The 57,671-nt window shown below is 72.5% G+C and carries 20 protein-coding genes (2 of these 20 only partly in view); 16 read left to right on the forward strand and 4 right to left on the reverse strand.

The features are described from left to right. From ABD340_RS05240 to ABD340_RS05265, 6 genes are all read left to right on the forward strand, one after another. Window positions 1-277: the final stretch of a cytochrome P450 gene (locus tag ABD340_RS05240; protein WP_344587317.1), read on the forward strand. It extends 932 nt beyond the left edge of the window; 277 of the gene's 1,209 nt are visible here — the last part of the coding sequence; its start codon lies off the left edge, out of view; the stop codon is at window positions 275-277. Between the two features lie 75 nt (window positions 278-352). Beyond that, the gene (locus tag ABD340_RS05245; RefSeq protein WP_344587318.1) at window positions 353-14,239 is read left to right on the forward strand and encodes a type I polyketide synthase; all 13,887 of its coding nucleotides are present in this window, start codon (window positions 353-355) and stop codon (window positions 14,237-14,239) included. A 3-nt stretch (window positions 14,240-14,242) separates the two neighbouring features. Continuing rightward, window positions 14,243-22,036, forward strand: coding sequence for a type I polyketide synthase (locus tag ABD340_RS05250; RefSeq protein WP_344587319.1), 7,794 nt, complete (start codon window positions 14,243-14,245; stop codon window positions 22,034-22,036). Then, the gene (locus ABD340_RS05255) at window positions 22,023-31,031 is read left to right on the forward strand and encodes a type I polyketide synthase (protein ID WP_344587321.1); all 9,009 of its coding nucleotides are present in this window, start codon (window positions 22,023-22,025) and stop codon (window positions 31,029-31,031) included. Before ABD340_RS05250 ends, ABD340_RS05255 begins: the two co-directional genes overlap by 14 nt. An 11-nt stretch (window positions 31,032-31,042) precedes the next feature. Further along, the gene (locus tag ABD340_RS05260) at window positions 31,043-39,736 is read left to right on the forward strand and encodes a type I polyketide synthase (protein WP_344587324.1); all 8,694 of its coding nucleotides are present in this window, start codon (window positions 31,043-31,045) and stop codon (window positions 39,734-39,736) included. Then, complete coding sequence (locus ABD340_RS05265) at window positions 39,733-41,814, forward strand: type I polyketide synthase (protein ID WP_344587325.1); 2,082 nt, start codon at window positions 39,733-39,735, stop codon at window positions 41,812-41,814. Before ABD340_RS05260 ends, ABD340_RS05265 begins: the two co-directional genes overlap by 4 nt. Before the next feature lie 111 nt (window positions 41,815-41,925). On the opposite strand, the gene ABD340_RS05270 is transcribed toward ABD340_RS05265, so the two are convergent. Then, a complete protein-coding gene (locus ABD340_RS05270; protein ID WP_344587326.1) occupies window positions 41,926-43,539 on the reverse strand; it encodes an ADP-ribosyltransferase domain-containing protein in 1,614 nt (537 codons plus the stop codon). Window positions 43,540-43,719: 180 nt separating this feature from the next. Here ABD340_RS05270 and ABD340_RS05275 point away from each other — a divergent pair, with 180 nt between their 5' ends. Together ABD340_RS05275 and ABD340_RS05280 are read left to right on the forward strand one after the other, a co-directional pair. Then, the gene (locus ABD340_RS05275) at window positions 43,720-44,397 is read left to right on the forward strand and encodes a macro domain-containing protein (RefSeq protein ID WP_344587328.1); all 678 of its coding nucleotides are present in this window, start codon (window positions 43,720-43,722) and stop codon (window positions 44,395-44,397) included. Between the two features lie 5 nt (window positions 44,398-44,402). Next, complete coding sequence (locus ABD340_RS05280; RefSeq protein ID WP_344587329.1) at window positions 44,403-45,188, forward strand: DUF4253 domain-containing protein; 786 nt, start codon at window positions 44,403-44,405, stop codon at window positions 45,186-45,188. A gap of 3 nt (window positions 45,189-45,191) precedes the next feature. Here ABD340_RS05280 and ABD340_RS05285 read toward each other — a convergent pair whose 3' ends face one another. Then, entirely contained in the window at window positions 45,192-46,214 is a 1,023-nt protein-coding gene (locus ABD340_RS05285) for a DNA polymerase IV (protein ID WP_344587331.1), read from the reverse strand. A gap of 122 nt (window positions 46,215-46,336) precedes the next feature. Between ABD340_RS05285 and ABD340_RS05290 the strand changes: the two genes are divergently transcribed. From ABD340_RS05290 to ABD340_RS05325, 8 genes are all read left to right on the forward strand, one after another. Further along, window positions 46,337-47,437 (forward strand): CPBP family intramembrane glutamic endopeptidase, encoded by a 1,101-nt coding sequence (locus tag ABD340_RS05290; RefSeq protein WP_344587333.1) that lies wholly within the window; start codon window positions 46,337-46,339, stop codon window positions 47,435-47,437. Window positions 47,438-47,617: 180 nt separating this feature from the next. Continuing rightward, complete coding sequence (locus ABD340_RS05295) at window positions 47,618-48,667, forward strand: DMT family transporter (protein ID WP_344587335.1); 1,050 nt, start codon at window positions 47,618-47,620, stop codon at window positions 48,665-48,667. A gap of 306 nt (window positions 48,668-48,973) precedes the next feature. Next, the gene (locus tag ABD340_RS05300; RefSeq protein ID WP_344587337.1) at window positions 48,974-49,438 is read left to right on the forward strand and encodes a PPOX class F420-dependent oxidoreductase; all 465 of its coding nucleotides are present in this window, start codon (window positions 48,974-48,976) and stop codon (window positions 49,436-49,438) included. A 26-nt stretch (window positions 49,439-49,464) separates the two neighbouring features. Beyond that, complete coding sequence (locus tag ABD340_RS05305) at window positions 49,465-49,656, forward strand: DUF6928 family protein (RefSeq protein ID WP_344587338.1); 192 nt, start codon at window positions 49,465-49,467, stop codon at window positions 49,654-49,656. A 102-nt stretch (window positions 49,657-49,758) separates the two neighbouring features. Further along, a complete protein-coding gene (locus tag ABD340_RS05310; protein WP_344587339.1) occupies window positions 49,759-50,973 on the forward strand; it encodes a cytochrome P450 family protein in 1,215 nt (404 codons plus the stop codon). A 282-nt stretch (window positions 50,974-51,255) separates the two neighbouring features. Continuing rightward, window positions 51,256-53,601: a CaiB/BaiF CoA-transferase family protein gene (locus ABD340_RS05315; protein WP_344587340.1), complete on the forward strand. Its 2,346-nt coding sequence runs from the start codon at window positions 51,256-51,258 to the stop codon at window positions 53,599-53,601. 69 nt (window positions 53,602-53,670) lie between these two features. Further along, window positions 53,671-54,387: a hypothetical protein gene (locus ABD340_RS05320; RefSeq protein WP_344587341.1), complete on the forward strand. Its 717-nt coding sequence runs from the start codon at window positions 53,671-53,673 to the stop codon at window positions 54,385-54,387. 423 nt (window positions 54,388-54,810) lie between these two features. Further along, window positions 54,811-56,307 carry an MFS transporter gene (locus ABD340_RS05325; RefSeq protein WP_344587342.1) on the forward strand — a complete coding sequence of 499 codons (1,497 nt, stop codon included), beginning with the start codon at window positions 54,811-54,813 and terminating at the stop codon, window positions 56,305-56,307. A 62-nt stretch (window positions 56,308-56,369) separates the two neighbouring features. Here ABD340_RS05325 and ABD340_RS05330 read toward each other — a convergent pair whose 3' ends face one another. Beyond that, window positions 56,370-56,687 (reverse strand): hypothetical protein, encoded by a 318-nt coding sequence (locus ABD340_RS05330; RefSeq protein WP_344587343.1) that lies wholly within the window; start codon window positions 56,685-56,687, stop codon window positions 56,370-56,372. Between the two features lie 17 nt (window positions 56,688-56,704). Beyond that, window positions 56,705-57,671, reverse strand: partial view of a class I adenylate-forming enzyme family protein gene (locus ABD340_RS05335; RefSeq protein ID WP_344587345.1) — the 3' portion only. 554 nt of this gene lie beyond the right edge of the window; the window shows 967 of its 1,521 coding nt (coding positions 555-1,521); its start codon lies off the right edge, out of view; it ends in the stop codon at window positions 56,705-56,707.

Raw genomic sequence — 57,671 nt, forward strand, 5'->3', positions numbered from 1 at the left:
GTCGTCGATCAACCGGGACCCGGCGCAGTTCCCCGATCCCGAGACGCTGGACATCACCAGGTCGGCGCGCGGCCATCTGAGCCTCGGCCACGGTATTCACCAATGCCTCGGCAACAACCTGAGCCGGGTCGAGCAGCGCGTCGCGTTCACCGCACTGCTGCGCAGGTTCCCGGACATCGAACTCGCCGTCCCGCTCGAACAAGTGCGAATGCGCGACCAGCGGGCTTTTTACGGAGTGGACGAACTCCCGGTGACCTGGTCGGCGAACCCGGCCTGATTTCCGCGGCGCCCAAGGCGTGCGGCCCTGCACGCCTTCCCGACAAGACCTGAGACTGCCCTAGGTGAGGTTCCGGTGGGATCGTTTCCTGCTGCACATGGTGAGCCCGGCGGGCCGATCGCCGTCGTGGGGATGGCCTGCCGCCTTCCCCGGGCCGCGAACCCCGACTCGTTCTGGGTGCTGCTCCGCGACGGCGCCGACGCGATCGGACCGCCGCCCGAGGCGCGCCGCGCGGACGCCCCGGCGTCCCGCGGCGGCTTCCTCGACCGGGTCGACGAGTTCGATGCCGGATTCTTCGGCATCGCACCGCGCGAGGCCGCCGCGCTGGATCCGCAGCAGCGGCTGATGCTCGAACTGGGCTGGGAAGCGCTCGAAGACGCCGGAATCCCGCCCGCGGCGCTGGCCGGCGGCAGGACCGGCGTCTTCGTCGGGGTCGCCGCCGACGACTATGCCGTGCTGGCCGGCCGGCGCGGCGGGGACGCCGTCACCCCGCATTCGCTCACCGGCCTGCACCGGAGCATGATCGCGAACCGGGTCTCCTACCTGCTGGGGCTGCGCGGCCCGAGTCTCACGGTGGACGCCGGCCAGTCGTCCTCGCTGGTATCGGTGCACCTGGCCTGCGAAAGCCTGCGCTCGGGCGAATCGGAGGTCGCCTTCGCCGGCGGCGTCAGCCTGAACCTGGCCCCCGAGAGCACCGATCGTGTCGCCGAGTTCGGCGCGCTGTCCCCCGACTTCCGCTGCTTCACCTTCGACGCGCGGGCCAACGGCTACGTGCGCGGCGAGGGCGGCGGCGTGCTCGTCCTCAAACCGCTGGCCAAGGCGGTCGAGGACGGCGACCGGGTGTACTGCGTGATCAGCGGCGGCGCGGTCGGCAACGACGGCGGCGGCCGGACCCTCACCACCCCGAACCGGGACGCCCAGCAGGAGGTGCTCCGGCTCGCCTACGACCGTGCCGGGGTCGACCCGGCGGCCGTGCAGTACGTCGAACTCCACGGCACCGGGACCAAGGTCGGCGACCCGATCGAGGCGGCCGCGCTCGGCTCGGTGCTCGGCACGGCACCGGGACGCGCCCGGCCGCTGGTCGTCGGCTCCGTCAAGACCAACGTCGGCCACCTCGAAGGCGCCGCCGGGATCACCGGCCTGCTCAAGGTGGTCCTGAGCATCTGGAAGCGGGCCCTGCCGGCCAGCCTCAACTTCGAGACGCCGAACCCCGACATCCCGCTGGACGAACTGAACCTGCGGCTGCCCCGTTCGACCGAGCCGTGGCCGGCCCCCGCGGAGCCGCCGCTGGCGGGCGTGTCGTCCTTCGGAATGGGCGGCACCAACTGCCACGTCGTGGTTTCCGGATGGGGCGGCGGCGAACCGCCGTCCGACGCCGAGCAGCCTCCCTCCGGTGCCGAGCCCTCGACCGTGCCGCTGGTGATTTCGGCGCGGACGCGGGCGGCCTTGCGGGCCCAGGCCGCACGCATGGTCGGGCATCTGGACACCGTCCCGGCGCGCCTCCAGGACATCGGATTCTCCCTGGCCACCACGCGAGCCCCGCTGGAGTATCGCGGCGTCGCGCTGGCCTCCGACCGCGAATCGGCGCTCGACCAACTGCGCGCATTGGCCCGCGGCGAGACCGCACCGGGCGTGGCCGAAGGGGTGGCCCGCCCCGAAGGCCCGGAGTCGGTCGTGTTCGTGTTCCCGGGTCAGGGTTCGCAGTGGGTGGGGATGGCCGCGGAGCTGCTGGATTCCAGTCCGGTGTTCGCGGTCCGTCTCGCCGAATGCGATGCGGCGTTGCGGCCGTTGGTGGATTTCTCGGTGGCGGGTGTGCTGCGTGATGGTCTGCCGCTGGATCGTGTGGATGTGGCGCAGCCTGCGTTGTGGGCGGTGATGGTTTCTCTGGCTGCGGAGTGGCGTTCGCACGGGGTGGAGCCTGCGGCGGTGGTGGGTCATTCGCAGGGTGAGATCGCGGCCGCGTGTGTGGCCGGTGGTCTGTCTTTGGCTGATGGCGCGCGGATTGTGGTGACCAGGGCCAAGGCCGTCGCGCAGAAGCTGTCCGGTCGCGGTGGCATGGTCGCGGTGGCCGCCGGTGTGGTCCGAGCGGAAGAACTGTTGGAGCCGTGGGGTGGTGCGCTGTCGGTCGCTTCCATGAACGGTCCGGTCAGCACGGTCGTCGCTGGCGAGGACGGTGCGCTGGAGGAGTTGCTGGCGGCTTGTGAGGGCGCGGGTGTTCGTGCTCGGCGTATCGAGGTGGATTACGCCTCGCATTCGCCGCAGGTCGAAGCGATCACAGAGGAGATCGTCGATGCTCTGGCCGGGCTCGCGCCCTCCCAGAGTGAGATCCCGTTCTTCTCCACGGTGCGCGGCGAATGGGTCGACACTGCGCTGCTGGACGCGGAGTACTGGGCGGCGAATCTGCGTCGGCCGGTCGGATTCGATCCCGCGATCCGTGCCCTGGCTTCGGCTGGCCATGGGGCCTTCGTTGAGGTGAGCCCGCATCCGGTGCTGGTGCCCGCGTTGCATGAGATTTTCGATGACGCTGGTGTCGAGGGTGTCGCTGTTGGGACGTTGCGGCGTGGGGAAGGCGGCGTCCGGCAGTTGACGGCCGCGCTGGCCGAGGGCTATGTGCGTGGCCTGCCGGTGGATTGGCGGCGGTCGTTCGCGTCCGAAGGGCACCGCCGGGTCGACCTGCCGACCTACGCCTTCCAGCGCCGCCGCTACTGGTTCGACCACGAACCCGCCGAGCACGGGCCGGAGCCCGCCGCGCCGCCGGCCTCGAATGCGGATCTTCCCGCCGTCCTGCACGAGGTGCGCAGGCAGGCGGCCGTCGTACTGGGACATTCCTCGACGGACACCGTTGAGGTGGACTGGAAGTTCAACGAACTCGGTCTCGACTCCCATCTGTCGGTCGAACTGTGCCTGTCGTTGGGCACGCGGTTCGGCCTGCGACTGCCGCCGACCGTTCTGTTCGACCACCCCACGCCGGCCAAGCTGGCGCAGCACCTGCACGCGGAGCTGTCCGGTGCCCGGAAGGAAGCCGTCGTCGCGGGCGTCGCGTCCAGGCTGGACGACGAGCCGGTCGCGATCGTCGGGATCGGCTGCCGGTTCCCCGGGGACATCGCCTCGGCCGTGGATCTGTGGGAGCTGGTGTCCGGTGGTGGGGACGCGGTCGGTCCTTTTCCGACGGATCGTGGCTGGGATGTCGGTGAGCTGTTCGATCCGGAGGTGGGGCGTCCGGGCAAGAGCTATGTGCGTGAGGGCGGTTTCGTTTACGGGGCCGGTGGGTTCGATGCGGAGTTCTTCGGGATCTCGCCGCGTGAGGCGGTGGCGATGGATCCGCAGCAGCGGATGGCGTTGGAGGTGTCCTGGGAGGCCATCGAGCATGCCGGTATCGATCCGCTGTCGCTGCGCGAATCCCAGACCGGCGTGTTCCTCGGCGCCATGCACGGCGGTTACGGACACGACCAGGAGACCGCCGAGGGGAACGGCTACCGGCTGACCGGCACCTCGCCCAGCCTGGTCTCCGGACGGATCGCCTACTTTCTCGGCCTGCACGGCCCGGCCATGACGCTGGACACCGCGTGCTCCTCGTCGCTGGTGGCGCTGCATTCGGCCGGGCAGGCGCTGCGGTCGGGCGAGTGCTCGCTGGCGCTGGCCGGCGGGGTGACGGTCCTGTCCAGCCCGGAGTGGTTCGTGGAGTTCTCCCGGCAGCGCGGCCTGGCGCCGGACGGTCGGGTCAAGGCGTTCGCGGCTTCGGCGGACGGCACGATCTGGGCTGAGGGCGCCGGGGTGCTGGTGTTGGAGCGGTTGTCGGACGCGCGCCGGAACGGGCACCGCGTGCTGGCGGTCTTGCGCGGTTCGGCGGTGAATCAGGACGGCGCCTCGAACGGACTGACCGCACCCAACGGGGTGGCCCAGGAGCGGGTGATCCGGGCGGCGTTGGCGAGCGCGAAGCTGTCCCCTGCCGATGTCGACGTGGTGGAGGCGCACGGCACCGGCACCACTCTGGGCGACCCGATCGAGGCACGTGCCCTGCTCGCGACGTACGGCCAGGACCGTGCTCGGCCGTTGCTGCTGGGGTCGGTGAAGACGAACCTCGGGCATGCCCAGGCCGCCGCCGGGGTGGCCGGGATGATCAAGATGGTCATGGCGATGCGGCGGCGGACCGTCCCGGAGACGCTGCGGGTGGACGCCCCGACCCCGCACGTCGACTGGTCGTCCGGCGCGATACGGCTGACGACCGAGCCGACGCCCTGGCCGGAGACCGGACGGGCGCGGCGGGCCGGTGTGTCCGCGTTCGGGATCAGCGGCACCAACGCGCACGTCATCGTGGAAGAAGCACCCGAGATTATTGAAGAAGCACCCGAGATTATCGAAGAAGCACCTGACAGCGAACCGGCGCAGGCCGTATACCCCGTGCCGCTGGTGCTCTCCGCGAAGACGCCGGACGCGTTGCGCGCGCAGGCCGGGCAGTTGGTGTCGTCTGTGGACGCGCACGACCTGGCGGATGTGGCGTTCTCTCTGACCCGGCGGACGGCGTTCGCACATCGCGCTGTGGTGCTGGCATCCGACGTCCCGCAGGCTCGTTCCGGGTTGGCGGCGTTGGCCGATGGACAGCCGGTCTCGCATGTGGTCGAGGGTGTGGCCCGGGACGGCGATGACCGGGTGGTGTTCGTGTTCCCGGGTCAGGGTTCGCAGTGGGCCGGAATGGCCGCCGGTCTGCTGGACACCCATCCGGTGTTCGCGGCGCGGTTGGCCGAGTGCGATGCGGCGTTGCGTCCTTTCGCAGACTTCTCCGTCACCGACTTGCTGCGTCGTGGCGCTCCGCTGGAAAGGGTCGATGTCGTCCAGGCCGCGTTGTGGGCCGTCATGGTGTCCCTCGCGGAAGTGTGGCGCTCGTACGGGGTGGTCCCTGCTGCGGTGGTGGGTCACTCCCAGGGGGAGATCGCCGCGGCCTGCGTCGCCGGTGGACTCTCCCTTGCCGATGGTGCGCGGGTGGTGATGACCAGGGCCCGCGCGATCGCCGACGAACTGTCGGGCCGTGGCGGGATGGTCGCGGTGGCGCTCCCGGCCGCCCGGGTGGCCGGACGTGTGCCCGCCGGTGTGTCGGTCGCGTCGATCAATGGGCCCACCGACACCGTCGTGGCCGGGGACGGCACCGCCTTGGAGGAGTTCCTCGCAGACTGTGAGGCGGACGGTGTCCGGGCGCGCCGGATCCCGGTGGACTATGCCTCCCATTCCGCCCATGTCGATGCGATCACCGAGCGGCTGACCAACGACCTGACCGGCATCACCCCCGCACACGGCCGGATCCCGCTGTATTCCACCGTCACCACGGAACCGGCCGGCACCACCGGGCTCGACGCCGGGTACTGGATCACCAATCTCCGGCAGGCGGTGAGGTTCGCCCCGACCATCGACCGGCTTCATGCGGACGGGTACCGGAACTTCTTGGAGGTCAGCCCGCACCCGATCCTCACCCCCGCGCTGCAAGACACGCTCGGGGAGCAGGCCGTCGTCCTGTCGACGCTGCATCGCGACCGGGACTCGCACCACCAACTGCTCACCTCGCTCGCCTACGCGCACACCCGCGGCCTTCCTGTCAGCTGGCACACCCACCTGCCCGACACCGAACCCGTCGACCTCCCCACCTACCCCTTCCAGCATCGGAACTTCTGGCAGGAACCGGCGGCCACCCCAAGCGGGGACGCCACGGATGTGGGCCTGGCGGACGTCGGCCATCCGCTCATCGGTGGCGTGCTGCGCCTCGCGGACGAGGATTCGGTGCTGCTGACCGGACGATGGTCGCTCGCCGCGCAGGACTGGCTCGGCGATCACCGGGTGGCGGGCAGCGCGGTGGTGCCAGGCGCGGTATGGGTGGAGCTGGCCCGGTTCGCCGGCACGGTGGCGGGTTGCCCGCGAATCCACGACCTCACCCTGCACACCGCGCTCGTCCTGCCCGAGGACGCCGGGATACGGGTGCAGATCCGGGTCGGCGCGCCGGACGAGCTGGGACGCCGGGAGATCGGCATGTACTCCGCCCCCGAGCGGGGCGCGCCGGACCGGCCGTGGACGAGGCACGCCACCGGGCTCCTCGCCGCGTCGGCCGGCGCGCCGCGGTGGGCGCCGGAGATCTGGCCGCCGGAAGGCGCGCAGCCGGTCGACGTCACCGGCTGCTACGACCGGCTCGCCGAGGCCGGATACGGCTACGGGCCCGCGTTCGCCGGACTCCGGGCCTGCTGGCGGCTCGGTGCGGACACTTACGCCGAGGTCGGCGTCCCGGTGCGGGACGAGGACGCCTGGTCCGGCCCGGCCCCGACGCTGCTCGACGCCGCCCTGCACTCGGTGCTGTTGACACTGCTTTCCGACGGCGGCGACCGGCTGCTGCTCCCGTTCTCGTTCAGCGGCGTCGAACTGTCCGCGGTGGACACCGAGTCGCTGCTGGTGCGGGTGATTCCGGCCGGCGCGGACGCGGTCACCGTCGAGTTGGCCGATTCCACCGGAAGGCCCGTGGGGTCGATCGAATCCCTGCGCCTGCGCCCGGTCTCCCCGGAGCAGCTTCCGGTCGCGGAGGATTCCCTGTTCCGGGTCGACTGGGTAGCGGTCCCGGCCGCCGACGTCCGTCAAGAACAGTGGGCGACGGTTCGCAGCCCGGAAGACCTCGCGGCCTTGGCCGAGGCCGCCGATCCGCCGCGGATCGTCCTTGCCGCCTGGGATCCGGTCGGTGGCGACCTCGTCGAGTCGGTCCACGCGGCCACCGCCGAGGCCCTCGCTCTCGTCCAGGCCTGGCTGGGCGATCCGCGCTGGGAGCCCGCGCGGCTGGTGTTCGTCACCCGGAACGCCGTGTCGATCCAGGACGGCGAGGACGTGGCGGACCTCGCCCATGCGTCGCTCTGGGGACTGATCCGCACCGCGCAGGCGGAGAACCCCGGCCGCTTCGGGCTCGTCGACACCGACACCGACACGTCCGGCATCGCCCTTGTCATGGACGAACCCCAGCTCGCGTTCCGCCGGGGCCAGGCGTTCGTGCCGCGGCTGTCCCGGACCCCACGCGAAACCCTGCCGCTGCCCGACGCGTCCGACACGTCCGCCTGGCGGTTGGACACCACCGGGCCAGGGACGCTGGAGAACTTGGCGCTCGTGCCCGATTCCGCGGGGCTCGCAGAGCTGCGGCCGGGGCAGGTACGGGTGTCGATGCGGGCCGCGGGCGTCAATTTCCGGGACGTGCTGATCGCGCTGGGCACCTATCCCGAGAGCGCCGACCTCGGGCTCGAAGGGGCCGGGGTGGTGACCGAGATCGGGCCGGACACCACTGGATTCGCGGTCGGTGACCGCGTCTTCGGCCTGCTGCCCAAAGGACTCGGGCCGGTGGCGGTGGCCGATCGGCGCCTGCTCGCCCGGATTCCGGCGGGCTGGTCGTTCGAACAGGCGGCCTCGGTGCCGGTGGCGTTCCTGACCGCGCACTACGGGTTCTCCGTCCTCGGCGATCTTTCCGCGGGCGCGGCCGTCCTGGTGCACGCGGCGGCCGGCGGAGTGGGCATGGCGGCGGTGCAGCTCGCCCGCCACCGGGGCGCCGAGGTGTTCGGCACGGCCAGTCCGGGCAAATGGGACCTGCTGCGTGAGATGGGCCTCGACGACCGGCACATCGCGTCCTCGCGGACCCTCGAGTTCGAGCGGAAGTTCGCCACGGCCACCGAAGGCCGCGGTATGGACATGGTGCTGAACTCCCTTGCGGGCGACTCCGTGGACGCCTCACTCCGGCTGCTGCCGCGTGGCGGCGCCTTCCTGGAGATGGGGAAGGCCGACGTCCGCGACCCGCGGACCGTGGCCGACGGGCACGCCGGCGTCGCCTACCACGCCTACGACCTCACCAAGGTGGCGCCGGAACGCGTCGGCGAACTGCTCGCCGAACTGGTGACGCTGTTCGAGCGGGGAGAGCTGCGACCTCTGCCGGTCCGGAGCTGGGACGTCCGGCGGGCACCGGAGGCGCTGCGGACGATGAGCCGGGGCGGGCACACCGGCAAGATCGTGCTGCGCGTGCCGAGGCCGCTGGACGCCCAGGGCACGGTGCTGATCACCGGTGGCACCGGAACGCTGGGCGGCCTGCTGGCCCGGCACCTGGTGGCCGGGCACGGTGTCCGCCACCTGGTACTGACCAGCCGCCAGGGGCGCGCCGCCTCCGGGGCGGCCGAACTGAAAGCCGAACTCGCCGGCCTCGGCGCCTCGGTCACCATCGCCTCGTGCGACGCGGCGGACCGGGACGCGCTCGCCGCCGTCCTGGCGGGCATTCCCGCCGAGCACCCGCTGACCGCGGTCGTGCACACCGCGGGAACGCTGGACGACGGCCTGGTCGGATCGCTGTCCGCCGAGCGGCTGCACCGGGTGCTGCGGTCCAAGGTGGACGTGGCGGTGAACCTGCACGAGCTCACCGCCGGGCACGACCTTGCCGCGTTCGTGCTGTACTCGTCGGTGACCGGCGTGCTCGGCAGCCCCGGCCAGGCGAACTACACCGCCGCGAACGTGTTCCTGGACGCGCTGGCCGCGCACCGGCGCGCGTCCGGGCTGCCCGCCACGTCCATGGCCTGGGGGCTCTGGGAGCAGTCGAGCGACCTGACCGGCGGCCTGCGGAACGCGGATCTGGCGCGGCTACGGCGCGCGGGCCTGGTCCGGATGCCCACGGCGCGGGGGCTGTCGCTGTTCGACGCCGCCCTGCGGGCCGACGAGGCGGCGCCGGTGCCGGCCGCGCTGGACCTCTTCGCGTGCGCCTCGGGTGAAGTGGGCCGGGCCCTGACGAAGGGCCAGGCGTCCGGCTCCCGGCCGCGGCGCGCCGAACCTGCGCGGCGCGCCGAACCCGCGGACCGCGTGCAAGGCGTCGGATCGTCGTTCGCGGACCGGCTCGCCGGCCTGCCGGAGGCGGAACGCGAAACGGCCCTCCGAGATCTGGTGCGCAGGCACGCCGCGTTCGTCCTGGGGCACGCGACGCTGGACACGATCACCGGGGAGCGGGCGTTCAAGGAGGCGGGCTTCGACTCGCTGACCTCGGTGGAGCTGCGCAACCGGTTGAACACCGAGACCGGGCTGCGCCTGCCGGCCGCGGTCGTGTTCGACCACCCCACCCCGGACGCGCTCGCCGCCCACATCGGCGCCGAACTCGCGGGCACCGTCCCGGCGCCCGAAGACCCGGCGACCGGCGCACCGGCGGGGGACGCGACCGACCACGAACCGATCGCGATCGTCGCCATGGCGTGCCGCTTCCCCGGCGGGGTGGAGTCCCCGGACGAGCTGTGGGACCTGGTCGCGGCCGGACGGGACGCCATCACCGGGTTCCCGGCGGATCGCGGCTGGGACCTCGACCGGCTGTACCACCCGGACCCGGACCGTCCCGGCCGAAGCTACACACGGATGGGCGGCTTCCTGCCAGGCGCCGCCGAGTTCGACGCGGAGTTCTTCGGCATCTCACCGCGCGAGGCGCTGGCCATGGACCCGCAGCAGCGGCTGATCCTGGAATCCGCCTGGGAGGTCTTCGAACGCGCCGGCATCGACGCGTCGGCACTGCGCGGCAGCCGGACCGGCGTCTACGTGGGCGCCATCTCCAATGGCTACGGCACGGACAAGCAGCAGGTTCCGAACAGCACCGCAGGCTATTCGGTCACCGGCAACGTGCTGAGCGTGATCTCCGGACGCGTCGCCTACACGTTCGGTCTTGAGGGGCCCGCGGTGACCGTGGACACGGCGTGCTCGTCGTCCCTGGTGGCGCTGCATCTCGCGGTGCGGGCGCTGCGCTCCGGCGAGTGCTCGATGGCGCTGGCCGGCGGCGTCTCGGTGATGCCGAACCCAGACCTGTTCGTGGAGTTCAGCCGGCAGCGGGCGCTGTCTCCGGACGGGCGGTGCAAGGCGTTCGGCGCGTCCGCGGACGGGTTCGGCCCGGCCGAGGGGGCCGGACTGCTCCTGCTGGAGCGGCTGTCCGACGCCCGCCGCAACGGTCACCGGGTACTCGCGGTGGTGCGCGGTTCGGCGATCAACTCCGACGGTGCGAGCAACGGGCTGACCGCGCCGAACGGGCCGTCGCAGCAGCGGGTGATCCGGGCCGCGCTGGCCGACGCCCGGGTCGCGGCCGGCGAGGTCGACGTCGTGGAGGCGCACGGGACCGGCACCGCGCTCGGCGACCCGATCGAGGCCGACGCGCTGCTCGCCGCGTACGGGCGGGAACGGCCGCCGGACCGTCCGCTGCGGCTCGGTTCGATCAAGTCGAACATCGGGCACACCCAGGCCGCCGCCGGTGCCGCCGGGCTGATCAAGATGGTGCAGGCGATGCGGCACCGGACGCTGCCCCGCACCCTGCACGCGGACGAGCCGTCGCCGGAGATCGACTGGTCCTCGGGCGCGATCGACCTGCTGACCGAGCCGGAGGAATGGGCGGTGCCGGAGGCCGGCCGCCCGCGCCGGGCCGCGGTGTCGTCGTTCGGGATCAGCGGCACCAACGCGCACGTCGTCCTGGAGGAGGCGCCGGAGGACCGGCGGCAGGCGGAACGAGAGCCGGCGGCTTCGCCTGCTTCGGGTGCCCAGGTGCCCCTGGTGGTCTCGGGAGGTTCGGAGGCCGGGCTCCGCGCGCAGGCCGCACGGCTGGCGGCCTTCATGGACACCGAACCCCGGCCGGGGCTCGCAGACGTGGGGTTCTCGCTCGTGTCGTCCCGGACGGCGTTGCCGCACCGGGCCGTCGTGCTCGGCACCGACCGGACCGACCTGACGCGGGCGCTCGGCACGCTCACCGGCCCCAACGTGGTGTCCGGCGTCGCGGACGTCCGGGGGCACACCGTGTTCGTGTTCCCGGGTCAGGGTTCGCAGTGGGTGGGGATGGCCGCGGAGCTGCTGGACGCCAGTCCGGTGTTCGCGGCCCGTCTCGCCGAATGCGATGCGGCGTTGCGGCGCTTGGTGGATTTCTCGGTGGCGGATGTGTTGCGTGATGGTCTGTCGCTGGATCGTGTGGATGTGGCGCAGCCTGCGTTGTGGGCGGTGATGGTTTCTCTGGCTGCGGAGTGGCGTTCGCACGGGGTGGAGCCTGCGGCGGTGGTGGGTCATTCGCAGGGTGAGATCGCCGCCGCGTGTGTGGCCGGTGGTCTGTCTTTGGCTGATGGCGCGCGGATTGTGGTGACCAGGGCCAAGGCCGTCGCGCAGAAGCTGTCCGGTCGCGGTGGCATGGTCGCGGTGGCCGCCGGTGTGGTCCGAGCGGAAGAACTGTTGGAGCCGTGGGGTGATGCGCTGTCGGTCGCTTCCATGAACGGTCCGGTCAGCACGGTCGTCGCTGGCGAGGACGGTGCGCTGGAGGAGTTCCTGGCGGCTTGTGAGGGCGCGGGTGTTCGTGCTCGGCGTATCGAGGTGGATTACGCCTCGCATTCGCCGCAGGTCGAAGCGATCACAGAGGAGATCGTCGATGCTCTGGCCGGGCTCGCGCCCTCCCAGAGTGAGATCCCGTTCTTCTCCACGGTGCGCGGCGAATGGGTCGACACCGCGCTGCTGGACGCGGAGTACTGGGCGGCGAATCTGCGTCGGCCGGTCGGATTCGACCCTGCCGTCCGTGCGCTGGCCTCGGCGGGATACCGGTTCTTCGTCGAAGTGAGCCCGCATCCGGTGCTCGTCCCCGCACTGCAGGACGTCTTCGACGACACCGGAACCGATGCCGTCGCCCTGGGCACCCTGCACCGTCACCACGGCGGTCCGGACAGGTTCGGGACCGCGCTGGCCGAAGGCTTCGTACGCGGCCTCGCCGTGTCCTGGGACCGGTTCTTCGACGGGGCCCGGCGGATCGACCTGCCGACGTACGCGTTCCAGCGCCGCCGGTTCTGGTTCGACGCCCCGCCGGCTCCGCTGACCGTCCCGGACGACGCGAGCGCCGACGCCGGGCTGTGGGCCGCGGTGGAACACGGTGACGTGGCGGGCGTGGCGGCCGAGCTGGAGATCGACGGTGACCGGTCGCTGGACGGTGTGGTCGCGGCGCTGCGCCGGAGGCGGCTGAAGTCGCAGGCCGACCGGTGGCGGTACCGGGTGCGCTGGCGTCCGGTGACGGCCGGTGCCGCTGGGCCGACGGGGACCTGGCTGCTCGTGGTTCCCGACGGCGGTCTTGAGCACCCGTGGTCCGCCGGCTGCGCCGAGGCCCTGAACGACCGCGGGGCACGGGTGCGAACGGTGACCGCGGACCAGCTGCCGAAGGCGGCGGCCGAGGAGAACGACCTGGCCGGGGTGCTGTCGTTGCTCGCGCTGGACGAGGCCCCGCATCCCGATCATCCCGGGTTGCCCGGCGGCCTGGCGGCGACCGCCGCGGTGGCGGCGCTCGAGCTCCCGTGCCGATGGTGGACCGTCACCACAGGCGGTGTGGTCACCGGCCACGACGACCCCGTGGTGAGCCCGGTCCAGGCGCAGACCTGGGGCCTCGGCCGGGTGATCGCGCTGGAACGGCCCGAGCGGTGGGGCGGATTGATCGACCTGCCGGAGACCCCGGACCGCGACGCGCGAGACCGGCTGGCCGCGGTGCTCGGCGGAATCGGGGACGAGGACCAGCTCGCGGTCCGTTCGTCCGGGATCTACGCCCGCCGTCTCGTGCGTGCCCTGCCCGGCGACGAGCCCGCGGCCCGGCCGTGGCGTCCGCGCGGAAGCGTGCTGATCACCGGTGGCACCGGTGGGATCGGGGCGCACGTGGCCAGGTGGCTGGCCGGCAACGGTGCCGAGCACCTGGTGCTGGCGGGCAGGCGCGGCGCGCAGGCCCCCGGCGCCGCCGAACTGGCGGCCGAGCTGGAGGGGCTCGGTGCGCGCGTCACCGTCGCGGCCTGCGATGTCGCCGACCGTGCGGCCGTGGCGGACCTGCTGGACGGGATTCCCGACGACCTTCCGCTGACCGCGGTCGTGCACGCCGCGGGCGTCGCCCAGCGGTTCGCCGACGTGGCGGACACCGGTCTCGCCGAGTTCCAGCAGGTGGTCGCGGCCAAGGTCGCCGGCGCGACGCACCTGGACGAGCTGCTCGGGGACGCCCCGCTGGACGCCTTCGTGCTGTGCTCGTCCAACGCGGCCGTCTGGGGCAGCGGAGGCAACGGGGCCTACGCCGCGGGCAACGCGTTCCTCGACGCGTTCGCCGAACGGCGCCGGGCGCGGGGCCGGACGGCCACCTCGATCGCCTGGGGCGCCTGGGGCGGCGGCGGAATGATCGCCGAGCTGGACGGCGTGGCCGAGTACATGGACCGGCGCGGCGTCCTGGAGATGGCGCCGGAGCAGGCCGTCGCCGCACTGGTGCAGGCGGTCGAGCGGGACGAGATCTGCGTTGCGGTGGCGGACATCGACTGGGAGCGGTTCGTTCCCGGCTTCACATCCGGCAGGCCGAGCCCGTTGCTGGCGGACCTGCCCGAGGCGCAGCGGGCTCTCGGCCCGGCGGACGCCGCTCCCGGCGGCGCGGACGGTGCGGGCGGCGTCGGCGGCGGCGGGCTCGCGGAACGTCTCGCCGGCCTGCCCGACACCGAGCGGACCAGGCTGCTGCTCGACACGGTCCACACCGAAGTGGCGAGCGTGCTCGGCCATACCGGGGGGATTCCGGTGGGCCGGACGTTCCGGGCACTCGGCTTCGATTCGCTGACCGCCGTCCAACTGCGGAATCGGCTGAGCGCCGCGACCGGGAGGCGGCTGCCGGTCTCCATGGTGTTCGACCATCCGACCCCGGCGGCCCTGGCCAAATATCTGCGTTCGCTGCTGCTGCCGGACGACGCGGTGCGGGCGTCCGGTTCCGTGTTCGGCGAGCTGGACGCACTGGAGAACGCCCTGCCCGCGCTCAGCGAGGACGGGGAAAGCGCGGCACGGGTCGCGGAACGTCTCGAAGCGCTGGCTTGGAAGCTGCGTGGCGGCCCCGCCGAAGGTCCGGGTCCGGACGGCGAACTCGACGCGGCGTCGGCCGAGGAGATCTTCGCGATCGTCGACCGGGAACTCGGGGAGGCGTGAGGAATGGGGGAACCGGTGGAGGAGAACGAGAAGCTTCTCGCGTATCTCAAGCGGGTGATGGGTGACCTGCGGGACACCCGGCAGCGCCTGCGGGAGGCGCAGGCGGCGAACGACGAACCGATCGCCGTCGTCGGCATGGCCTGCCGGTATCCGGGCGGCGTCGGGTCGGCGGAAGAACTGTGGACCCTGGTCGCCGACGGCCGGGACGCGATCACCGAGTTCCCGGCCGACCGGGGCTGGGACCTGGACGACCTCTACGACCCGGACGCCGCCCGATCCGGGACGCACTACGTCCGAGGCGGCGGTTTCCTGCACGGCGCGACCGCGTTCGACGCGGAGTTCTTCGGCATCTCGCCGCGCGAGGCGCTGGCCATGGACCCGCAGCAGCGGTTGCTGCTGGAGATCGCCTGGGAGCTGTTCGAGCAGGCGGGCATCGACCCGAAGTCGTTGCGGGGATCGTCCACCGGGACCTTCGTCGGGTTGAGCATGACGGACTACGCCTGGGGTCACCGGCCGGTGCCCGAGGTCGTGGACGGCTACCTGGCGACCGGCAACTTCGCCAGTGTCGCCTCCGGGCGGATCGCCTACGAGCTGGGGTTGGCGGGGCCCGCGCTGACGTTGGACACCGCGTGCTCGTCCTCGCTGGTGGCGCTGCACCTGGCCGGTCAGGCGCTGCGCTCCGGTGAATGCTCGCTGGCCGTTGCGGGCGGCGCGACGGTGATGTCCAGCCCGATGGGGTTCGTGGAGTTCGCCCGGCAGCGGGCGCTGTCCCCGGACGGGCGGTGCCGGGCGTTCGGCGCGTCCGCGGACGGCTTCGGCCCGGCCGAGGGGGCCGGACTGCTCCTGCTGGAGCGGTTGTCGGACGCGCACCGGAACGGGCATCGCGTGCTCGCCGTGATGCGCGGTTCGGCGGTGAACCAGGACGGCGCTTCGAACGGATTGACCGCACCGAACGGGCCGGCGCAGGAGCGCGTCATCCGGGCCGCCCTCGCCAACGCCCAGGTCGCGGCCGATGAGGTCGACGCGGTGGAGGCGCACGGCACCGGCACCGAGCTCGGCGATCCCATCGAGGCACAGGCGTTGCTGTCCACCTATGGGCAGGACCGGCCGCAGGAACGCGCGTTGTGGCTCGGGTCGGTGAAGTCGAACATCGGCCACACGTCCGCCGCCGCCGGGGTGGCCGGGGTGATCAAGATGGTCATGGCGATGCGGCACGGGACCCTTCCGAGGACGCTGCACGCCGACGTCCCGACGCCGCACGTCGACTGGTCGCCGGGCACGGTACGGCTGCTGACCGAGCCGGTGCCGTGGCCGCGAGGCGACCGGCCGCGCCGGGCGGGCGTGTCCGCGTTCGGTGTCAGCGGCACCAACGCGCACGTGATCCTGGAAGACGGACCCGAGATCATCGAAGAGGCACACGACACCGAACCGGCTGAAGCCGCACCACCCGTTCAGCCGACCTACCCGGTGCCGCTGGTCGTTTCGGCCCGATCACCCCAGGCGCTGCGGGCACAGGCTGAGCGTCTGTCGCCGCACGTGGACGCCCATGGTCTGGCAGACGTGGCCTGGTCGCTGGCGACGACCCGATCGGCGTTCGAGCACCGGGCGGTCATTCTGGCGGACGGTTACCAGCAGGCGCTGGGCGGTCTCGACACCGTCTCCTCGGACGACGCGGCTCCGCACGTGGTGCGGGGCGTGGCCACGGTCGACGACGAACTCCCCGATTCGGTCGTGTTCGTGTTCCCGGGTCAGGGTTCGCAGTGGGCGGGGATGGCCGCGGAGCTGCTGGATTCCAGTCCGGTGTTCGCGGCCCGTCTCGCTGAGTGTGATGCGGTGTTGCGGCCGTTGGTGGATTTCTCGGTGGCGGGTGTGCTGCGTGATGGTCTGCCGCTGGATCGTGTGGATGTGGCGCAGCCCGCGTTGTGGGCGGTGATGGTCTCCCTGGCTGCGGAGTGGCGTTCACACGGCGTCGAGCCCGCGGCGGTGGTGGGTCATTCGCAGGGCGAGATCGCCGCCGCGTGTGTGGCCGGTGGTCTGTCTTTGGCTGATGGCGCACGGATCGTGGTGACCAGAGCCAAGGCCGTCGCCGAGAAGCTGTCAGGACGCGGTGGCATGGTCGCGGTGGCCGCCGATGTCGCCAAGGCGGAAGAACTGTTGGAGCCGTGGGGCGATGCGCTCGCGGTCGCTTCCATGAACGGTCCGGTCAGCACGGTCGTCGCCGGTGAGGTCGGTGCGCTGGAGGAGTTGCTGACGACCTGCGAGCGCGAGGGGGTTCGTGCCCGGCGTATCGAGGTGGATTACGCCTCGCATTCGCCGCAGGTAGAGGCGATCACCGAAGAGATCACCGAAGCGTTGGCCGGGCTCGCCCCCACCCAGGGCGAGATCCCGTTCTTCTCCACGGTGTGCGGCGAATGGACCGACACCGCGCTGCTGGACGCGGAGTACTGGGCGGCGAATCTGCGTCGGCCGGTCGGATTCGATCCCGCCGTCCGTGCGCTGGCCTCGGCGGGGCACCGGTTCTTCGTCGAAGTGAGCCCGCATCCGGTGCTAGTCCCCGCGCTCCAGGACATCTTCGACGACGCCGGGGCCGAGGGCGTTGCTGTTGGGACGTTGCGGCGTGGTGAAGGCGGCGTCCGGCGGTTGACGGCCGCGCTGGCCGAGGGCTATGTGCGTGGCCTGCCGGTGGATTGGCGGCGGTCGTTCGCGTCCGCTGGCCACCGCCGGATCGACCTGCCGACCTACGCCTTCCAGCGCCGCCGCTACTGGCTCGACGCGCCGGAAGCCCGTCCCGCCACGGGCCACCACATCGCGGTGGCCGAGCCCGAGCAGCCGGAATTCCGCCGGCGGCTGGCGGAGGCACCGGAAACCGGTCGGCAGCGCATCGTCCTCGACGCGATCCGCGCGCAGGTGGCCGCCGTGCTGCGCCACGCCGCGCCGGACGACGTGATCTCCGACCGGAGCTTCAAGGAACTCGGCTTCGACTCGCTCACCGCGGTCGAACTCCGCAACCGGCTCAGCGCCGCCACGGGGCTGACCCTGCCCGCGGCCCTGGTCTTCACCTATCCGACACCGGCGGCCCTCGCCCGGTACATCCTGGACGAGCTGGAGCTCGATTCGTCCGCCGCCGAGGCCGCGGCCGAGCCGAGCGAGCCGCGGCCTCGGGAACCGGTCGCGGACGATCCGATCGCGATCATCGGGATGGCGTGCCGGTATCCAGGCGGGGTCGAGTCTCCGGACGGGCTGTGGCGGCTGGTCGACTCCGGCCGGGACGCCATCACGCCGTTCCCCACCGATCGCGGCTGGGATCTCGGCGGCGGGGACTACGTCCAGGCGGGCGGCTTCCTGGACGGCGCCACCGGGTTCGACCCCGAGTTCTTCGACATCTCGCCGCGCGAAGCGCTGGCCATGGATCCGCAGCAGCGGGTCCTGCTGGAAACCTCGTGGGAGGCCCTTGAGCACGCCGGCCTGGATCCGGAGTCGCTGAAGGGAAGTCCGACCGGCGTGTTCGCCGGGATCGTCACCCAAGACTACGTGTCGCGGCTGGCCGAGCCCCCGGAATCCGTCGAAGGGCATGTGGCGACCGGCAACATGTCCAGCGTCGCCTCGGGACGGATCGCCTACACGCTGGGCTTGGAGGGGCCTGCCATCAGCGTGGAGACGGCCTGTTCGTCCTCGCTGGTGGCGTTGCACCTGGCCGGTCAGGCGTTGCGTTCCGGCGACTGCTCGCTGGCCCTGGCCTCCGGCGTCGCGGTCATGTCCACGCCCGCGTCGTTCGCGGATTTCTCCCGGCAGGGCGCGCTGTCCGCGGACGGCCGGGTCAAGGCGTTCGCGGCTTCGGCGGACGGCACGATCTGGGCTGAGGGTGCCGGGGTGCTGGTGTTGGAGCGGTTGTCGGACGCGCGCCGGAACGGGCACCGCGTGCTGGCGGTCTTGCGCGGTTCGGCGGTGAACCAGGACGGCGCCTCGAACGGACTGACCGCACCCAACGGATTGGCGCAGGAGCGCGTCATCCGGGCCGCCCTCGCCAACGCCCAGGTCGCGGCCGATGAGGTCGACGCGGTGGAGGCGCACGGCACCGGTACCACCCTGGGTGACCCGATCGAGGCGGACGCTCTGCTGGCGACCTACGGCCGGGACAGGTCGTCGGACCGGCCGCTGTGGCTGGGCGCGCTCAAGTCGAACCTCGGGCATGCCGGACCCGCCGCCGGGGTGGCCGGGGTGATCAAGATGGTCATGGCGATGCGGCACGGGACGCTCCCGAGGACGCTGCACGCCGATGCCCCGACGCCGCACGTCGACTGGTCCCAGGGCACGGTACGGCTGCTGAGCGAACCGGTGCCCTGGCCGGAGACCGACCGGCCGCGCCGGGCGGGCGTGTCCGCGTTCGGTGTCAGCGGCACGAACGCGCACGTCATCATCGAAGAAGCACACGAGATCATCGAAGAAGCACACGAGATCATCGAAGAAGCACACGACACCGAACGGGCTGAGGCCGCACAACCCGTCCAGCCGACCTACCCGCTGCCGCTGGTCGTGTCGGCCCGGTCCCGGGACGCGTTGCGTGCGCAGGCCGGGCGGTTGGTGTCGTCTGTGGACGCGCACGACCTGGCGGATGTGGCGTTCTCCCTGACCCGGCGGACGGCGTTCGAGCACCGCGCCGTGGTGCTGGCGTCCGACCTCCCGCAGGCTCGCGCCGGGTTGGCGGCGCTGGCGGATGGCCTCCCGACGCCGGACGTCGTGGAGGGCGTCGCCCGGGCGGGCGATGGCCGGATTGTTTTCGTGTTCCCCGGTCAAGGCTCGCAATGGGCCGGAATGGCCGCCGATCTGCTCGACTCGAACCGGGTCTTCGCCGACCGGCTGGCCGAGTGCGATGCGGCGTTGCGGCCCTTCGCCGACTTCTCCGTCACCGACCTTCTCCGCCAAGGGGTGGCGTTGGAGCGGGTCGAGGTCGTCCAGGCCGCGTTGTGGGCGGTGATGGTGTCCTTGGCCGAGGTCTGGCGCTCATACGGGGTGCGGCCCGCCGCGGTGGTGGGCCATTCCCAGGGCGAGATCGCCGCCGCCTGTGTCGCCGGAGCCCTGTCGCTGGCCGACGGTGCGCGGGTGGTGATGACCAGGGCCCGCGCGATCGCCGACGAACTGTCCGGGCACGGCGGCATGGTGGCCGTGGCGCTACCGGCCGACCAAACGGCCGAACGCGTTCCGGCCGGTGTCTCGATCGCCTCGATCAACGGCCCCACCGACACCGTCGTGGCCGGAGACACCGCCGCGCTGGAGGAGTTCCTCGCCGACTGCGACGCGGCCGGGATCCGCGCCCGCCGCATCCCGGTCGACTACGCCTCCCACTCCGCCCACGTCGATGCGATCACCGACCGGCTGATCGACGACCTGGCCGGAGTCGCCCCCGCGACGGGCCACATTCCGCTGTACTCCACCGTCACCACCGAACCGGCCGACACCGCCGCCCTGGACGGCCGCTACTGGGTCACGAACCTCCGGCAGACCGTGCGGTTCGCCCCAACCATCGACCGGCTCCGCGGGGACGGATACCAGCACTTCCTGGAGATCAGCCCGCACCCCATCCTCACCCCCGCGCTCGGCGACACCCTGGGCGACGAGGCGAGCGTCCTTTCGACCCTGCACCGAGACCGCAACGCCCACCACCAACTGCTCCTCTCCCTGGCTCAAGCCCACACCCAGGGCCTCCCCGTCACCTGGGACACACACCTGCCCAACACCAAAGCCGTCGACCTCCCCACCTACCCCTTCCAGCGGCGGCGGTTCTGGCTTGACGGGCCGCCGCCCACCCGGTCGCGGATCGAGGACTGGCGGTACCGCGTGGAATGGCGCTCGGTGCGGGTGCCAGACACGGCGGCCTTGCCGGGGACGTGGTTGCTTGTGGTGCCCGACGATCAGGTTCCGGCGGCCGAGCAATGGGCGACCGCGCTCGACGAATACGGCGCGCGGGTCCGGCGAGTGTCCCCGGGACAACTGCCGGAGGCGCTTCGCGCGGATGCGGGTGGCGACATCGCCGGAGTGCTGTCGTTGCTCGCGCTGGACGAGACGCCCCTCCCCGGCCACACGGCCCTGCCCACCGGACTCGCCTCGACCGTGTCGCTCGTCCAGGACCTGATACGGACGCAGGAAGAGCACGGCATCGGGGTGCCCCTCTGGTGCGCCACCCGTGGCGCCGTGGGCGTGCGACCCGCCGAGCCGCCGCCGGCGCCTGTGCAGGCGCAGGTCTGGGGGCTCGGTCAGGTGGTCGCGCTGGAACACCCCCGGCTCTGGGGCGGCCTGGTCGATCTCCCCGTCGAGCCGGATGACGGTACGGTCGCCCCGCTCGCGGCGGTGCTCGCCGGGATCGGAACCGAGGATCGGCTGGCGGTGCGATCCGGCACGGTCTACGCCCAGCGGTTCGTTCGCGCGCCCGTGACATCGCCGTCCCGCAACTGGAAGCCGCGCGGCAGCGTGCTGGTCACCGGCGGGACCGGCGGCGTCGGTGCGCACATCGCGCGGTGGCTGGCCCGGGAAGGGGCCGACCACCTGGTGCTCGTCAGCCGCCGGGGGAGCGCCGCGCCGGGCGCCGCGGAACTGGCCGCGGAACTGGCGGAGCTCGGGGCCGAGGTGACGATCGAGTCCTGTGACGTCTCCGATCGGGACGCGCTGGCCGGCGTGCTGGCGCGGCTGCCGGAGGAGCATCCGCTGGACGCGGTGTTCCACGCCGCCGCGGCACTGGACGACTGCGTGGTCGGCTCGCTGACCCCGGAGCGGATGGAGCGGGTGCTGCGGGTCAAGGCGCTCGGCGCCCGGCACCTGCACGAACTGACCCTCGGTACGCCGCTGTCGGCGTTCGTGCTGTTCTCGTCGTTCTCGGCCACCTTCGGGCTGCCCGGGCTCGGGAACTACGCGCCGGGGAACGCCTACCTCGAAGCGCTGGCCGGGTTCCGCCGTGGCGAAGGGCTGCCGGCCGTGGCGGTCGCGTGGGGCACGTGGCGGGCGACCGGCATGGCCGCCGACGGCCTCGGGGCCCGCGGCCGTCTCGAAGGCATTCACGAGCTGGAGCCGGAGCCGGCCACCTCCGCCCTGCACCAGGCGATCGACCGGGACGAGGCCGTTCCGATGATCGTCGACCTGCGCTGGGGCCGTTTCGCGCAGGCTTTCCGGGCCAAGCGGCCCACGGCGCTGTTCGCCGAGATCCCAGAGGCCGCGGAGGTCCCGGAGGCTGAGGCCGTGGGCACCGGCGACGAGCGGGAGCTGCCCGCCAGGCTGGCCGGGATGTCAGGGGCCGAGCGGGATCGGGCCTTGCACGAGCTGGTTCGGTCGCACGCGGCCGCGGTGCTCGGGCACCTCACCCTGGACGAGAACGCGCCGGACGCCATCGAAGCGGGCAGGCCGTTCCGCTCGCTCGGATTCGATTCGCTGATGGCGGTGGAACTGCGCAACCGGCTGAGTACGGCGACCGGGCTGCGCCTGCCGTCCACCCTGGTCTTCGACTTCCCGACGCCGGACGCGGTGGTGGCGCACCTGCGGGACGGGCTCGGCCTCGATGACGGCGAGGGCGTCGTCCCCGGATTCGCCGAGCTGGAACGGCTGGAGGCGTTGTTCACCGATACGCCGTCCGGCGACGACATCGCCGTCCTGGCGAAACGGCTCGAAACGATGCTCTGGACGTGGCGGGACAGCTCAGCGGAACCACCTGATGGGGCCGAGGCCGCGGTCGAATTCACGGCCGCGACGAACGAGGAACTGTTCGACCTGATCGACCGGAAACTGGGGGGTTCCGACGATGTCGACCGATGAGCGGAAGCTGCGCGAATACCTCACCCGGGTCATGGGCGAGCTGGACCAGACCGAGCGGCGGCTGCGCGCCGCGGAGGCCAGGAACAGCGAGCCGATCGCGATCGTGGGCATGGCCTGCCGGTTCCCCGGCGGTGTCCGCTCGCCCGAGGACCTGTGGCGGCTGGTGGCCTCCGGCGAGGACGCCATCGGCGAGCTGCCGGTGAACCGCGGGTGGGACCTCGACGGGATCCACGACCCGGAACCGGGCGGGGACGCCACGACCTACGTCAAGGTCGGTGGTTTCCTCGAGGGGGCGACGGATTTCGACCCGGAGTTCTTCGAGATCTCACCGCGCGAGGCGGTCGCGATGGACCCGCAGCAGCGGCTGCTGCTGGAGGTTTCCTGGGAGGCGTTCGAACGCGCCGGAATCGATCCGCTCTCCTTGCGCGGCAGTCAGACCGGCGTCTTCGCCGGGCTGAGCCACCAGGGTTACTCGGCGCAGGCGGGTGAGCCCCCGGAGGAGCTGCGCGGCTACCTGGTCACGGGTGAGGCGGCGAGCGTCGCCTCCGGCCGGGTCGCCTACTCCCTCGGCCTGGAAGGGCCGGCGGTGACGGTGGACACGGCCTGCTCGTCGTCCCTGGTGGCGCTGCACCTGGCCGTCCAGGCGCTGCGCTCGGACGAGTGCTCGCTCGCCCTCGCCGGTGGAGTGACGGTGATGGCCGGGCCGGACGGGTTCGTCGAGTTCTCCCGCCAGCGCGCGCTGTCCGCCGACGGCCGGTGCAAGGCGTTCGCCGAGTCCGCCGACGGGTTCGGCGCCGCCGAGGGGATCGGCCTGCTGGTGGTGGAGCGGCTGGCGGACGCGCGGCGGCTCGGGCATCCGGTGCTCGCCGTGCTGCGCGGATCGGCGATCAACCAGGACGGCGCCAGCAACGGCCTGACGGCGCCCAACGGCCCGTCGCAGGAACGCGTCATCCGGGCCGCGCTGGCGAACGCGCGGCTGACGGCCGGCGACATCGACGCGGTCGAGGCGCACGGCACCGGCACCGCCCTCGGCGACCCCATCGAGGCGGGTGCGCTGCTCGCCACCTACGGCCGCGACCGGTCCGGCGCTCCGCTGCGGCTGGGGTCGGTCAAGTCGAACATCGGGCACACCCAGGCGGCCGCCGGCGCCGCAGGCGTGATCAAGATGGTGATGGCGCTGCGGCACGGTTCGCTGCCGCGCAGCCTGCACGCGGACGAACCCAGCTCGCACATCGACTGGCCGGCCGGCAACGTACGGCTGCTGACCGAGCCGGTGAGCTGGCCGCGGAGTGAGCGGCCCCGTCGGGCCGGGGTCTCCTCCTTCGGGATCAGCGGCACCAACGCCCACGTCATCCTGGAACAGCCGCCCGCCGAAGTCTGTGCTGGCCGTCAACCTGCCACGCCGTCCGGCGACGGCGTGGTCCCGGTGCCGGTGGTGCTGTCCGCGAAGACCGCGGAGGCCCTTCGCGCGCATGCGGCACAGCTGGCCGGGCACCTCGCGGTGGCCGACCCGGAGCCCGGCCTGGCCGATCTCGGGTTCTCGCTGGCCACCACCCGGTCCACCTTCGCGCACCGGTCGGTCGTGCTGGCCGAGGACCACGCCGGGCTGGCGCGCGGTCTGGCGGCGGTGGCCGGCGCGGAACCCGCGGCCGAGGTGGTCTCCGATACGGCCGGGGGCGAGGCCGGGGCGCCGGTGTTCGTGTTCCCGGGCCAGGGCTCGCAATGGGCCGGGATGGCCGCCGACCTGCTCGACTCGAACCGGGTCTTCGCCGACCGGCTCGCCGAGTGCGACGCGGCGCTGGCGTCCCTCGTGGACTGGTCGGTCGTGGACGTGCTGCGCGCCCGGGACCCCCTGGAGCGGGTGGAGGTGCTGCAAACCGCGCTGTGGGCCGTGATGGTCTCCCTGGCCGAGGTGTGGCGCTCCTACGGCGTCGAGCCGGCGGCCGTGGTCGGGCACTCCCAGGGCGAGATCGCCGCGGCCTGCGTCGCGGGGGCGCTCACCCTCGCCGACGGGGCGCGGATCGTGGTCACCAGGGCGCGGGCCATCGCCCGCCGCCTCTCCGGCCACGGCGGCATGGTCTCGGTGGCGCTGCCCGCCGACGCGACCGCGGACCGCGTCCAGGCATGGGACGGCAGGCTGTCCGTGGCGTCGGTCAACGGACCGGCGAGCACCGTGATCGCCGGGGACACCGAGGCGCTCGACGAGTTCGTCCGCGGCTGCGACGCCGACGGGGTCCAGACCCGCCGGATCGCCGTCGACTACGCCTCACATTCCGCGCAGGTGGACGCGATCAGCGGCGAGCTGTCCGGCGCCATGGCGGGGATCACCGCGGCGGAAGGGGAGATCCCGTTCCACTCCACGGTGACCGGCGAACGGTTCGACACCACCGGGCTGGACGCCGGCTACTGGTGCACGAACCTGCGGAGCACGGTGCGGTTCGAACCCGCGATCCGGGGGCTGCTGGCCGCCGGGCACCGCCGGTTCGTGGAGATCAGCCCGCATCCCGTCCTGCTTCCCGCGCTGGCCGACACCTTCGACGACGCGGGCGTCGAAGCCACCGCGCTGGCCACCCTGCGGCGCGACCGGGACGGCACCCGGCAGCTGCTCACCGCCCTCGCGCAGGCGCACACCCGGGGGCTGCCGGTGGACTGGCGGCGCCACTTCACCGAGGCCCGGCGCGTCGACCTGCCGACCTACCCGTTCCAGCGGCGGAGCTTCCGGCTGCCGAGCGGCGGCCCTCGCCGGCCGGACCTGCTGTTCCGCCTCGACTGGACACCCGCGCCGGCGGGCGAACGGACCGCGGACTGGGCCGTCCTCGGCGACGACGGGTTCGCCGTGCTGCCCGCGCTGCGGGAGGCCGGGGCGTACCCCCGGTCGTATCCGGACCTGCCGGCCCTGCGCGCGGCCGTGGACGCGGGCGCCGCCGCGCCGGAACTGGTGGTGTACTCGCCCGCGACGGGCGGCCGGACCGAGCTGGAGGCGACCGCGGGACTGCTCGCGGTCGTCCAGGACTGGCTGGCCGACGACCGGTTCGGCGGTTCGCGGCTGGTCGTGCTGACCGGCCGCGCGGTCGAGGCGGCCCCGGGAGAGGGCGTCGACGACCTCGCGGGTGCCGCGCTCTGGGGGCTCGTCCGGTCGGCGCAGGCCGCCCAGCCCGGCCGGTTCGTCCTCGTCGACCTGGACGCGGACGCGGTCGCGGCCGTTCCCCGCACGGTGCCGGCCGCGGTGTCCGCCGGTGAGCCGCAACTCGCGATCCGCCGCGGCGAGGCCCTGATGCCGCGGCTGGCTCCGGCCGCGAAGGCGCCGGCACCCCGCTGGGACGCCGAGGGCACGGTGCTGATCACCGGTGGTACCGGAGTGCTCGGCGCGAACGTGGCCCGCCACCTGGTCGCCGAGCACGGGGTACGGCACCTGGTGCTGGTCGGCAGGCGGGGCGACTCGGCCGAGGGCGCGCCGGAACTGGCGGCCGAGCTGGCCGGCATGGGGGCGGGCGTCACCATCGAGGCGTGCGACGCGTCCGACCGGTCCGCGCTGGCCGCGGTACTGGCCCGGATCCCGTCCGGCCGTCCGCTCACCGGCGTGGTGCACGCCGCCGGGACGCTCGCCGACGCGGCCGTGGAATCCCTGACCCGCGAAGACCTCGAGACCGTCTTCACGGCCAAGGTGGACGCCGCGCGCCACCTGCACGACCTCGCCGGAGACGTGTCCGCGTTCGTGCTGTTCTCCTCGGCGTCCGGCACGCTGGGCAGCGCCGCGCAGGGCAACTACGCCGCGGCGAACGCGTTCCTGGACGCGCTCGCCGCGCAGCGCAGGTCCCGTGGCCTGCCCGCGGTGTCCCTGGCGTGGGGGCTCTGGGACGAGCGCAGCGGGCTGACCGGCACGCTCGACGACGCCGATCTCCGGCGGATGGCCCGGCTGGGACTCCGTCCGCTGTCCACGGCCGACGGCCTGGCGCTGTTCGACGCCGCGCTTGGCGCGGATCGCGCGCTGTCGGTGCCGATCCGCTGGGACCGCGCGGCACTGCGGGAACAGGCCGAGGCCGGAGTCCTGCCCGCGGTCCTGCGGAACCTGGCCGGCCCGTCCGACCCGTCCACCGAGGACGTGACCGCGCCGAAGGCGCCCGCGGCCGACCGGTTCGCCGCGCTGCCCGAGGCCGAGCGGGAACGTGCCCTGCTGGACCTGGTACGCGGGCACGTCGCGGTCGTGCTCGGCCATTCCGCGCCGGACGCGATCGCCGCCGGCAAGCCGTTCAAGGAACTCGGCCTCGACTCGCTGACCGCCGTCGAGCTCCGCAACCGGCTGAACGCGGCCACCGGGCTCCGGCTGCCCGCCACGCTGATCTTCGACGAGCCGAACCCGGCGGCGCTGGCGCGCTTCGTGCACGCCGAGCTGTTCGGCGCGGCGGGCGCGGAGGCCGTCGCCCCGGCGTCCGCCGTGGACGACGACCCGGTGGTGGTCGTCGGGATCGGCTGCCGCTTCCCCGGCGGCGCCGGGTCCGCCGAGCAGCTGTGGGACCTCCTCGCCGAGGGCCGGGACGCGATCGGGCCGTTCCCGCTCGACCGCGGCTGGGACGTGGCAGGCCTCTTCGACCCGGTACCGGGCACGGCAGGCAAGAGCTACGTCAGGGAAGGCGGATTCCTGTACCAGGCCGCCGAGTTCGACCCCGGGTTCTTCGGGATCTCCCCGCGCGAGGCGGTGGCGATGGACCCGCAGCAGCGGCTGCTGCTGGAGGTGGTCTGGGAGGCCGTGGAACGCGCGGGCATCGACCCGTTGTCGCTGCGCGGCAGCGCGACCGGCGTGTTCGTCGGCTCCACCCATGGCGGCTACGGCGGGGAATGGTCACCGGCGAGCCCGGACGGCGACGGGTACCGGCTGACCGGCATCGCGAGCAGCGTGACCTCCGGCCGGGTCGCCTACACCCTGGGCCTTGAAGGACCCGCGGTCACGGTCGACACGGCCTGCTCGTCGTCCCTGGTGGCGCTGCACTGGGCGGTGTCGGCGCTGCGTTCGGGCGAGTGCTCCATGGCCCTGGCCGGCGGGGTGACCGTGATGTCCAGCCCGGAGGGCTTCGTCGAGTTCTCCCGCCAGCGCGGCCTCGCCCCGGACGGGCGGGTCAAGGCGTTCGCGGGCGCGGCGGACGGCACCGCCTGGGGCGAGGGCGCCGGGATCGTCGTCCTGGAACGGTTGTCGGACGCGCGTCGCCACCGTCACCGGGTGCTCGGGGTCGTCCGCGGCACGGCGGTGAACCAGGACGGCGCGAGCAACGGGATGACCGCGCCCAGCGGGTCGTCGCAGCGCCGGGTGATCGGCGCCGCGCTGGCCGGCGCGGGCCTGGCCGCGGACGAGGTGGACGCGGTGGAGGCGCACGGCACCGGGACCACGCTCGGCGACCCGATCGAGGCGCAGGCGCTGCTGGCGACGTACGGGCGGGACCGGTCGGAGCCGTTGTGGATCGGGTCGCTCAAGTCGAACATCGGCCACGCCCAGGCCGCCGCCGGTGCCGCCGGGCTGATCAAGATGCTGCTGGCGCTGCGGCACGGGCTGCTGCCCAGGACGCTGCACGTGGACGCGCCCACCCCGAATGTGGACTGGTCGGCCGGCAACGTACGGCTGCTGACCGAGCCGGTGAGCTGGCCGCGGAGCGAGCGGCCCCGCCGGGCCGGGGTCTCGGCTTTCGGGATCAGCGGGACGAACGCCCACGTGATCATCGAAGAGGCACCCGAGATCATCGAAGCAGCAACGGACGAGGCGCCGCCCGAGCAGGCGCCAGACCCCGCGGTGGTGCCGTGGGTGCTTTCGGCCGCGACCCCGGAGGGCCTGCCGGAGCAGGCCCAGCGGCTGGCCGATCACCTGGAAGGGCAGCCGTCCGGCCTGACGGAGGTGGGCTTTTCCCTCGCCACGACGAGGGCGGCGCTGCCGCACCGGGCGGTCGTGCCGGTCAAGGGCCACGCGGAGGCGCTCGACCAGTTGCGCGCGCTGGCCCGCGGCGAAGCCGTGCCGGGGGTGGTCCAAGGGAAGGCGCGGGACGGCGGCCCGGTGGCGGTGCTGTTCGCGGGCCAGGGCACCCAGCGGCCGGGCATGGGACGCGGGCTGTACGAGCGGTTCGCGGTGTTCGCCGAGGCACTGGACGACGCCTGCGGGTTCCTGGACGCCGAACTCGGATTCTCCCTGCGGGAGGCGATGTTCGCCGATGACGACCCCCGGCTGAACGGCACCGGGCTGGCCCAGCCTGCGCTGTTCGCGTTGGAGGTGGCGTTGTTCCGGTTGCTGGAGTCCTGGGGCGTCACCCCGGACTTCCTGCTGGGGCATTCGATCGGCGAGCTGGCGGCCGCCCACGTCGCGGGCGTGTTCTCGCTGTCGGACGCCTGCCGGTTGGTGGCCGCGCGCGGCCGGTTGATGCAGGCGCTGCCCGAGGGCGGCGCGATGGTGGCCGTCCGCGCGGACCCGGACGAGGTGGCGCGCTCGCTGGGCGACCGGGACCGGGTGAGCGTCGCCGCGGTCAACGGCCCCGCCTCGGTGGTGATCTCGGGAGACGGCGACGCGGTGACCGAGATCGCCGAGCGGTGGCGGGCCAGGGGGCACAAGACCACCCGGCTCAACGTCTCGCACGCGTTCCACTCGCCCCGGATGGACCCGATGCTGGACGAGTTCCACCAGGTGGCGCAGGGCCTCGCCTACCGGCCGCCGCGGATCCCGCTGGTGTCGAACGTGACCGGCCGGCCGGCGACCGACGAGGTGTGCTCGCCCCGGTACTGGGTGGATCAGGTGCGGCAGGCCGTCCGTTTCGCGGACGGGGTGCGCGCGCTGCGGGAGCGGGGCGTGCAGCGGTTCGTCGAGGCCGGCCCGGACGGGACGTTGTCCGCGATGGCCACCGACACGCTCGGTCGGGACGCGGTGACGGTCCCGCTGCTGCGGAAGAACCGGGACGAGCAACTGTCAGTGTGCGGCGCGGTGGCCCGGTTGCACGTGGACGGCGCCGAGGTCGACTGGCGGCGGTTCTTCCCTGCCACCACCTGGGTGGACCTGCCGACGTCGGCCTTCCAACGCGCGCGCTACTGGCTGCGGAACGATTCGCGGCCACGAGGGTCGACCGCGGACGGCCGACGTTACCGGGTCGATTGGGAGCCGCTGCCCGCCGATCCGGCTCCGGCGCTGACCGGTACCTGGCTGCTGGTCGTCCCGGCGGATGCCGAGGCGGTCGGGGACACCGAGGCGGTGGTGGACGCCCTGTCCCGGCATGGTGCGAAGGCGCTGACCGTGCGGGCCGCCGATCGGTCGGCGCTGGCCCCGCGGATCGGCGAGGTGCCGGGGATCGATGGCGTGGTGTCGTTGCTCGGGGATGACCTGGCCGCCACCTTGTCGCTCGTTCAAGCCCTGGGCGACGCGGAGGTTTCGGCGCCGCTGTGGTGCCTGACCTGTGGCGCGGTTTCCGTCGGTGATCCGGTCGACCCGTCCCAGGCGCAGGTCTGGGGGCTGGGCAGGGTGGCCGCGCTCGAACATCCCGACCGCTGGGGTGGTCTGATCGATCTGCCTCAGGCGCTCGACCCGGCCGCGCTGTCCCGTTTGTGCGGCCTGCTGGCGGGCGGCCACGGGGAGGACCAGCTTGCGATCCGTCCGACCGGTGTCTTCGCCCGCCGATTGGTCCCGGCCCCTGACCGGAGCGCCGACGCCCAGCGGTGGCGGCCCCGCGGCACGGTGCTGATCACCGGTGGCACCGGCGGGCTGGGCGCGCACGTCGCCCGCTGGGCCGCCCGCGAAGGCGCCGAACACCTTCTCCTGATCAGCCGCCGGGGCCGTGCGGCGGACGGCGCCGGCCGGCTCGCGGCCGAACTGGCGGACCTCGGCGCCGAGGTCACCATCGCCGCCTGCGACGTCACCGACCGCGACGCGCTCGCCGGGCTGCTCGCGGAGGTTCCGGCGGAGCACCCGCTGACCGCGGTGGTGCACGCCGCCGGGATCGCCGACGGCGGCGCGCTGGCCGAGACGTCCCCCGCGGATCTCGCCGCGCAGACCGCGGCGAAGGTGCTCGGCGCGCGGCACCTGGACGAGCTGACCGAGCAGGCCGGCCTGTCCGCGTTCGTGCTCTTCTCGTCGGTCGCCGCCGCGTGGGGCAGCGCGGGCCAGGGCGGGTACGCCGCCGCGAACTGCTATCTGGACGCGCTCGCCGAGCTGCGCCGGGCCCGCGGCCTCGCGGCGACCTCCATCGCGTGGGGGCCGTGGGACGGTGAGGGGATGGCCGCCGGTCCGGCCGCGCAGGAACGGATGCGCCAGCTCGGGTTGCCGGTGATGGCGCCGGAGTCCGCGATCCAGGAGCTGCGGCGGGCCCTCGACGGGGACGACACCGCGGTCGTGGTGGCCGACGTCGACTGGGCGCGATTCGAGCGGGTCTTCACGATGACCCGTCCAAGTCCCCTGCTACGGGCGCTATCGGTCGGCGCACCGGAGCCGCAGGCCACCGCGGACAGTGCCGAACCCGCTTTGCGGAAGCGGCTGTCGGGACTGCCGGAGGCCGAGCGCATACGGGCGGTGCTGGACGCGGTGCGTTCCGCGGCCGCCGTCGTGCTCGGGCATCCGGATTCCGCCGACGTGCCCGAGGACCGGACGTTCAGCGAGGTGGGGTTCGATTCGCTCACCGCGGTCGAGCTGCGGGACCGGCTCGACCTGGAAACCGGTCTGGCCCTTCCCGCGACCCTGGTCTTCGACTATCCGACCCCGGCCGCGATGGCCGAGTACCTGTGCGCGGACCTGGACGTCGGCGGCACGCCGGTCTCACTGCTCGCCGAGCTCGACCGGCTGGAGGAGTCCCTAACAGCCTCGGTATCGGACGAGGCCACCCGGGTGCTGGCGGAGAAACGGCTGCGCGTCCTGCTCCGGAAGCTGCGAGAAGGGGCCGTTCCCGACGAGGCCGCGGACGCGGGCGAGTCGGTCACGCTGAATTCGGCGTCGGACGAGGAAATGTTCGAACTCCTCGACAAGGAATTCGGTATCTCATGAGGGGGATGTGAATGTCGAACGAAGAGAAGCTCCGGTATTTCCTCAAGCGGGTCACCGCCGACCTCCGGGAGGCGAATGACCGCGTCCGGGAACTCGAAGGCCAGGCCGGCGAGCCGATCGCGATCGTCGGAATCGGCTGCCGCTATCCCGGGAACGTCGCCTCGGCCGCGGACTTGTGGGGGTTGGTGTCCGGTGGCGGGGACGCGGTCGGTCCTTTTCCGACGGATCGTGGCTGGGATGTCGCCGGGCTGTTCGACCCGGAGGTGGGGCGTCCGGGTAAAAGCTATGTGCGTGAGGGCGGTTTCGTTTACGGGGCCGGTGGGTTCGACGCGGAGTTCTTCGGGATTTCACCGCGTGAGGCGGTGGCGATGGATCCGCAGCAGCGGATGGCGTTGGAGGTGTCCTGGGAGGCCATCGAGCATGCCGGCATCGATCCGCTGTCGCTGCGCGAGTCCCAGACCGGCGTGTTCCTCGGCGCGACCTACGGGGGTTATGGGCAGGACCAGGAGACCGGTACCGGCGATGGGGACGGCTTCCGGCTGACCGGCATCTCGCCGAGCGTGACGTCCGGCCGGATCGCCTACCTCCTCGGCCTGCGCGGTCCCGCGATCTCCCTGGACACCGCGTGCTCCTCATCGCTGGTCGCGCTGCATCTGGCGACTCAGGCCCTGCGATCCGGCGAGTGCTCGCTGGCGCTGGCCGGCGGCGTCACCGTGATGGCCGGCCCGGACGGGTTCGTGGAGTTCTCCCGGCAGCGCGGCCTGGCGCCGGACGGCCGGATCAAGGCTTTCGCTGCGGCGGCCGACGGCACCGCGTGGAGCGAGGGAGCCGGGGTCCTGCTGCTGGAGAAGCTGTCGGACGCCCAGCGCCACGGCCATCCCGTCCTGGCGGTGGTGCGCGGCTCGGCGGTGAACTCCGACGGCGCGAGCAACGGGCTGACCGCCCCGAACGGGCCTTCCCAGGAGGCGGTCATCCGGGCCGCGCTGGCCAACGCGGGCCTGGCCTCCGACGAGGTGGACGCGGTGGAGGCGCACGGCACCGGCACCACCCTCGGCGACCCGATCGAGGCGCGGGCGCTGCTCGCCACCTACGGGCGTTCCCGGCCCGCGGACCGGCCACTGCTGCTGGGATCGGTGAAGACCAACCTCGGGCACACCCAGGCCGCCGCCGGGGTGGCCGGAGTGATCAAGATGGTCATGGCGATGCGGCGGCGGACCGTCCCGGAGACGCTGCGGGTGGACGCCCCGACGCCGCACGTCGACTGGTCGTCCGGCACGGTGCGGCTCGCGACCGGCCCGACGCCCTGGCCGCAGGGCGACCGCCCGCGGCGGGCGGGCGTGTCCGCGTTCGGGATCAGCGGCACCAACGCCCACGTCATCCTTGAAGAACCCGAGATTATTGAAGAAGCACCCGAGAGCGAACCGGCGGAAGCCGCGGAACCCGGCCAGGTGACCTACCCGGTTCCGCTGGTGCTCTCCGCCAAGACGCCGGACGCGTTGCGCGCGCAGGCGGGGCGACTACTGCCCGCCGTGGCCGCCCACGCGTTGGCGGATGTGGGTTTCTCGCTGGCCACGGGCCGGTCGGCGTTCGAGCACCGCGCCGTGGTGCTGGCGAACGACACCGAGGAGGCGCGGCGGGGACTGGCGGCGCTGGCCGAGGGGGATCCGTCCCCGCACGTGGTAAACGGGGCCGCCATCGCGGGCAAGGTCGTGTTCGTGTTCCCCGAGTCGTTCGACGCGGGGGCGGCGGCGGAACTGCTGGACACCAGCCCGGAGTTCGCGGCCCTCATCGAGGGCCTGCCGGTGGCCTGGAACAAGCACTTCCCGCACGCCCGCCGCGTCGAGCTGCCCAGCTATCCGTTCCAGCACCGGCAGTTCTGGATCGAGGCGTCGGGGAGTGCGGGGCAGGCGAGCGAGGGGTGGCGTTACCGGGTCGACTGGGAGCCGCTGGCCGCCGATCCGGCTCCGGCGCTGACCGGCATGTGGTTGCTCGTCGCCCCCGTCCATGAGGCCGTCGCGGACGCCGAGGCCGTTGCGGAGGCCCTGACGGGCCATGGGGCCGAGGTCCTGATCACGTCCGCCGAAGACATCCCGGACCGGCTGCCGGCCACCGAGTTCGACGGTGTGGTGTCGCTGGTCGGCGGTGCCGCGGCCGCGTCGCTGTCGCTGGTCCAGGCCCTGGGTGACGCGGGGGTTTCGGCGCCGCTGTGGTGCCTGACCCGTGGCGCGGTCTCCGTCGGTGATCCGGTCGACCCGTCCCAGGCGCAGGTCTGGGGGCTGGGGCGGGTCGCCGCGCTCGAACATTCCGACCGCTGGGGCGGTTTGATCGATCTGCCTCAGGCGCTCGACCCGGCCGCGCTGTCCCGTTTGTGCGGCCTGCTGGCGGGCGGCCACGGGGAAGACCAGCTTGCGATCCGTCCGACCGGCATCCACACCCGCCGACTGGTCCCGGCCGGCAACCGGACCGCGGCCGCCCGGCGCTGGCAGCCCCGCGGCACGGTACTGATCACCGGTGGCACCGGCGGGCTGGGCGCGCACGTCGCCCGGTGGGCCGCCCGCGAAGGCGCCGAACACCTCCTCCTGATCAGCCGGGAGGGGCGGGACGCCGAAGGCAGCGCCGAACTGGAAGCGGAGCTGGGCGACCTGGGCGCCGGGGTCACCATCGCCGCGTGCGACGCCGCCGACCGCGACGCCCTCGCCGCGGCCGTCCAGGCTCACGACGTCCCGCCGATCCGGGCCGTCGTGCACGCCGACGCCCTGCGCGAGCTCGCCCCACTGGCGGAAACCACGCCCGCGATGCTGCACGCCGTGATCGCCGCCAAGGCGACGGTCGCGGCGAACCTCGACGCGCTGTTCGACGCCGACCCCCTGGACGCCTTCGTGCTGTTCTCCTCGGTCGCCGGGGTGTGGGGCAGCGGCGATCACGGCGCCTACGCGGCGGCGAGCGCCGAGCTGGACGCGCTCGCCGAGCGGCGGCGGGCCCGCGGCCTGGCCGGCAGCTCGATCGCGTGGGGACTCCTGGACGTCTCCGGCGACGCACCCGCGCGCGACGGGAAGCGGACCCACGGACTCGGTTACCTGCCGGTGCCCGCGGCCCTCACCGCGATGCGGCAGACGGTCGAACGCGAAGAGACCGCGGTCGTCGTCGCGGACGTGGACTGGGCGCGGTTCGCGTCCGCGTTCACCCTGGCGCGGCCGAGCCCGCTGCTGCGCGGCGTACCCGAGGCGGATCCCGCGCCGGTCGCCGCCCAGGAAACCGGCGGGGGCGCCGGGGACGCCGAGCTGCGACGGCGGCTGTCGGCGCTGCCCGAAGCCGAGCAGAGCGCCGCGCTGCTGGAGATCGTGCGGTCCGCGGCGGCCTTCGTGCTCGGGCACGGCGGCGCCGCGGACGTCCCGTCGAACCGTCCGTTCAGCGACCTCGGCTTCGACTCGCTCACCGCGATCGAGCTCCGCGACCGGCTGGACGCCGAGACCGCGCTCCGGCTCCCGGCGACCCTGATCTTCGACTATCCGACGCCCGCCGCGCTGGCCGGGCACCTGCGCGCCGAACTGCTCGGCGACCGGGACGAGATCCGCACCGGCACCCGGGGCGGCGCCGACGAGCCGATCGCGATCGTGGCGATGAGCTGCCGGTTCCCCGGCGGGGTCAGGTCCCCCGAGGAGCTGTGGCGGCTCGTCGCCGACGGCCGGGACGCGGTCGCCGAGTTCCCCGCCGACCGCGGCTGGGACGTCGCCGGCCTCTACGACCCCGAGCCCGGCATGGTGGGCAAGTCGTACGTGCGGGACGGCGGATTCCTGGACGGCGTCGCCGACTTCGATCCGGCGTTCTTCGGCATCAACCCGCGCGAGGCGCTGGCCATGGACCCGCAGCAGCGGCTGCTGCTGGAGACGTCCTGGGAGGCCCTGGAGCGCGCCGGCATCGACCCCGCCGCGCTGCGCGGCAGCGACACCGCGGTGTACGTCGGCACCAGCATCCAGGACTACGGCGAGCGGGCCATGCGCAGCAGCGACGACGCGCTGGCCGGCTACGCCGGGACCGGGAACTCGGCGGCCGTGATGTCCGGACGGGTGTCCTACACCTTCGGGTTCGAAGGCCCCTCGGTCACCGTGGACACCGCGTGCTCGTCCTCGCTGGTGGCCCTGCACATGGCGGTGCGGGCGCTGCGCGACGGCGAGACCGCGCTCGCCGTCGCGGGCGGCGTGACGGTGATGGCGAGCCCGGTCATGTTCGTCGAGTTCAGCCGGCAGCGGGCGCTCGCGGCGAACGGGCGGTCCAAGTCGTTCTCCGACGACGCGGACGGCACCGGACTTTCCGAGGGCGTCGGCATGCTGGTGCTGGAACGCCTTTCCGACGCGCGCCGCAACGGGCACGAGGTGCTCGCGCTGCTGGCCGGCACCGCGATCAACTCCGACGGCGCGAGCAACGGCCTGACCGCGCCGAACGGCCCGTCCCAGCAGCGGGTGATCCGCAACGCGCTGGCGGACGCGGGCGTCGCGCCGTCCGATGTGGACATCGTGGAGGCGCACGGCACCGGCACCCAGCTGGGCGACCCGATCGAGGCGCAGGCGCTGGTCGCCACCTACGGCCGGAACCGGGCGGACCACCCGCTGCGGCTCGGCTCGCTCAAGTCGAACATCGGGCACACCCAGGCCGCCGCGGGGGTGGCCGGGGTGATGAAGATGGTCCTCGCCATCCGGAACGGGGTGCTGCCGAAGACGCTGCACGCGGCCGAACCGACCACGCATGTCGACTGGTCCGCGGGCACGGTCGAGCTGCTGAACGAGTCCGTCCCCTGGCCGGAGACGGGACGGCCGCGCCGGGCCGGGGTGTCCTCGTTCGGGATCAGCGGCACCAACGCGCACGTGATCGTGGAGCAGGCGGAGCCCGCCGACGAGCCCGACCTGGTCGAGCCGGCCGAACCCGCCGCCGTGCCCTGGCTGCTGTCCACGAAGACCGACGCGGCGCTGCGCCGCCAAGCCGACCGGCTCCGCGGCTTCCTGGACGACGATCCGGGCGGCTCCGCCGCCGACATCGGTTTCTCGCTGGCCACCACCCGCTCGACCTTCGACCACCGCGCGGTCGTCGTCGGACGCGACCGGGACGAGCTGGCCGCCGGCCTCGAAGCCCTGGCCGCCGGTACGCCGGCCGACCGCGTGGTGACGGGAGCGGCCGGACCCGACCCCAAGGTGGTGTTCGTCTTTCCCGGCCAGGGGTCGCAGTGGGCCGCGATGGGCCGGGAGCTCCTGGAGTCCTCTCCGGTGTTCCGCGCGCAGGCCGAGGCTTGCGCCGAGGTGTTCGATCCGATGCTCGGCTGGTCGCTGCTGGACGTCCTGCGCGGCGCCGAGGACGCGGCCCCGCTGGACCGGATCGAGGTGGTGCAGCCCGCGCTGTTCACCATGATGGTGTCGCTGGCGGCGCTGTGGCGTTCCCACGGCGTCGAGCCCGCGGCGGTGACCGGGACCAGCCAGGGGGAGATCGCCGCGGCGTACGTCGCGGGCGCGCTGTCCCTGGAGGACGCCGCACGGATCATCGGGCTGCGCAGCAAGGTGCTGGCGGACCGGCTGGTCGGCCACGGCGCGCTCGTCTCGGTCGGGCTGTCGGCCGCTGATGCCGAGAAGCGGATCGCGCGCTGGGACGGCCGTCTCGAGGTCGGCGGCGTGAACGCCCCCCGGCTCGTCACGGTCGCCGGTGAACGTTCCGCGCTGGACGAGCTGGTCGCGGAACTGGAGGCGGACGGCGTCCGGGTCCGGGAGGTGGCGGCCTCGGTCGCCACGCACTGCGCGCAGGTGGACGGCATCCGCGAGGAGCTGATGCAGGTCCTCAAGCCGGTCAGGGCGCGGCGGGCCGAGATCCCGTTCTACTCGACCGTCACCGGCGGGCTGCTGGACGCCGACGGCATGGACGCCGAGTACTGGTTCGCCAACACGCGCGAACCGGTCCTGTTCGAGCCGGTGACGCGCGCGCTGCTCGACGCCGGCCACACGGTGTTCGTCGAGGTCAGCCCGCATCCGGTGGTCGGCGTCGCGGTGCAGGAGACCGTCGACGATCGCGACGCGGCCGCCGCGGTGACCGGTTCGCTGCGCCGGAACCACGGCGACCTCGGCCGGTTCCTGACCTCGCTGGGCGAGGCGCATGTGCACGGCGTGGACGTCCGGTGGGAGGAGGCGTTCGCCGGAGCCGGCGGCAGCCGGATCGACCTACCCACCTACGCCTTCCAACGGCAGCGGTACTGGCTGGACGACAGCGCGGTGACCGCGGACGCCGCCGCGTCCGGCCAGCGTTCGCTCGACCATCCGCTGCTGCCCGCCGGCCTGCCGCTGGCGGGCGACGGCTACCTGCTCACCGGCAGGCTGTCCCGGACGGCGCTGCCCTGGCTCGCGGACGGCACCCGGGTGCTGCCCGGTGCGGCCATCGTCGAGCTGGCGATCCGCGCCGGCGACGAGGTGGGCTGCGAACGGCTGGACGCCCTCACCCTGGACGATCCCCTCGTGCTGCCGGAGGTTGGCGGCCTCGCCCTCCAGGTCTCGGTGGCGGCGCCGGACACGCTGGGGCACAGGGCCGTCGAGGTGTACTCCCGTGCAGAGGACGCGCTGGCCGCCATGCCGTGGACACGGCACGCCACCGGGGTGCTCGCCCCGGGCGCGGCTCCGGCGCCGTCCGGAACGTCCACCGAGCACGACGCCTTCGCCGAGGTCACGCTCGACGAGGCGGAACTCGCCGACGCGTCCCGGTTCGGCCTGCACCCCGCCCTGCTGGAGGCGGCGCTCGGCGCGACGCTGGGCGAGTCCGAGCGGCCCACGGCCTGGCACGGGGTGTCGCTGTACGCCACCGGGGCGACCACGCTGCGGGTGACGGTGACCAGGCTGGACGCGGACACCGTGTCGGTCGTGATGGCCGATCACACCGGGACGCCGGTGGCCGCCGTCGACCGGCTCACGCTGGGGCCGGTGCCGGTGGCGCAGCCGGACGTCGCGGACGGCGCGCTGTTCGGCGCGGACTGGGTGCCGTTGCCCGGGATCGCCGCTGCCCCGTCCGGGCGGTGGGCGGTGCTCGGCCCGGACCCCATCGGGCTGACGCCCGCGCTCGCCGCCGCCGGGATTCCGGTCGAAAGCCACCAGACCCTGGCGTCGCTTCGCGAGGTCCCCGACGTAGTGTTCGTACCCTGCGACCCCAAGCTCCGCTTGAACGCCCCGACGGTGCGCCGGACCACACATCGGGTGCTGGAGCTGGCTCAGGAATGGCTGGCCGACGACCGCTTCGCCACGAGCCGCCTCGCCTTCGTCACCAGGGGCGCGGTCGCCACCGGTGAAAGCGACGGCGTCCCCGACCTGGTGCACGCCGCCGTATGGGGGCTGATCCGGTCGGCCCAGTCGGAGAACCCGGACCGCTTCCTGCTGGTGGACCTCGACAAGGCCTCGTCCCACGCGCTCCCCGCCGCGGTGGCCTGCGGCGAAGCGCAGCTCGCCCTGCGCGACGGCGTGGCCCTCGGCCAGCGGATGCGTCCGGCGGCCCGGACCGGCGCCGCCGAACGGCCCCGCCTCGACCCGGACGGCACCGTGCTGATCACCGGGGCCAACGGGGCGCTCGGCGGGCTGGTCGCCCGGCACCTCGCCGCCGAGCACGGCGTCCGGCGGCTGCTGCTGATCAGCCGGAGCGGCACGGGCACCGCCGAACTGGAAGCCGAACTGGCCGGCGCGGGCGCCGCCGTCACCACCGCCGCGTGCGACGTGGCCGACCGGGCCGCGCTGGCCCGCCTCCTCGCGGACCATCCGGTCAGCGCGGTTTTCCACACCGCGGGCGTGCTCGACGACGGCGTACTGGTCTCGCTGACCCCGGACCGGATGGACAAGGTGCTGCGGCCGAAGGTCGACGGCGCGCTGAACCTGCACGAGCTGACCGGCGACCTCGACGCCTTCGTGCTGTTCTCCTCGTCCGCCGCCACCTTCGGCAGCCCGGGCCAGGGCAACTACGCGGCCGCCAACACCTTCCTGGACGCGCTGGCGCAGCACCGGCTGGCCGGCGGGCTGCCCGCGGTGTCGCTCGGCTGGGGCTTCTGGGCCCAGCGCAGCGGCATGATCGGCGAGCTGGACCAGGTGGAGCTGGAGAACCGGATGGGACGCAACGGCATGAAGCCGATCCGTCCGGCCGAAGGGCTCGCGCTGCTGGACGCCGGTCTGAGCGCCGGCCGGGCCGCGCTGCTGCCGCTGCGGCTGGACGTCCCCGCGCTGCGGGAGCTCGCCGAAACCGGGCTGCTGCCCGCGGTGCTGCGAGACCTGATCCGCGTTCCGGCGCGGCGGGCGGTGGACGCCGGTGCGGGCGAGGAGACCTCGCTGCGGGACCGGCTGGCCGGCCTGGACCCCGCCGATCGCCAGGCCGCGCTGCTGGACCTGGTCCAGGGCACCGTGGCGGCGGCGCTCGGCTACGAGTCGCCGGACGAGGTGGAGCCGTCCCGCGCGTTCAAGGAGCTGGGATTCGACTCCCTGACGTCCGTCGAACTGCGCAACCGGCTGAACGCGGCCACCGGCCTGCGGCTGCGCGCGACGGTCGCGTTCGACTTCCCGAGCCCGCGGGCCATCGCCGACCACCTGGCGGCCGAGCTGTTCGGTGTCACCGAGCAGGCAGACGACACCGAAGCGGAATCGGAAATCGACGCCATGGACCTCGAAGCACTCGTGGACCTGGCACTGGAAGGCGAGGAGCCGTGACGGCGATATCCACCGAGAAACTCGAAGCGGCGCTGCGGGCGTCGATGAAGGAGAACGAGCGGCTGCGACGCGAGAACCAGCGGCTCACCGAACCGATCGCGATCGTGGGAATGGCCTGCCGCTTTCCGGGCGGGGTGTCCTCACCGGAGGACCTGTGGCGGCTCGTCGCCGCGGACGGCGACGCGATCACCGGATTCCCCGTCGACCGCGGCTGGCCCGACGCCGAACTCGCCACCCGGGGCGGCGGCTACCTGCACGACGCCGCCGACTTCGACGCGGAACTGTTCGGCATGTCCCCGCAGGAGGCGGTGGCCACCGACCCCCAGCAGAGGCTGCTGCTGGAGACGTCCTGGGAGGCGTTCGAACGGGCCGGCATCGACCCGACGTCCGTGCGGGGAAGCCGCACCGGAATATTCGCCGGGCTGATCTTCCACGACTACAGCTACCGATTCCGCACGCCGCCCGAAGGCGTACTGGGCTACACGTACTTCGGCAGCGCGGGAAGCATCGCGGTCGGCCGGGTCGCCTACCACTACGGACTGGAGGGCCCCGCCATGTCGCTCGACGCGGCGTGCGCCTCCTCGCTGGTGTCGCTGCACCTTGCCTGCCAGGCGTTGCGGCGGGACGACTGCACGCTGGCGCTCGCGGGCGGCGTGGCGGTGATGTCGACCCCGGAACTGCTGGAGGAGAGCACCCGCCAGCAGGCCGAGCTCGCCCCGGACGGCCGGTGCAGGTCGTTCGCGGCGGGCGCCGACGGCATGGGACTGTCCGAGGGCGTCGCGATGCTGCTGGTCGAGCGGCTGTCGGACGCGCGGCGCAACGGACACCCGGTCTTCGGGGTCGTCCGGGGCAGCGCGATCAACCAGGCCGGCGCGGGCAACGGGTTCACCGCACCCAACGGGCCCTCGCAGGAACGGCTGATCCGGCGGGCGCTCGCCGACGCCCGGCTCGCCCCGTCCGAGGTCGACGCGGTCGAAGGGCACGGAACCGGCACCGCGCTCGGCGACCCGATCGAGGCCCAGGCGCTCCTGGCCACCTACGGGCGGGACCGGCCCGCGGACCGGCCGCTGTGGCTCGGGTCGCTGAAGTCCAACCTCGGCCACACACAGGCCGCGGGAGGCAGCGGCGGGGTGATCAAGATGGTGCAGGCGATGCGGCACGGCCTGCTGCCCCGCACCCTGCACGTCGACGAGCCCTCACCCAAGGTGGAGTGGGCCGACGGCGCCGTCGAGCTGCTGACCGAGCCCGTCCCGTGGCCGGAGACCGACCGGCCCCGGCGGGCGGGCGTCTCGGCGTTCGGGGTCAACGGCACCGCCGCCCACGTGCTGCTGGAGCAACCGCCCGAACCCGAACCCCGATCCGGTTCAGATGGCGTAACCGTGCCGTGGCTGCTGTCCGCGAACGGGCCGGAAGCCCTGCGGGCCCAAGCAGAGAAGTTGCTGGCCTTCGTGGACGGCAACCCGGACGTGCCACTGGCCGACGTGGCCTTCTCACTGGCGACGGGCCGCGCCGCGCTGGCGCACCGAGCCGCGATCGTGGCCGCCGACCGGAAGGGTTTCCTCGCCGGCCTGGACGCCCTGGCCAAGGACCGCCAGGCGTCCGAGGTGTCGCGCGGCGTGGCCGGCAAGCCGGGCCGGGCCGCCTTCGCCTTCTCCGGCACCCCGCGAGACGGCGAGGCCGGAAGGGAGCTGTACCGGACGTTCCCGGCCTACGCGGAAGCCTTCGACGAGGCACCGGTGTGGTTCGCGGCCGAGGTCGGGTTGTACGCCCTCTTGTCCTCGTGGGGAGTGCTGACCGCCCTTCCCCACGACAAGGCATGCGAGCTGGCGGCCGAAGGAACCCGGTGGCCGTCAGAACCGGACGCGTCCGTCGTGATCGACGCGGGCACCGTACTCCAGCAGGACCCCGCCCACGGCCTGGCCGCCCCCCTGGCCGAGCTGTACGTGCACGGGGTCCGGGTGGAGTGGCGGGAAATCTTCACCCCATTGAACGTCCGCCACGCGGACTTGCCGACGTACGCCTTCCAGCGCCGGCGGTTCTGGCTGGAGTGGCAGGCTGTGTCTGCTTCACCCCATTGAACGTCCGCCACGCGGACTTGCCGACGTACGCCTTCCAGCGCCGGCGGTTCTGGCTGGAATAGCGAGCCGTGTCCGCTCCCTCCGCGCCGGGAGCGGACACGGCGCGATGGCTCAGGACACCAGGGACTGCTCCTCCAGTTCGGTCAGCTTCACGGTGCACAGTCCGCCGCGCTCGGCCTTCACGTCGGTGACCTTGAGCTGCGTGCCCGGTGCGAGGATGAACTCCTCCTCGCCCGTGAACGCCGAGAAGTTCCGGATGCCCACGGCCCTGGCGGGGGTGACCTCGAAGAGCGTCCGCTTGCCGCGGCTGCCGAGGAACCCCTTGGCCACGCCGAGTTCTGACGTGCACGAGGACACGCCCCACCACGTCACCGTCCGCCCGCGCGGGTACTGCGCCCGCAGGTCCAGCGATACCCCGCGCCACAGCGGCTTCGTGCGTGCCGGGAGCCGGGAGACGGCCGAGAACAGGAGCCGCAGGTAGCCCAGGTACGGGACGGCCTTGGTGCGGTCCGGGTCCCGGAGGGTGGCGTTGATCTTCCGGTAGAACGCCGATTCGCAAGTGTAGAGATAGAGCGCCGCGATCTCGTCGGGGGACAGCAGGTGGTCGACGCCGTCCGCCTGCCTCTTGCCGAACTCGTGCGACATCCGCACATGCCGGTCGAGGCCCGACAGCAGCTCGGCCACCGGGGCGACGGCCTCGCGGAAGTCCATGAGCGGGGTGTCGAACACACCGGTGATCGCGGGAAGGACCAGCCCCTCGTCCTTGACGCTGGCGAGTCGCTCCAGGTACAGCTGGTGCAATTCCATGGTGGAGGCGATGAACGCGCCCATGCGTTCGGCCGTGCCCGGATCCGAGTCGGCCTGCGCGGCGAGTTCGTTCCACCCTTTGCTCGGCAGCCAGTCGATCTCGTCGGCGCCGAGCGATGCCAGCGCCGCGTTCACCATGTTGAAGTGGTCGCCTTCGCAGAAGATGTCGCCCTGCGCCGCGGGGTTGGGGTGGTCGATATGGCGGACGTCCACCCCGGGGTATTTCTTCTGGAGTCGGAGCACGACCTTCTTCAGACTGCGCGCGTGCGCCCCCCACCACGCGAACACCACGCCGCGGTCCTGCTCGTCGGCGTCCTGCTTGGCCTTCAGGATCTCCTCGACGAGCCGTTCCACGACCGGCCGCCAGAACGCGGTGTGCCGGTCGGTGCCCATCGCCCCGTCGGCACTGGCGGTGAGCGCCGCGTTCAGCAGCAGCACGCCCTGCGTGAGCATCGCCTGGAACCATTCCGGCGGCTGTACGGTGTCGTTCTCCTTCAGCAGCTTGCGAATGTCGGCGATCGGCGTCTTCTTGGGAATCCCGTATTTCCACATCGCCGCGGCCTTGATGATGCAGCGAATGCTGACGACCCGGCCGAACTGGCTGTCCTTCCAGTCATGGAAGGTGTTGTCGAACATGGCGATGCCGGTGGCGCTCTCCGGCCGCGGATAAGGGTTCTGGCCGAAGACCACGACCTTCCACTTGTGCGGCGGATTGGGCTTGAGCGCCTGGAAGGTCAGTTCCCGGACGGGCACGACCTCCGGGCCGCGGCTCGGGCCGATGAACGCGGCCGCGTCCGGCTGCGCCTCGATGACCGGCCGCAGAAGCGGCAGCCACGGCTCACCGCCGCCCTTGAAAAGCTCGGCGAGACCCAGCGGGTCATTCGGGTCGGACGGGCTGGAGGGATTGGCGTCGCTCATCGGGGCTCCCGAATCAGAATTGTCCGCGCGAAGGGCTTCCAAGGCCCAGGCCCGCGGCAGAGTAACACCGGGGTACGACACCCGCAATCGAGGCGATCTGCCGTCGGCACGTGGTTTGTCAGTGGCCCGCGGTATGTTCATGGTCGCTGGAAAATCCCCTCGCTGCGACCGGAGTGAACCATGACCGTCAATCGCGTGCGGCAGCCGCTCAGAGTGGTGCTGACAGACATCAACACGAAAGTCGTGGAGGCGTGGCGGGCGGCGTTCGCCGACACCCCCGGGATCGAGATCCGCAAGGGGTCGATTCTCGACCAGCGGGTCGATGCCTGGGTCAGCCCGACCAACTCCCGCGGGCGGATGGACGGCGGGGTCGACGCGATCATCAAGCGCGATCTCGGGGCGGGCATCCAGCTGCGCGTCCAGCGGGCGATCCGCGACCGGTTCGACGGCAGGCTCCCGGTGGGCAGCGCCGTCTGCGTGCCGTCCGGCGCGACCAACCCGAAGTTCCTGATCTCGACGCCGACGATGGAGGGGTCGGCGCAGAACGTGAGCGAGACGCTGAACGTGGCGCTCGCCTGCGCCGCCGCGTTCCAGGCGATCCACATGCAGAACGAGCGGGCGGCGGGCAGCATCGAGTCCGTGGCCCTGGTCGGCATGGGCGCCGCGACGGGCCGGGTGTCGCCGCGGGTGTGCGCCAACCTGATGTGGACCGGCCACACCCTGTTCAACGATTTCTCTTTCAGCGACTACGACGACCTGCGGAACACGGTCCTCGCGCAACTCGACGACATCGAGAACGTCCCCGAGGAGAAGCGGGTGCGGATCGAGCCGCCCAAGCGCACCCGCTCCCGCCGGTGAGGCCGATGCCCGCGATCCAGGTGCCGGACGGTCTCCAAGGCTGCCTCATCACGCCGGACCCCGAGCGGGCCAGGACGGACGAGCCCGTGACCGAGCCGGTGCTGTGGATCTCCGACGCCCTGCTGGACGACCAGGAGGCGGGCCGCCTGTGGGCCGACCTGCTGCCCCGCCATCGCGAGACCGGCCTGTGGCCCCTCCTACTGGGGAACGAAGGCGACCAGGGCACCCCCTGGCACACCGGCGACCTGGCCCCCGTCCCGTCGAGCTGGGCGGACGAGGTGGACGTGGACGCATCGCTCGTCCAGGGCTGGAAGCTGGTGTTCGAGAACGACGTCCTCGATCTGCCCAGCCCGTTCGACGCGTGGCCGGGCCGGGCGCCCGGAGGCGGGCCGGGCCCCGACCCCGACCGGCGGGCCGTCGAGCTGGCGACCAGCCCGTCCGGCATCCGCGACCTGCTCACCGCCACCGCCCACAGCCCCTTCCTCGGCCTGGTTCCGGCCCGCGACGGCGCCGAGGCCATCATCGCGTCCGGCTGGAGCTCGGAGGCGGGTGCCGAGCACGCCACCGCCATCCTGCGAACCTGGCAGGAGCGGTTCGGCGTGCGGCTGTGCTCGATCGGCCCCGACGCCCTCAACGTCACCGTCGCCTGGCCGCCCCGCACCCCCGAACACGCCCGCCACGTCGCCGCCGAGCACTACGCCTTCTGCCCCGACCTGTGGCAGGACAACCACTTCGAGGAGTACGCGGCGCAGCTCGTCGACGCCCCGGTCTGGTGCTTCTGGTGGGACTGACCATCACCGGGCGAACTCGGCTCGGACGCCCAGCAACCGCACCGGTCGCCGTTCGGCGAACCGATCAAGGGCGGCGAGGGCGGCCTCCTCGATTCGGGACGCCTCGGTGACCGGTGTCTCCAGTGCCTGGCCGTGGGTTTGCGTGCTGAAGGGCGCGTAGCGGACCTTGACGATGACGCGGACGGCGGGCCGCCGCTCGCCGGCGACGTCGTCGGCGACCTGCCGCGCCAGCTTCGAGACCTCGCGGCGAACCTCTTCCCAATCGTCCAGATCGTGCTGGAAGGTGGTCTCCCGGCCGCGGGAGCGCGGGACGTAGGGGGCGGCGCTCACCGGCGAGTCGTCCTGACCTTGGGCGAGCCGCACCAGCCGGGGTCCGGTCGTGGGCCCGACACGCTCGGCGAGGGCGTACGGGTCGGTCGCCGCGAGTTCGCCGACGGTGGCGATCCCCAGTCGCTTCAGCCGCTTGGCGGTCTTGGCCCCGATGCCCCACAGCGCGTCGGTCGGCCGGTCCCCGAGCACCTCGAACCAGGTCGCGTGGGTGAGCCGGAAGACGCCGGCCGGTTTGCCCAAGCCTGTCGCCAGTTTGGCCTGCAGTTTGTTCTGCCCGATGCCCACCGTGCATTCGAGCCCGGTCGCCGCGCGTATCCGGTCGCGGATCTCATGGGCCGTCGCCTCCGGCGCGTCGCCTTCGACGGCCAGGAACGCCTCGTCCCAGCCGAGCACCTCGACCACGGTGTCGAACCCCCGCAGCGCCGCCATGACCTGGGCCGAGACGGCCATGTACACCTTCGCGTCGACGGGCAGGAAGACCGCGTCCGGGCAGCGCCGTGCCGCCGTGCGGAGCGGCAGGCCGGAGTGGACGCCGTAGGCGCGGGCCTCGTACGAGGCCGTGCTGACCACGCCGCGCTTGGTCGGATCACCGTCACCGCCGACGACGACCGGGCGCCCCCGCAGTTCCGGATGACGCAGGACCTCCACGGCGGCGATGAACTGGTCCAGGTCGACGTGCAGGACCCAGCGAGCCATATCTGATTCTCGCTCCCCGTCGAACATGAAGCTTCTGACCTGGGTAAAGTCCTCGAACTTGGGCCGGGTGCGGGGCGTCCCACCTCCTATTCGCCGCAAATCGGTCGAGGTAGGGGGACCTAATGACTGATCAGAACAGCGAGCGGCGGGCATCCGACCAGGAGTTCGCCGAGTTTCCATACCCGCGCAGCGAGCGGGACGCGACGCCGTCGGTGGCGAGCGTGCCGCCGGGGACGCCGTACCACCACCTGGCGCGCGTCCGCCCCCGCAACTGGGGGCGATTCCTGCTGGGCACGCTGCTCATCGTCGCCCTGTGCATCGGGGCGATCAACCTGATAGAGATGGGCGCGCTGCTCGTCCAGACCGCGCTGGGAGGGCCGTCGAGCCCGGGACCTGGAGGTGCCACCCTCCAGAACAGCGTGGCCGAATTCGCCTTGTCGTCCGCGATCTTGGGCGTCTTCTTGCCCATTGTGCTGCTGGCCGTCTGGGCGGTCCAACGACGTCCGATCGGGAGCGTGTCATCGGTCATCGGCAGGGTGCGCTGGCGCTGGCTGCTGTCATGCTGCGGCGTGGCGCTCGTGGCGATCATGGTGCAGAACGTGCTGTCGGGCGTGCTGAACACGGTGGTCCCATCGTCGGCCGTGCAGAACGCCGCCGAGCCGCAGTGGGTCGGCTGGGGCGCGTTCCTGCCGACGGCCGCGATCGTGGTGCTGGTGACGGTGTTCCAGGCCTCCGCCGAGGAATACGTGTTCCGAGGCTGGCTCCTGCAGGGCATCGCCGGGTGCTTCCCGCGTGCCCGCGACGGCGTGGTCGGCCGGACGGCCGCCGCCGTGTTCGGCACTCCCTGGCCCGCGATCCTGATCAGCGCGGCCGCGTTCGCGTCCATCCACGGCTACACCGGCCTGGGGATGCTCGACATCTTCCTGTTCGGCGCGGTGCTCGGCTGGCTGACGGTCAGGACCGGGGGGCTTGAGGCCGGGATCGCCTTCCACGTCATCTTCAACATCAACGCCTTCTTGTTCATGGCGGCGTTCGGGCAGATGGGCGCTGCGGACGATCAGGGCGGAGTGCCCTGGCAGGACTTCGTCACGTTCTGCGTGCCGCTCGCGCTCTTCGCCGGTATGACCGTGAGGCGGGCACGCCGCCGCGGCCTGCGCACCGTGACCGGCACCGCCACCGCCGAGGACCGCACCCCGGTGGGGGTGGCGGCGGAGGCGGGGTGACGCCGACACCCACCGGTAGGGGGCTTGGTCAGGGAACTCCCTGGCCAGGCCCCTCCTCTGTCACCGGCCTTCGGCGCTCGGTGATGTTGCGGCCGGGGTTTCACCCAGGACGGTCTCCTTCGCCTGGCCAACGCGGTCAGGTCCCGGCCGAACAGCCGGGCGGACGAAAGGAGGCCCCTCGTGGGCAAACTCTGGGGGGCGCTCCTCAAAGCGTTCTCCCTGATAAGCGCATCATTGGCGGGAGCGTACGTTGCACGCCTCTATCCCGAGCAATCGCCGGCAGCGGTAGGTGCCCTCATCACGATTCATGGAGCCGCTCTCTTCAGCCTGGCCACGCTTTTCCAGCGTCAGGAAAAGAAGCGCGCCGCCAAGGTCCGGTGGGATCGAACCTACTGGAAGTGGGCGGTCATCCTGGCCGTTCCCGCCCTCATCCAGGGGCAGTTGAACCAGGAGGCTCAGGCGCGGGTGGGGGTCGGAACCGTCATGACGATCACGACGCTCGGGGCAGTCGGCTTGGCGACTTGGCGGCTGGTCTTCCCCGAGCGCGGACCGTGCCGGCGACGGCACACCGTGTGGTTCCTGGTCGGACTGGCCGGCGTCGTAATGCTGACCGGGCCGTTCAGCGATGGGGTCGAACCCTGGGGCCTGGTCGCGGCGGGCGTGGTCTCCGCCTTTGGCGTCAGCGACACGATCGCCTCGGCGAAGCTGACCGAGCTGGGCGACCTCACCCGGGTCATTGAGCTGATGCGGTGGGCCAGTGTCTTCCTCGTCGCGATACCGGTCCTCATCTGGACCGACGGTCGCTGGATGACGGGGCAGGTGCTGTCGACCGTGCTGGTCACGTCGGTGCTGATCGTGGCAGCCAACAAGCTGGGCATCCACGCCTTCAGGCTCGCCCGATCCGATGGGGTGATCAGCACGGTGGCATGTCTCACTCCAGTGGTGGCGTGCCTTGCCGGGCTGCTCGTCGGGACCGGTCAGGCGCCGGGGGTCTACGGATGGCTCGGAGCCGGGCTGGTGGTGTCGGCATCCGCCGCCACTCTCTGGATCCTCCACGTGAGGAGCGGCCACGCCGGCCCGCCGGTCGTCAAGGACGGTGTCTGGAAGCACCGCCGTTTCGGTGCCGACCGGAACAGCGATGCCTGGATTGCCGGTCCTGGGTCAGGGATCGGCCTGCCCAGCAGCTTCAAGGCGGCTGACTGGGGCGTGTGGAAGCACCACCTCGCCTGACGGCTTGACCGCCGCCCGGCCAAAATGATCTGTCGCTCCCTCGGGCGTGACGGACGCCATGCGATTCGCGGTGGAAGCGGGCTCAAGCCTGCTTCCACCGCCTTTTTTGAGCATCCACTGGAGCGCGCGGACTTTTTGCGTCCACCTTCCTTAGTCTGGATCCGCCAGTGAATCCGGCAAATGTCGAAGAATCAATTAGCCGGAGCAGGAGCCCGATGCAAGCACCGATCGGGCTGAGCGTGGCCCTGCCAGGGCTAGCCTCGACCCGGCCTTCCCGGCACCCGTCCGGCTTCGCAGACTGAGTCCATGACCTTCACCGCGAATGAGATCGAATACCTGAAAAGCCAGCCGCTCGGGCGCCTGGCCACGGTCGGCCCCGGCGGTCGGCCGCACATCGTGCCGCTGGGGGTCTTCTACGACCCGGAGGCCCGGAGCATTGTGATCGGGGGCCTCGCCGGCACCGGCATGGCCGCGAGCAAGAAGTTCCGCGACGCCCGGCGCCACCCCGAGGTCGCGTTCGCCGTGGACGATCTGGCCTCGACCGATCCCTGGGCGCCGCGCGGCATCGAGATCCGGGGACGGGCGGAAACGCACACCACCGGCGGCGAGGAGATCGGCAGGCGCATCGGCGCCGCCATGCCGTTCGACCCGGCGTGGATCCGCATCCACCCGCGGCGGATCCTGACGCGCGGGATCGACACCGGCCCCTTCGAACTGTCCGCACGGGACGTGCCGCTCGGCTCCGTACATCCTGTCGGCGGCGCCTCCTAGGGTGCTGCCGACGAGAGGGGAGCACCTTGGGTTTCAAGGCGTGGACGCTGCTGTTCGCGGACGGTGGCCCGCGGCCCGTCCTGCGGGCCGCGCCGCCGTTCGACCGGGAGGCGACCCGAGCGCTCGTCGAGCGACTGCATCCCGGGCGGCGGATCGAGGAGATCGGCGACGGCGACCTGGCCGCCGCGTCCTCGCCCGAGGGCGGCGAGGTCGCCTGAGGGTCGGCGCGATCGTCCGGCCGAAAGTTGTCGATCTTGGGTAGCGTCGGATCCGTCGTGTCTCCGGCCGTCGGCCGGACAGCGCCCCGATCGGAGTTGACCATGGCGGAATCGCCCCCGATAACCTCACCGTTCGTCGAGGCCGCGCCCGCCGCCCGGCACGCCGCGTTCGCCGAACTGGCGGCGGCCGGGCCGGTGCGGCGGGTGATGTTGTTCACCGGTGTCCCGGTATGGCTGATCACCGGTTACGCCGAGGCGCGGGAGGCGCTCGCCCACCCCGACATCATCAAGGGCAAGGGCGGTGACGGCCCGCATCGCGACGTCGTCCCGGCCGAGCTCGCCGCGGCGATGGACCACCATCTGCTCGGTGCCGATCCGCCCGATCACACCCGGCTGCGCCGGCTGGTGTCCGCGGCGTTCACCCGGCGGCGGATCGAGGGTCTGGAGCCGGGCATCCGGCTCATCGTCGACGGTCTGCTGGACGATGTCTCGGCCGCGGGGGAGCGGGGCGCGCCGGTCGACCTCCTGGCCGCCTTCGGCTACCCCCTCCCGCTCACCGTGCTCGGCGATCTGCTCGGCGTGCCGGTGGACCGCCGGCGCGACTTCCAGGAATGGACGAGCGTGGCGATCAACGGCTCGGTCCACCCGGCCGAGACCTTTGTCGCCGCGGCGACCGCGTTGATCGACTACGTCCGGGAACTGCTCGCGCAGAAGCGGGCCGACCCGTCCGACGACCTCATCTCGGGACTGGTCGCGGTGCGGGAGGACGGCGACCGGCTGTCCGAGGACGAGCTGACCTCGATGGTCTTCCTGCTGCTGGTCGCCGGGTACGAGACCACAGCCCATCTGATCGGTGGCGGCATGCAGGCGCTGCTGGCCCATCCCGACCAGCTCGACCTGGTGCGCGCCGACCCCGACCGGTTGCCCGCGGTCATCGAGGAACTGCTTCGTTTCAACGGGCCGGCGCAGGTGGCGACCCCGTACCGGACCGCGGCGCCGGTGCGGATCGGCGACGTCACCATCCCCGCAGGCGAGGTGGTACTGCCCGCGCTGCTGTCCGCCGACCGCGATCCCCGCCAGTTCCCCGACCCGGAACGGCTCGATGTCACCAGGCAACCGGCGTCCCATCTGGCCTTCGGTCACGGCATCCACCACTGCCTCGGCGCGCCCCTGGCCCGGCTGGAGGCCAGGATCGCGCTCGGCGCGCTGATCGACCGGTTCCCGAAAATGCGCCTGGCCGTCCCCCCGGAGGAACTCACCCTGCAAGCCAGCATGCTCATCAACGGGCTGACCACCCTGCCGGTCGTCGTGACCTGAACGGAGCACGACCGGCGCGGCGCCGAACCGCTGGCGCCCATTGGGCGACATCTCAACCAGCGGGCGGGAGGCCCGCCACCACCGCCCCACGATTGACGCTCATTAGTCACACATGCTGGGATCATCCATCGATGGTCGCACCTGCATATTTGCCAGATGTGCGGGTTTTCGCTCTTGACGACGTCGTCTTGACCTAAGTCTAATAGTCACATGCAGCTACGAGACTCAGGTCACAGTGAGGGGCCGCGGCGTTCGACGGCCGGCGCTCTCCCGCTCGCTGGTGTGCGCGTCCTGGAGTGCACCGGGGCGGTGCCCGGTGCCTACTGCGGCAAGATGCTGCTCGACACCGGCGCGGAAGTCGTCAAGCTGGAGCCGGCCGGCGGGGACCCGCTGCGCTCGTGGAGCGCGTCGGGTGAGCTGGGGCCGGACGAGCACGCACCCCTGTTCCAGTTCCTGGCGGCGGGCAAGCGGTCGGTCGTCTGCGACGCACCCGCGGCGCACGAGCTGATCCGCGGCGCGGACCTGGTGATCGTCGACGGTACGGGCGGCCGGGACCTGGCGGAGGCGCGGTCGTGCCTCGCCGCGGACGATCAGACCGTGCTGATCAGCATCACCCCGTTCGGCACCGAGGGGCCCTACGTCGAGCAGGGAATCCAGGCCAACGAGTTCATCCTCCAGGCGCTGTGCGGTTCGATCGGCGGCCGCGGCTGGCCGGGTGAGGAGCCGCTGCAGGCCGGGGGCAGGGCCGGCGAGTGGGTGGCCGGCGCGTACGCCGCGTTCGCCGCGGCGGCCGGCCTGCGCCGGCTCAGGCAGACCGGGTTCGGGGACGTGTTCGACGTGTCGATCTACGAGGCCATGGTCGTCACCATGGGCGGGCTCAGCGCGGTCAGCGCCAGCGTGCTCGGGGACGACGCGCAGATGCCCGGCCGGAGCCTGGAGATGCCCTCGATCGTGCCCACCGCCGACGGCCTCGTGGGGTTCTGCACGATCACCGCGCAGCAGTTCTCCGACTTCCTCGTCCTCATCGAACGCCCGGACCTGCTGGACGACGCAGAGCTGGCGTCGTTCGCCGGGCGGGTGCGGCGGCGTGCGGAGTTCGTGGACATGGTGCACGCCTGGGCCGCCACCCGGACCACGGCGGAGATCGTGGAGTCGGCGTCCGCCATGCGGATCCCGGTGGCTCCGATCGGTACGCCGCAGACCATCGCCGAGATCGACCAGTTCCAGGAGCGCGGCGTCTTCGTCAAGAACGCCCTGGGCCACTTGCAGCCGCGCGTCCCTTACCGGACCAGCGCGTTCGAGAGCAGGGCACCGGGCAAGGCGCCGGAGCTGGGCGGGGACACGGGCGGGGTGCGCTGGCCCGCCCGCGAGCGGGTGCGGCGGTCGGGGCCGGCGGCCGACGCCCGGCCGCTGCGGGGCGTCAGGGTCGCCGATTTCACCGCGTTCTGGGCCGGCCCGTCCGCCACGCAGCTGCTGGCGGCGTTCGGCGCGGACGTGGTGAAGATCGAGGGCGTGCGCCGTCCGGACGGCATGCGGTTCTCCGGCGGGCGGGCGCCGAGCGTGGAGAAGTGGTGGGAATGGGGCCCGGTGTTCCTGGCCAGCAACAGCGACAAACGCGGGATCACGCTGGAGCTGAGCGACCCGCGGGCGCGTGACCTGGCATTGCGGGTGATCGGATACAGCGATGTGGTGATCGAGAACTTCTCGCCGCGGGTGATGGCGAACTTCCGGCTGGAGTGGCCGGACATAGCGGAGGCCAACCCGCGGACGTGCATGGTCCGCATGCCCGCCTTCGGGCTGGACGGCCCCTGGCGCGACCGGGTCGGGTTCGCCCAGACGATGGAGCAGGCCAGTGGCATGGCCTGGATGACCGGGCATGCCGACGGTCCGCCGATCATCCCGCGGGGTGTCTGCGACCCGATCGCCGGCCTGCACGCGGCGTTCGCGGCGGTCATCGCGCTGGAGACCCGCGACGCCACCGGCCGGGGAGTGCATGTCGAGTCCACGATGGTGGAGGCGGCGCTCAACGTGGCGGCCGAGGCGCTGCTGGAACAGGCCGCACGGGGCGTCACGCTGCGCCGCGACGGCAACCGCGGCCCCGACGCCTGCCCGCAGGGCGTCTACCTCACGGCCGAGCCGGACGAGTGGGTGGCGATCGCCGTGACCGACGACGCGCAGTGGCCCGCGCTCGCCGCCGTCATCGGCCGCCCCGACCTGGCCGATGACCCCGATCTGGGCACCCGGGCGGCGCGCCGGACCCGGGCCGCCTCCATCGACGAGGCGATCAAGAGCTGGGCGGCGCGGTTGAAAGTCAGCGGCGCCGTCGAACTGCTGCGGGCGGCCGGCGTCCCCGCCGCCCGGGTGATGCCGCCGGACGCTCTGCTGAGCGACGAGCAGTTGCACGCGCGCGGGTTCTGGGAGCACATCCGGCATCCGGTCGCGGGCGAGTTCCTCTCGACCGGGCTGCCTTTCAGATCGCGCACCGTGGCGGCCGGGTGGATGCGCTCCGCCGCCCCGCTGTTCGGCCAGCACAACCACCAGGTGCTGACGGAGATCGGTCTCGGGCAGAGCGAGATCGAAGGCTTGGAGGCGGGCGGCGTCATCGCGTCCCGTCCCGCGGGCCTGTGACGACCAAGGCCGGGCCGGAGCGTCGGTGTCAGCAGGTGACACCGTCAGGGCACTACGATCGATCGCACAATGAATGGCGTTGAAAGGGACGGTGGCCTGGAGCCGGAGGACGGCGCCTCGGCGCCGAAGGCCGAGCCCGGCTACCCGGACCTGCCGACGACGGCGTATCTGGTGCTGGGGGTCCTCATCGTCACCGATGAGTCCCTGACCGCCGGCGAGATCAAGGTGCGCTCCCAGAACACGGTCGGCCGGTTCTACTGGGCGCCCGCGGTCAGCCACATCCGGCGCGAACTGACCCGCCTGACCGCCCAGGGAATGGCGGCCGAACGAACCATCCACGTGGGCAAGCGCAAGATGACGGTCTACGAGTCCACGCCCAAGGGAGAGGCCGCGTTGCGGGCGTGGTCGGAGACCCTCCCCGGGGACGAGCCCGTCATGATCAAGCATCCGCTGATGCTGAAGATCTGGCTGGCCGGCGACGCCGAACCGGCCCTGCTCCTGGACGCCATCGATCGTTACCTCCGGAAGCTGGAGGAGACCATCGACGAGCAGCAGTGGTCCTTGGCCAGGGCCCGCGAGCTCGGCCTGCTCCAGGAGCCGCGGTCGAAGTACCCGCAGCACGTCGCCAACTACACGCTCCGATCGCTGTACGACGAGATCGCCAACATCCGGCAGCTGCGCGATGAGATCAGCTGGCACGTCGGCGACGCCTACCAGCAGCACCGCGACCATCCCACGACCAACCTGCGACGCAGGCTGAGACCGCCGAAGGACGAGGACTCCTAGGGCGGCTGTGTTTATTGCAGTCCCGGCCCAGGGCGCTCGCCTGGTGGCTCGCACCCTGACCGTGCCTGGGCGAGCGCGACATCGCTTCGCGACCTGGCCGGCGGCGCTCGCCTTCGGCATCGCCCCACCGGCCAGGTAGCGCGCTCGCGCGTCACCCGAGGCCACGTCGTCCGTCGGGCTCTGCTCGCGGTCTCCGCTGTTCTGAATCTCTGGGGCGCCGCTTCCCTTGCTCGATGTGACTAAAGTTCCTATCTATCGGCGTTGTCGGGCGGTGTATGTGTCCAAATTTGCTGTTCCAGGCTTGACTGTTCGTCCAAAACGGGGTTCTAATAGTCACATTCGCGATGTGATCTAGCCCACGTTGTGGCTTGTCGACGGCCGACAGCGACCCCGCACCCACCCCCTCGAGAGGTCGGTACAGCCATGCCCGGCGCAAGCCCCTCCCGATCCGCGGCCGTCCTGGTCGCGGCGCTCGTGCTCGCCGAGACGGTGTCGGCGTTCGAAACGACCATGTCGGTCCAGTTGCTCTACTCCCACCACCCCTTCTTCGGCACCGACATCAACAAGCTCACCTGGATCGTCACCGCCTACATGCTCGTGGCGGCGGCCGCCACCGGGGTGTGCGGCCGGCTGGGGGACCAGTTCGGCCGGGTGCGCGTGCTCAACCTGGTCCTGCTGATCTCCGCGGTCGGTTCGATCGTCAGCGCGGCCGCCCCCAACCTGGAGATACTGATCGTCGGGCGGGGGCTGCAGGGGGTCTCGGGCGCGGTGCTCCCCCTGGCGATCGGCCTGGCCCGGGAGATCCTGCCGCGCGAGAAGGTCACGACCGGGATCGCCGTCATCAGCGCCTCGGCACTCATCGCCGGCGCCTCGGGGATCCTCGTGGCCGGGTTCATCCTGGACCACTTCCAGTGGCGCTACATCTTCTGGTCGGCGGTCGTCCTGGCCCTCCTCGCGATCGTCGCGATCCGGGCGGTCATCCCGCGGTCGGCGGCCGCGGCGGCGGACCCCGGCAAGGTCGACTACCTGGGCGCCGTGCTGTTCTCCGGAGCCGTCGGCACCGTGCTGTTCGGAGTCACCCGTTCGAGCGAGTGGACCTGGACCGACGCGCGGACCGCGGGTTTCCTGGTGACGGGGGCGGTGCTGCTCGCCGTGTGGGTCCTGTGGGAACTGCGGGTGCGGCATCCGATGATGGAGGTCCGGCGGTTCGCCGACCGCAAGTTCACGATCGGGATGCTCGCCACGGTCATCGTCGCCTTCGGGGTCTTCGGGCTCAGCCAGGTTCTGCCCACGGCGGTCCTGCGGACACCGGAGCAGATCCCGGTTCCCGGGGGCGCGCCCATCGACCTGCCGGTCGGGCTCGGGCTGAGCGCCACCATGGCGGGGCTCGTGGGGGGTCTCGGCTCGCTGCTCGGCTTCGTCATCTCGCCGCTCCCCGGCCGGATCTCCCGGCGGTTCGGGGCGGCCCGGACGGTCCTGATCGGCTGCGTGGTCTCCATCGCGGCGTTCTGGTCGGTGCTCTACCTGCACACGACGCTATCGGGGTTCATCGTCTTCACGCTGATCACCGCCGTCGCGGTGACCTTCTGCTACGGGGCGCTGCCGACCCTCATCGTCGAATGCGTGCCGGCGGAGGAGACGAGCGCGGCCGTCGGAATGCAGGCCGTCGTGCGGACCACGTTCCAGGGTGTCGCCGCCTCGTTCTCCGGCATCTTCCTGGCGCAGGGCGAGATCAAGGTGGGGGATCTGGCCTTCCTGAGCGAACAGGGGCTGCGGACCACGGCGATCGTGGCCATCGCCTCCTCGGTGCTCGGGCTCCTGCTCGCCGTGCCGGCCTCGCGCCACCGCGAGGCCGCGCCCGTCCGCGGCGAGGGGCCCGCCGGGCAGACCGCGCCCGTCGGCCTGTCGACGGCGGACTGACTCCGCCGGACAAAGTGATCGCCCTGGTGTGCCGCGCACACCAGGGCGATCGCGCACGCGCGTCAGTCGCTCGCGGGCAGCGGCTTGCTCTCCTTGAGGACGAGGAGGGTGTCGCCGTCGGTCAGGGTGCCGTCTCCGGCGTTGGTCACCAGCAGTTCCAGAGAGTCGTCGTCGGGGTGGGTGTAGCGCTTGCCGAGCAGCGAGCCCTGGTCGAAGGGGCTCCGCGGCCGCGCCGCCGGGTCACGGTCGGCCGAGGTGGACATGGGCGTGCCACCGCAGCGCAGGTCGATCTTCGTCGAGCCGGGCCGGATGACGATGACACCGGTGGCGCACACCCGGCTGTGCAGGCGCGTGCCGGGTTTGAAGGCGTTCTCGGTCAACTCTCTCTCCTGTCTGTTCAGGCATGCGTGGACGTGGTGAGGTCGGCGACCACGTCGCGCCGCAGCAGCTTGCCGGTCGGGGTGTAGGGCAGTTCCGGCCTGAAGACGATCTCGTCGGGTGTGCGTGAGCCGCGCAGGCGCGCCCGGACGAAGGCGCGCAGTTCCGCCGCGGTGTCCTCGCCGGCGGGACCGGCCCGGTCGGTCAGGACCACGACCGCGACCAGCCGCTGGCCCCAGTCGGGATCGGGCATTCCGACGACCGCGACCTCACGGACGTCCTCGTGCCCGGCCAGGACGTCCTCGATCTCGGCGGGGGCGATGTTCTCGCCACCGCGGATGATCGTGTCGTCCGCACGTCCCTCGATGTACAGGTAGCCGTGGTCGTCGATGCGCGCCCGGTCGCGGGTGGGGAACCAGCCGTCGGCGTCCAGGGCGGAACCGGTGCCGGTGTATTCGCCGGAGACCTGGCCTCCCCGCACCCACAGCTCGCCGACGGCGCCGTCGGGCAGGACCGCGCCGGCCTCGTCGCGGATCTGGGCCTCGACGCCGGCGACGACGCGTCCGGCCGAGGAGAGGCGCTGGAGCCGTCCCGAGGCGAGCGCCTCGCGGTGGTCCCGCGGGCCGAGGATCGCGATCGTCGAGCTGGTCTCGGTGAGCCCGTAGGCGTTGACGAAGTCGGTCGCGGGGAAGGCGCGGAGCGCCTGGGTGAGCACCGGCAGCGGCGTCCGGGCCCCTCCGTAGGCCAGCGACGACAGGCTCGGGCAGTGCGCGGGACCGCCCCGCAGATGCTCGACGATCCGGGCGAGCATCGTCGGCACCACCATGGCGTGGCTCACGCGCCGGCCGCGCACCAGGTCGAGCCAGCGCCGCGGGGTGAAGTCCGGCAGGTAGGCGACCCGCCGGCCGGAGTAGATGTTGGTCAGGACGGCCCCGATGCCGGCGATGTGGTACGGCGGGACGCTCAGCAGCGCACAGTCGTCGGGT

This window comes from Actinomadura vinacea (assembly GCF_039532545.1).
Taxonomy (GTDB): domain Bacteria; phylum Actinomycetota; class Actinomycetes; order Streptosporangiales; family Streptosporangiaceae; genus Spirillospora; species Spirillospora vinacea.

Bases quoted from the DNA above. Each gene is read 5' to 3' on its own strand.
- ABD340_RS05300 (WP_344587337.1), top strand. From the start codon at position 48,974: ATGACCTTCACCGCGAATGAGATCGAATACCTGAAAAGCCAGCCGCTC.
- ABD340_RS05290 (WP_344587333.1), top strand. From the start codon at position 46,337: ATGACTGATCAGAACAGCGAGCGGCGGGCATCCGACCAGGAGTTCGCC.
- ABD340_RS05325 (WP_344587342.1), top strand. From the start codon at position 54,811: ATGCCCGGCGCAAGCCCCTCCCGATCCGCGGCCGTCCTGGTCGCGGCG.
- ABD340_RS05280 (WP_344587329.1), top strand. From the start codon at position 44,403: ATGCCCGCGATCCAGGTGCCGGACGGTCTCCAAGGCTGCCTCATCACG.
- ABD340_RS05250 (WP_344587319.1), top strand. From the start codon at position 14,243: ATGGGGGAACCGGTGGAGGAGAACGAGAAGCTTCTCGCGTATCTCAAG.
- ABD340_RS05310 (WP_344587339.1), top strand. From the start codon at position 49,759: ATGGCGGAATCGCCCCCGATAACCTCACCGTTCGTCGAGGCCGCGCCC.
- ABD340_RS05320 (WP_344587341.1), top strand. From the start codon at position 53,671: ATGAATGGCGTTGAAAGGGACGGTGGCCTGGAGCCGGAGGACGGCGCC.
- ABD340_RS05260 (WP_344587324.1), top strand. From the start codon at position 31,043: ATGTCGAACGAAGAGAAGCTCCGGTATTTCCTCAAGCGGGTCACCGCC.
- ABD340_RS05275 (WP_344587328.1), top strand. From the start codon at position 43,720: ATGACCGTCAATCGCGTGCGGCAGCCGCTCAGAGTGGTGCTGACAGAC.
- ABD340_RS05285 (WP_344587331.1), bottom strand. From the start codon at position 46,214: ATGGCTCGCTGGGTCCTGCACGTCGACCTGGACCAGTTCATCGCCGCC.
- ABD340_RS05270 (WP_344587326.1), bottom strand. From the start codon at position 43,539: ATGAGCGACGCCAATCCCTCCAGCCCGTCCGACCCGAATGACCCGCTG.
- ABD340_RS05255 (WP_344587321.1), top strand. From the start codon at position 22,023: ATGTCGACCGATGAGCGGAAGCTGCGCGAATACCTCACCCGGGTCATG.